Here is a 56,700-nt window from a genome sequence, read left to right on the forward strand (position 1 = left end):
ATAGCGTAGGGGAAACGCCCGGTTACATTCCGAACCCGGAAGCTAAGCCTTACAGCGCCGATGGTACTGCAGGGGGGACCCTGTGGGAGAGTAGGACGCCGCCGAACAATTAGTGGGAGAACCCCGCACCATTCCGGTGCGGGGTTTTCTGCGTTTAGGGTCGAGGCATGCGCTATGACCTCGTCATCTTCGACAACGACGGTGTCCTCGTCGACAGTGAGCCGATCTCGAACCGGTTGCTGGCCGGATATCTCACCGAGCTCGGGCACCCCACCACGTACGAGGACTCCATCCGTGACTACATGGGCTCCGCCATGCACCGGGTGCACGACCTCGTCGAGGAACGGACGGGACGGCGGCTGCCGGACGACTTCGACGACGTGTTCCACAGCCGGGTCTTCGCGGCGTTCGAGCGGGAGCTGAAGCCCGTACCCGGCGTCGTCGACGTCCTGGAGAAGCTGGCCGCGGATGCGGTGCCGTACTGTGTGGCGTCCTCCGGGAGCCACGAGCGGATCCGCGTCGGACACCGGACGACAGGGCTCGACCGGTGGTTCACGAGCGAGCGCGTCTTCAGCTCGCAGGACGTGGGCCGGGGCAAGCCGGCACCGGACCTCTTCCTGTACGCGGCCGAGCGGATGGGGGTGGCACCCGAGCGCTGCGCGGTCGTCGAGGACAGTCCCCTGGGTGTCCAGGCGGCGCTGGCGGCAGGGATGGACGTGTACGGGTTCACCGCGATGACCCCGGCCGAGAGGCTCGCGGGTGCGCGGCAACTCTTCGCCGACCTCCGGGAACTGCCCGACCTGCTGGGGTGATCCACTGCGGGGAGCGATGCCGTGACCTGCCGGGTGTCCCGCTGTGTGACCTGCCGTTCGAGCTGCCGGGTGACCGGAGGGCACGGTGCGTGCTGACAATTGTCATGCCGAGGTGCGGACGTTCGTTTCTACTGCCGGCCGGGTGCCGGCGGCGACGCTGGGTGGCATGACGACGAACGCGGTGACTCCCAGCAGCAAGCGACGGACCTTCCTGCCGATCGTCCTCGACGTGGCGGTACCGGTGGGGACCTACTACCTCCTGAAGAACGGCTTCGGGATGGGCACCGTCGGTGCTCTCGCCTGGAGCAGTGTCCTGCCTGCCGTCCGGACCGCGTGGAGCGCGGTGGTGGACCGGTCGCTCAACGCCTTCGCCGCCCTCGTTCTCCTCGTGAACGTGGCCTCCCTGGCGGCCGGCTTCGTCACCGGTGACGCCCGGCTGATGCTGGCCAAGGACGGGGCGATCGGGAGTGTGATCGGCATCGGGGTGCTGGCGTCCGTGATGGCCGGCAGGCCGATGATGACGCCGGCGATGAAGCCGTGGCTGACCCGGGCGCGGGCGGACCGGGAGGCCGCCTGGACGCGTCTGTCGGACGGGTCGGAGGCGTTCCGGCGGGCCGAGTGGCGGTTCTCCGTGGTGTGGGGTGTGGCTCTGCTCGGGGAGTGCGTGGTGCGGGTCGTGCTGGCGTACACGGTGCCCGTGGACACCATGGTGTGGCTCGGAGTCGTGCTGATGATCGTCACGTTGAGCGGCACGTTCCTGGTCAGCGGGGCACTCGGCGCGGGCCCCATGGCGGCGATGATTGCCGCGGAGGTGAAGGGCTGCGGACCGTTGACGCGGTCCGAGGGCGCCCTGCCGGAGGGTGCCCGGTCCGAGGGCGTCCGCTCGGAGGGCGCATGGTCCGAGGGTGCCCGGTCCGAGGGTCCCCGTGCAGCCGACGTACCGAGCCGCGCCCGTACCGTCCTCCCCGCCGACGTGGCGGTCGACGGTGGGCACGGCGCCGCGGAGACGTCCGGCCGGCCCCCGGCCACACCCGAACTCCTGCGGAGCTGAGGGCAATTCACCTTTGGCCGGATCTACCCACCGGTACCCCGGGGCCCTACGCTCGCCGCCATGACCGATGTGCTGCGGCGCGGCAGGGCCTCGCTGGCGTTCAGCTTTCTCGTGCAGGGGGTCGCGTTCGCGCTCCTCGTGACGCGCATCCCGGCGATCCAGGACCGGTACGGGGTCTCCGACGCGCTGCTGCCGGTCTTCCTCGCCGCGGTGCCGGTCCTAGCCGGGATCGGGAGCGTGGCGACCGAGCGGCTGGTGCGGACGGTGCGTCCGAGCGGTGTGCTGCGGTGGTCGCAGCCCGTGGTGCTGCTCGCGCTGCTGGGGGTGGGCGCGGGGCGGGACATGGCCTTCCTCGCGGTCTCGCTGGCCGTCTTCGGCCTGGCGGTGGGCGCGCTGGACGCCTCGATGAACATGCTCGGCGTGAGTCTCCAGCGGGCGTACGGGCGCAGCATCATGCTGAGTTTCCACGCGGCCTACAGCCTCGGCGGGATCGTCGGTGCGTCGCTCGCGTGGGTGGGGGCGCACGGGCAGCTGGCGCTGTGGGTGTCGTACCTGCCGGTGGTGCTGGTGCTGATGCCGGCGGCGCTGGTGGGAAGCCGCTGGTTCGTCGACGCGGACTCCGGGGCCGGGGGAGCGGCCAAGGAGGGAGGGGCGGCCCGGGTGGTCACCGGCGGTGGCGGGGGCGCAGGGGCGGCGGACGCGGATCCGGAGGGCCACGGTCGCGTCTCCCGGGCCGGCGGCGACGAGGCTCTCCGTCCCGGCGGGGGTGTCGCGTTCCGGATGCTGCTGCCGTTGTGCCTGGTGATGACGGTGGCGTACATCGGGGACTCGACGGTCTCCAACTGGAGCGCGAAGTACCTCCAGGACGTGCTGGGCAGTTCGGAGCAGACGGCGACCGTCCCCTACAACGTCTACATGGTCACCACGCTGCTGGGGCGGACGCTCGGTGACTTCGGGGTGCGGCGGTTCGGTGCCGTGGCGGTGGTGCGGGCCGGGGCGCTGGTGGCGGCGGGCGGCTTCGCGGTGGTGGCGGGGGCGCCGGGGGCCTGGGCGGGGATGCTGGGGTTCACGCTGCTCGGGCTCGGCCTGTGTGTGCTGGTGCCGCAGACGTTCGCTGCGGCGGGCCGGCTGTTCCCGGGAGCTTCGGACGCGGCCGTCGCGCGGCTGAACGTCTTCAACTACGTCGGGTTCCTGATCGGGTCGCCGTTGGTCGGAGCGCTGGGGGACGCGTGGAGCTACCGGGGGGCGATGCTGGTCCCGATGGTCCTGATGCTGGTGACGCTCGTGTACGCCAGGTCGTTCGCGCCGCGGCCGGACCGATACGGTGGCGGGCATGAGCGGCCGCACACAGCTGATGTGGGACGAAGCAGTAACGGGCTATGACTTCGGCCGGGAGCACCCGATGGACCCGGTGCGGCTGGCGCTGACCCGGAGTCTGGTGGGCGCCCTCGGACTCGACCGGGAGGTGGACGTCGTCGCCGCCAAGGCGGCCGGTGAGTCGACGCTGCGCCTGGTCCACCGGGAGGACTACATCGCGGCGGTGAAGGCCGCGTCGGCCGACCCGCGCTCGGCGGACACGGCCTACGGTCTGGGCACGGTCGACGATCCCGCGTTCGCCGGGATGCACGAGGTGTCCGCGCTGATCGCGGGCCAGTCGGTGGGGGCGGCGGAGGCGGTGTGGCGCGGGGAGGCGCTGCATGCGGTCAACTTCGCGGGCGGGCTGCACCACGCGATGCCGGGCGGTGCCTCCGGCTTCTGCATCTACAACGACGCCTCGCTGGCCATCGCGCGGCTGCTGGAACTGGGCGCGGAACGGGTGGCGTACGTCGACGTGGACGTGCACCACGGGGACGGGGTGCAGGCGGCGTTCTGGGAGGACCCGCGGGTGCTGACGATCTCCCTGCACGAGCACCCCCGCACCCTGTTCCCGCAGACCGGCTGGCCGGAGGAGACGGGCGCCGAGGGGGCCGAGGGCAGCGCGGTCAACGTGGCGCTGCCGGCCGGGACGGGGGACGCCGGGTGGGTGCGGGCGTTCCACGCGGTGGTGCCCGAGCTGATCGCGGACTTCCGGCCGCAGGTGCTGGTGACGCAGCACGGGGCCGACACCCACTTCGAGGACCCGCTGGCGCACCTGGCGGTGTCGCTGGACGCGCAGCGGGCGGTGCAGGTGGCCTGCCACGACCTGGCGCACGAGCACGCCGACGGTCGGTGGGTCGCGCTGGGCGGGGGCGGCTACGCGGTGGTCGAGGTCGTGCCCCGGTCGTGGACGCACCTGGTGGGGATCGCGGCCGAGCGGCCGGTGGACCCGGCGACCGTGATCCCCGAGGGCTGGCGTCAGGAGGTGTACGCGCGGACCCGGCAGCTGGGGCCGCAGCGGATGACGGACGGGCGGTGGCCGGTCGAGTGGGCCTCCTGGGAGGCGGGTTACGACCCGGCGGACCGTCTGGACCAGGCGATCCGGGCCGCCCGCCGCGCCGTGTTCCCCCTGCGGGGCCTGCTGCCGTAGTCCTCCCGCCGCCGGTCCTTGTCCGGGGCCTTGCTCTGCTCCCTGTTCCGGTCCCTGTTCCGGTCCTTGTACCGGTCCCTGTACCGGTCCCTGTACCGGTCCTTGGTCCCTGCGTCGGCCGCCCCGCGTCGGCCGCCCCCGCGGTCGACGTGTCATGCCCCGAGGCCGTTACACCGCGAGGCCGTCACCGTGCGGCTCCCACGTCTGAGCGCCTGCACGCGTGGGCGCTCCTCGCTCTCCCACCGTGAGGCCGACCCGCCGCAAGGCCGTGCGGCCGCAAGGCCGTGCGGCCGCGAGGCCGTCACGTCAGGCGGGCGGCCGTTACGCCAACTGTGCGGTGTTTCCCGGTTCCCCGGATGTCCGGGCCCGCCGTCGCGCACCATCACGGGGTGCCGACTTCCGCGTACCTGCGCGCGCATCTGCTGGCTGCCCGGCTCGCCGGTGCGGTGGCGACGACGCGTGAGGAGAGCCTGCGGAGTTACCGGCTGTTCGCGGCCCGGGATCCGCGCGCGCTGATCGGGATCGAGCCCGAAGGGGTGTGGGGACCGCGCGAGTTGATCGGGCTGATGGCGGACAGGTGCGGGGTTTCGGCCGATCCGCGGTGCATCTCCGGCCATGATGTGATCGACCCGGACCGGACGCTGGCCGCGCTGGACGCCTGGGCGGAGCGGCTGGCGGCGGTGGCCCGGTGCCGTTCAGCGGTGCTGTTCGGCACCGGACACCCGGACCGGCTGCTGGGCTTCTACGCCGGGCTCGCAGACGCGCTGTCGGCGGCGGGATGTACCGTCCTCACCCCGGCGCAGGGTCGCTGTGTCGACATAACGACCCGGTTCGGTCTACGCACCCACAACCTCCACTACCTCCGGGGAGTCGGGCTGGTCCGGGCGGCCGACCCGGAACGCTCCGGTTGTGAGCCCGGCGCGCACACTCACTCCCCTCTGCCGGTTCGGACCGCTCTGGCGGCCGCCGCAGAGGCCGGCGGGCCCCTTCCGGACGTGGTGATCGGTGATCACGGCTGGGCCTGCGGGGCAGGTCAGCTGGGGTTCGAGGTGCTCGCGCTGGCCGATGTCAACGACCCGGCGCCGTTCGTGGGGGAGGCAGAGGGGCGCGTGTCGGTCGTCGTTCCACTTGATGACAGTGTGCGGGGTCGTCACTACCTGCCACTGGCCCGCTACGTACTCGATCGGGCGTGTCTGCCACAGTAGGCCGCGGATGCGTCCACCTCTTCCCCACTCGCATCACCCGCCCCTACATTGGGGAGTGAGCACGCAGCGACGAAGAGTCACCGGAAGGGGAAGCCGGTGGCCGTCGAGTGCGGAAGGTTCAGGTGTGTCATGGCTGCAGCTGGCGAAAGGCCTCTGAACGAGGTTCAGTTCCTTACCGTGGCGGAAGTCGCCAAGGTGATGAGGGTGTCGAAGATGACCGTGTACCGGCTGGTGCACAGCGGTCATCTGCCCGCGATCCGGGTGGGGCGGTCGTTCCGCGTCCCCGAGCAAGCGGTTCACGAGTACCTCCGCGACAGTTACGTGGGGGTGGACACCGCCTGACGGCAAGGCCGGGGAGATCCGTACAGGGCACTCATGGGGATCTCCCCGCCCCTTCGATTACGACCTCAGCTCTCGGGCGGGTAGGCTAGCCCCTCGTAGGTCGTGTGGGCCCATGGCGCCCAAACACCGAGTGATGAGAAGTGAGCGAGGGTAGTCGTGGGCTCTGTTATCAAGAAGCGGCGCAAGCGGATGGCCAAGAAGAAGCACCGCAAGCTGCTCAAGCGCACGCGCGTTCAGCGTCGCAACAAGAAGTGAGCGGCAGCGCGAGAGCGTGACCAGTGGCCCCCCACCGCAGTCGATGCGGTGGGGGGCCACTGTTTTTCGTGCGTCGTCCCGTGCCGCGTCCCGGCGTCTCCAGCCCCGTCTCCAACCCCGTCTCTGCGTCCCCTGCTCCGTCTCTGCGCCCTCTGCGCCCTCTGCCACCGGCGGCCATCGCGGCCGTCGCGCACGACCGTGGGTGGCGCGGAGGCCGTGTGCAGGGCGGGCGCAGGGCGGGCGCATGGGCGGGCTCAGGCGGGCGCCGGGCGCGGTTGGCCGGGTCCGTTCGCCCCTTGGGGGTAGTCGTCACTTCATGTATCGGGCGGGCGCCCCAGAGCGACGGTGACCCGCTAGGTTGACCGTCAGGACGAGGGCGGAGCGAGAAGGAAGGCGCGGATCTTGGGAAAGGTCGTGCTCGTGACCGGAGTGGCCCGGCCGTTGGGGGGCCGTTTCGTCCGGCGGATCCAGCGTGACCCGGAGGTGGAGCGGGTCGTCGCCGTGGACGCGGTCCCGCCCGAGCACCACCTCGGCGGCGCCGACTTCGTGCAGGCGGACATCCGGCAGCCGACGATCGCGCGGGTGCTCGCCGAGACGGGCGCCGACACGGTCGTCCACCTGGACGTGACGGGCACGCCGCTGGCCGGCGGCGGCCGGACGTCGCTGAAGGAGACCAACGTCATCGGCACCATGCAGCTGCTCGGTGCCTGCCAGAAGTCCCCGAACATCACGCGCCTGGTGGTGAAGTCGAGCACCAACGTCTACGGCTCCGCGCCCCGGGACCCGGCGGTGTTCACCGAGACGACCACGCCCAAGTCCCTGCCCAGCGGCGGCTTCGCCAAGGACACCGTGGAGGTCGAGGGGTACGTGCGGGGCTTCGCGCGCCGCCGTCCGGACGTCGCCGTGTGCGTGCTGCGGTTCGCCAACATCCTGGGCCCGACCGCGGACAGCCCGCTCGCCTCGTACTTCTCGCTGCCGGTGCTGCCGACCGTGTTCGGCTACGACCCGCGGCTGCAGTTCGTGCACGAGGACGACGTGATCGAGGTGCTGCGGATCGGCTCGCACGAGGCGCGGCGGGGCACGTTGAACAGCGGCACGTTCAACATCGCCGGGGACGGGGTGCTGCTGCTCTCCCAGTGTGCGCGGCGGCTCGGCCGGCCGACCGTGCCGCTGCTGCTGCCCGCCGTCACGTGGGCGGGTTCGCTGGTGCGTACGCTGGGGATGTCGGACTTCTCGCCGGAGCAGATCCGGCTGCTGACCCACGGCCGGGTGGTGGCGACGGACCAGATGCGTGACACGTTGGGCTTCTCGCCGAAGTACACGACCGCGGAGACGTTCGCGGACTTCGTGCGCAGCCGCGGCCCCGGGCTGCTTCCCCCGGAAGCGCTCGCGGAGGCCGTCGACCGGGTCGCCGCGCTGCCGCTGCCGGGCAGCGGTCATCCCCCGAAGCAGAGCGCCAACTGAGGAGCGCAGCAACGATGGCGGACGCCAAGGTCATTCCGTTCGACGACGACCGCTCCCGCGGGACCGACGGGCAGCGTGCGGCGCGCCGCCGGGGCGCGGGCAGCCGGCGCTCCGGCCCGCCGTCCGCCGCGGTCGGGGAGGTCCAGCCGCTGCCCGGCCGGGCGTCCGCGCCGGCCGACGACGACGCCGGACCGTCCGGGGAGCCGCCCGCGCCGGGCGGGACGGACGGGTCCGACGCCGGGGGTTCCGGCGGCCTGGAGCAGCGGCTGGCGAGCGGTCTGGCCTTCCTGCGGCGGCGGCTCACGGGCGACTACGAGGTCGACGACTTCGGTTACGACGAGGAGCTGACCGATCAGGTCCTGATGTCGCTGCTGCGGCCGGTGTACGAGAACTACTTCCGGGTCGAGGTGAAGGGCGTCGAGAACATCCCGTCGGAGGGCGGGGCGCTGATCGTCGCCAACCACTCCGGGACGCTGCCGATGGACGGCCTGATGATGCAGGTCGCCGTGCACGACAACCATCCGGCCGGCCGTCATCTGCGGCTGCTGGCGGCGGACCTGGTGTTCATGCTGCCGGTGGTCAACGAGCTGGCCCGCAAGCTGGGGCACACCCTGGCGTGCGCGGAGGACGCGGCCCGGCTGCTGGAGCAGGGCGAGGTGGTCGGGGTGATGCCGGAGGGGTTCAAGGGCCTGGGGAAGCCCTTCGCGGACCGCTACAAGCTGCAGCGGTTCGGCCGGGGCGGTTTCGTCTCCACGGCGCTGCGGGCGGGGGCGCCGATCATTCCGTGCTCCATCGTGGGCGCCGAGGAGATCTACCCGATGATCGGCAACGCCCGGACGGTGGCGCGGCTGCTGGGTTTCCCGTACTTCCCGCTGACGCCGACCTTCCCGTGGCTGGGGCCGCTCGGGCTGGTGCCGCTGCCGACGAAGTGGACGATCCAGTTCGGGGAGCCGATCCCGACGGACGGCTATCCGCCGGAGGCGGCGGAGGACCCGATGCTGATGTTCAACCTGACCGATCAGGTGCGGGAGCAGATCCAGCACACGCTGTACAAGCTGCTGGTGCAGCGCCGGTCGGTGTTCTTCTAGAGGGCGTCACTGTTCTCCCGGGGCCTGTTGGCCCGTGGGAGGCCGCCGGGTCCGGTGTTCCGGACCGGCGGTGCCTTCGTCGGCCGTCCGCGCGTGCGGCCGTCCGCGCGTGCGGACGGGCGCGGCCGGGGTGTCCTCCGTGGAGGGTCCCGGTCGCGCCCGGTGCGTGTCCGGCGGGACGGACCGTCAGTCCGCGTCCTCGGCGTCGATGCCCAGGCCCGGGAGCAGGCCGGGCAGGAGCGGCGGGAGGGTGACGTCCGGCCTGCTGGGCGGGGTGAGGTCGCCGGTCGACGGCAGGGAGGGGCTGGTGTCGCTGCCCTTCGGCGGGTCGAGCAGGCCGCCGGTGTTGCCGCCGAGCAGGCCGTCGTCCTCGGAACCGGAGTCCGCGGAGCGGCTGGGGCCCTGGCTGTGGGCGCCGTCCTGGTCGGCGGGGTCTCCGTGGTCCGTGCCGGGGGACTGCGGCCGGCCGGTCTCGGACGGGCCTGACGGGGTCGAACCGCCGCTGCCCTTCCGCCCGCTGTCGCCGCCCTCGCGGGCCGGGGGCTGGGGGAGGAGGGACTGGAGCGGGGCGACGTCCTCGTCTATGGCGTCGAACACCGACGAGACCTGCTCGCTGACGTCGCCGAGCTGCACGGGCAGCTGTTCGCGGAGGTTGCCCCAGACGGCGCGGTGCGACTGGGAGAACGACGACAGGGCCTGCATCGGGGCGAGGGAGTCCGGGTGACGCTGGTAGGCCTCGCGCAGCAGCCGGTGGCCCTCGGAGGCGTCGTGGCGCATCCCGGACAGGGCGCGGCGGATCTCGCCCAGGGATTCGTGGTCGAGGGGGCCGCTGCGTCCGCGTTCCATCAGCCGGCGGGCCTCGGAGAGCCGGGTGGAGGCGTGGTCGAGGTAGACCCGGCCGCGCTCGTCGTTGCCGTCGGCGAGGGTGAGTTTGACGTCCTCGATGCCCCGCTTCAGGCCGTAGAGGGAGTCGCCGGGCAGGGCGTCGGAGCTGGCGGCGGCCACGCCGCCGAGGGCGCCCGCGGCCACGCCGACGCTGAGTCCGCCCGCGGTGAGGCCCTTGGCCAGCCGGGAGCGGGGCCGGAGTCTGCTCAGGGGGGTCGCCCGGTGGGCGCCCCTGGCCCGGCGCGAGCGTTGTTCGGGCACGGCCGGATCCCTCGCCTCGCCCGCGGCGGTGCCTTCCTGGAGCATGGCCTCGAACGCGGCCACCAGCTGGGCCCGTTGGACGACCTTGACCTCGGGGTCGAGCTCCGGTACGGGCAGCGCGCCGAGCCCGGAGGCCAGCGCGAGCAGGTGGGTCTGCTCGCTCTCCGCTGTGGCCGGGGCCGGGGCGGGTCCTTCGGACTGCTCGGCCGCCGGGCCCCGATCGGACTGCTCCTCCAGGGCCTGGGCGAAGGCGTTCGCCCGCCGGTGCGCCGATACGTTCGCGATCACTGGCGGCACCTCCTCTCGTCATGACGGTCGACTCCCCAGGGGGTCCTGAGGGTTCCACCCCTCGGACGCGTCCACACGATCGGGTGATCGGAGTCGGCCGGGGGATGACCACAGGGAGCCTGCATCCCGCACAACGAGCGGCGCGGCACTTCGGTTACGGACGGACAAGGATCGGATGAGGAAGTCAACGGACTTTCACTGACCGTGAGTTGATTGTCGCCGAGCGTGTTCCGCTCAGCGGGCGTCTTCCGGGAGGAGCCGGGCCAGGGTGCGTACGGCCCGGTACTGGAGGGTCTTGATCGCGCCTTCGTTCTTGCCCATCACCCGGGCGGTCTCGGCCACCGAGAGGCCCTGGAGGAAGCGGAGCGTGACGCACTCCTGCTGCTGGGGGTTGAGCCGGCGGACCGCGTCGAGCAGGGCGGCGTTGGAGAGGGATTCCAGGACGGAGTCCTCGGGGGAGCGCTCGACCTCGTTGGCGTCGAGCATCTCGCCGGTGGTGACCTCCAGGCGGAAACGGCTCGACTTGAAGTGGTCGGCGACCAGGTTGCGGGCGATGGTCACCAGCCAGGCGCCGAAGTCGCGGCCCTGCCAGGTGAAGGTGCCGATGCGGCGCAGGGCGCGCAGAAAGGTCTCGCTGGTGAGGTCCTCGGCGGTCGCCTTGCCTCCCACCCGGTAGTAGATGTACCGGTACACCGTGTCGCTGTACTGGTCGTAGAGGCGCCCGAAGGCCTCGGCCTCGCCGGCCTGGGCCCGCTCGACGAGGTCCATCATCCGGGCGCTGTCACTGTCCGCGGCGGGCCTGCGGACGGTGGTGGAGCCCGAGGCGCGCCCCCGTCGGGCGACCGCCCGTCCGTCGCCGGCCCGCCGACCCTCGACGACGGCGCTGCGCGCCGGTCCCCGCTCGATCCCGTCGGCGAGGGCGTAGCACGGTCCGACGGGTGCGGTGGCGAATGCGGGGACGGCGTACGCGGGGGGGACAAAGCCGCGCAGCGTGTCCCGGGCCGTTGCGACCGCTGCGCGCAGCGTAGCCAGGCCCGAGGCGTCAACCCCGACGTGTGGGTACACGGGACTCCCAGAGGCAGAGCTTCCATCACGTGCAGGTCGGAACCTTTCACTCGTCGTAGCGACGGGAAGGTGCCGGTTTGCGTCTGAGGAGAATAACGCTTCGTACAGGCACTGCTACACCCAGTTGCTCAAATCACCGATTACGTCGCTTCGGTAACCGGTTGAGGTGACTTCTCGTGCCGCAAAGTGACGGAAAATTGACCGATTGGCTTCGAGTTCACGGTCGGTGCGGTACGAGTTGTGGCCGTGTGCAGCCAACGCGACTGGACAGGCGGGTTGCGGGGTACGGCAGTTGGATTGGCCGGGACTCCGGGCGGGGTGCGGAACGCGTTCCGAGCCGGTCACGCGCGGGGACGGTGAACGGGCGTGTCAGCAGGTTGACCGCCCCGCGCGGCTGCCGCGCGGCAGCCGCGCGGGGCGCGGGACGGGGCGGGAGCGGCGGGCGGTGCCGTGCGGAGGCGGTGGCGTGGCGTGCGGCGGGTGGTCGCGGGCGGTGGACGGTCGCGGGCGACGAGGGGTTGCGGGCGGTGGCGCCGCCGGGGAGTCGGCCGCACGCCGGCCGGGGCCCGCCCCGTCGCCGTACGGCGGACACCCCCTCCGTCCCCTTTGTCTTCCCCCGGGTCCGCGCACGGGGTCCCGTCCGGCCCAGGTGCCCGTTCAGCGGCGGCGGCGGTGCAGGGCGATGGCGGCGGCGGTGCCGCCCGCCACGGCTCCCACGCCGGCCGCGGCGGGGATGCCGACCTTGGCCGCCTTGCGGCCCGTGCGGTAGTCCCGCAGCCGCCAGTCCTTCTCCCGGGCGTGCTTGCGCAGCTTCGCGTCCGGGTTGATGGCGTAGGGGTGACCCACCAGGGACAGCATCGGGATGTCGTTGTGGGAGTCGCTGTACGCGGCGCAGCGCGAGAGGTCCAGGCCCTCCGCGAGGGCCAGGGCGCGGACCGCCTCCGCCTTCGCCGGGCCGTGCAGCGGTTCGCCGACCAGTTTGCCGGTGTACACGCCGTCGACGGACTCGGCGACGGTGCCCAGGGCGCCGGTCAGTCCCAGGCGTCGGGCGATGACCTGGGCGATCTCCACGGGCGCGGCCGTGACGAGCCAGACCCGCTGGCCGGCGTCGAGGTGCGCCTGGGCCAGGGCCCGGGTGCCCGGCCAGATCCGCTCAGCCATGTACTCGTCGTAGATCTCCTCGCCGATGGACTGCAGTTCGCTGACCCGGTGGCCCTGCACGATGGAGAGCGCGGAGTCGCGGGCCTCCTGCATGTGCTCGGGGTCCTCGACCCCGGCGAGCCGGAACCACGCCTGCTGCCAGGCGAACCGCGCGAGTTCACGGGTCTCGAAGAACTTCCGCTTGTACAGGCCGCGGCCGAAGTGGAAAAGGGCGGCGCCCTGCATGACCGTGTTGTCGAGGTCGAAGAACGCGGCGGCCCGCTCGTCGCCGTGCACCGGGAACGGGGGTTCGTGCTCGGCGAGGTCCTGGGTGGACTTGCGGGCTGCCTCCGCCGACGCCTCGCCTGCCAACACGCTCCGCGCCGTGGCGGAGCGCCTACGGGGGGTGAGCCATCCAAGAGCGGCCATGGCGTGAGCATAGCCAGTCGGACGGGTCGTTCCGGAGTCACGACGGTGCGGACGCCGTGAACTCGACGGGTCCGTGTCGTGAACCGGCGCGCGACAATGGCCCGCATGAGCCCTCTCTTCCGCCGTACGGCGCCCCAGGACCGTCTCGTCACGCTCGTCCGCAAGCCGGGCTGTCACCTGTGCGACGACGCACAGGTGGTGGTGGAGAAGGTGTGCGGTGAACTCGGTGTCCGCTGGGAGCAGCGGGACATCACCGAGGACCGGGACCTGTACGAGCGGTACTGGGAGCAGATTCCCGTCGTTCTGGTCGACGGTGAGCAGCACACGTTCTGGCGGGTCGACGAGGACCGACTTCGTCAGGCGCTCAACGACTGACCGAGCAGTCCAAAGTTCGGGGAGATGCGCTTAGGATTGATGGCGACTGGGTCTCGGGGGCGGGATAGACAGAGGAAGGTGTGCTGTTTTGCCCCCGGAAGCAAAGGTGCGACGGCGCTCACGTGCCGGTTCCGCGCGAATGCGACACGGTTGCGTGACCCCGGTCACGTTGGCCGGGCAAATCGGACACCATCTTTGTGCACGCGTTCACAAAGGCATAGCCTGCATGCGACGGGGCGGTCCGGGGACGTTTGACCGCCTGAAGCCCCGCTCGACCCGCAGGAGCACCGTGGCAACTGGCCGAACTCACCGACCGGCGACCCGTAGCCGAGGAATTCCCGAGGCCACCGTCGCCAGGCTTCCGCTGTACCTCCGCGCCCTGACCGCGCTGTCCGAGCGCTCCGTACCCACGGTCTCCTCGGAGGAACTGGCGGCCGCCGCGGGCGTGAACTCCGCGAAGCTGCGCAAGGACTTCTCCTACCTGGGCTCCTACGGCACCCGGGGTGTCGGGTACGACGTCGAGTATCTCGTGTACCAGATCTCGCGTGAACTCGGGCTCACCCAGGACTGGCCGGTCGTGATCGTCGGTATCGGTAATCTCGGTGCCGCGCTCGCCAACTACGGCGGGTTCGCCTCCCGTGGGTTCCGGGTCGCCGCGCTCATCGACGCCGACCCCGCGATGGCCGGGAAGCCCGTCGCCGGGATCCCGGTGCAGCACACCGACGAGCTGGAGAAGATCATCCAGGACGACGGTGTCTCGATCGGTGTGATCGCGACCCCCGCCGGTGCCGCCCAGCAGGTCTGCGACCGGCTCGTGGCCGCCGGTGTCACCTCCATCCTGAACTTCGCGCCGACCGTCCTGTCGGTGCCGGACGGCGTCGACGTGCGCAAGGTGGACCTCTCCATCGAGCTGCAGATCCTCGCCTTCCACGAGCAGCGCAAGGCCGGTGAGGAGGCCGCGGCCACCGCCGCCGTGCCGCGCACCGCCCGCAAGGACGTCGCCACCGACCAGGGGCCCGACGGGGACGTACCCGCCGTGATGCCGACATGAGTCTGCTGGTCGTCGGCCTGAGCCACCGCAGCGCGCCGGTCAGCGTGCTGGAGCGGGCCTCCCTGAGCACGGACGCGCAGGTCAAGCTGTTGCAGGACACGGTCGCTGCCGAACCGGCCACCGAGGCCTCGGTGCTCGCCACCTGCAACCGCATCGAGCTGTACGCCGACGTGGACAAGTTCCACGCCGGTGTCGCCGAGCTGTCCACGCTGCTCGCCCAGCACAGCGGGGTCGGCCTGGAGGAACTCACTCCCTACCTCTACGTGCACTACGAGGACCGGGCCGTGCACCACCTGTTCTCGGTGGCGTGCGGACTGGACTCGATGGTGGTGGGCGAGGGACAGATCCTCGGCCAGATCAAGGACTCGCTGGCCCGGGCGCAGGAACTGCACACCGCCGGACGGCTGCTGAACGACCTGTTCCAGCAGTCGCTGCGGGTCGGCAAGCGGGCCCACTCCGAGACCGGCATCGACCGCGCCGGGCAGTCCCTGGTGACCTTCGGCCTGGAGCAGCTGGCCCGCGGCGCGGACGTCGGCGCCTGGGCGCGGGGCAAGAAGGCCCTGGTCGTCGGCGCCGGTTCCATGTCGTCGCTGGCCGCGGCCACGCTCGCACGGGCCGGGGTCGCCGAGATCGTCGTCGCCAACCGCACCTCCGACCGGGCCGAACGGCTCGCCCGGATCCTGACCGAGGGCGACGACACCCAGGCGCTGGCCCGCGCCGTGCCGATGGCCTCGGTGCCGTTCGAGCTGACACGTGCCGACATCGTCGTGTCCTGCACCGGCGCCACCGGGACCGTGCTGACCGCCGACATGATCGCGGCCGGCCTGGAAGGACGCACCGGTGAACCGCCGGTCACCCGCCCGGTCGCCGAGGCGGAGCCCGCCGCAGGCGAAACGGTGCTGCCGTCCGCCTCCGCGGGCGCCGACGACACCTGCCCGCTGGACCTGTCCGCCGTGCAGCCCGGCTTCTCCGTGATGGGGGAGGCCGCGGTGGCCGGCATGGACGCCGCCACGCTGGAGCAGCACGCGGCCTGGGCCGCCGGCAGCGCGGTCGAACGCCGCGAGGGCCGGCGCGCTGTCGAGGCGGACGCCGAACTGATCGGTGCGCTGGCCGCCCTCGCGGCGAGCACCGGCCGGATCCCCGAGCGGCGCCGTCCGGAGCCGGTGGAGGAGCCGCCGCGCCCGGAGCCCGTGCAGTTCCTGCTGGACCTCGCGATGCCGCGGGACGTCGACGCGGCCGTGCACCGGCTGGCCGGAGTACGGCTGGTGGACATCGAATCGCTCGCCGACGCGTCCGCGGACGCTCCGATGGCTGCCGATGTGGACCAGGTCCGGCGTATCGTCTCCGACGAGGTCGCGGCCTTCGGGGCGGCGCAGCGGGCGGCGCACATCACGCCGACCGTGGTCGCCCTGCGCACCATGGCGGCGGATGTGGTGGCCGGTGAGATCGCGCGTCTCGAGGGGCGGTTGCCCGGCCTGGACGACAAGCACCGCGCGGAGATCACGCAGACCGTGCGGCGGGTGGTCGACAAGCTGTTGCACGCACCGACCGTGCGGGTCAAGCAGCTCGCGGCCGAACCCGGCGGCGCCGGGTACGCCGACGCGCTGCGCACCCTGTTCAACCTCGACCCCGAGACGGTGGCCTCCGTCTCCCGCGCCGAGGAAAGCACCGAAAAGGCAGAAACCGAGGGCCGGCATGACTGAGAAGGCACTGAGGCTCGGGACCAGGCGGAGCAAGCTCGCCATGGCCCAGTCCGGGCAGGTGGCGGAAGCCGTGAGCCAGGTGACCGGACGGCCCGTCGAGCTCGTCGGTGTCACCACGTACGGTGACACCTCGCGCGAGCACCTGGCACAGATCGGCGGCACCGGTGTGTTCGTCGCCGCGCTGCGCGAGGCCCTGATCCGCGGCGAGGTCGACTTCGCCGTGCACTCGCTGAAGGACCTGCCGACCACCCCGCACCCCCGGCTCACCCTGGCCGCCGTCCCGGTGCGCGAGGACCCGCGGGACGTGATCGTCGCGCGTAACGACCTGAAGCTGACGGACCTGCCGGACGGCGCCCGCATCGGCACCGGTTCGCCGCGTCGCATGGCGCAGCTCAACGCGTACGCCCGCGCCCGGGGCACGGCCGTCGAGACGGTGCCGATCCGCGGCAACGTCGACACCCGGCTGGGCTTCGTGCGCAGCGGGGAGCTGGACGCCGTGGTGCTGGCCGCCGCGGGCCTGAACCGGGTCGGCCGCATCGACGAGGTGACCGACTTCATCCCGGCCGACACCGTTCTGCCCGCCCCCGGCCAGGGGGCCCTGGCGGTCGAGTGCGCCGCGGACGACGCGGAGCTGATCGCCGCGCTCGCCGAGCTGGACGACCCGTTCACGCGGGCCGCCGTCACGGCCGAGCGGTCACTGCTCGCCACCCTGGAGGCCGGGTGCAGTGCCCCGGTGGGCGCACTGGCCGACCTCCTGAGTGACGGGCAGATTGTCAAGGAAATGCGCCTGCGCGGCGTCGTCGGCACGACCGACGGCTCGCGGCTGGTGCAGCTGTCCACCACCGGTCCCGTGCCCGAGACGCACGAGGCGGCGATGGCGCTCGGTCGCGAACTCGCCACCGAGATGCTCGCGCAGGGCGCGGCCGGTCTGATGGGGGAGCGAGCACATTGAGCCCCACCACCCTTCCCGCCCCTCCGGAACAAGGGCACGTCACCTTCCTCGGTGCCGGACCCGGGGATCCGGGACTGCTGACTCTGCGCGCCGTGGAGGCGCTGGCGAACGCGGACGTCCTGGTCGCCGAGCACGAGGTGCTCGACGTGGTGCGCCGGCACGCCAGGCAGGGCGTCGCCGAGGTGCTCACGGACACGGACGCTTCGGGCTCTCCCACGGCAGCCGTTCCGGGCACGGGCACGCCCCAGCTGACAGTCGTTGACGGCGCGTCAACAACCGCCGGTGCGCCCGCGATGCGGGATGCCGCACATCTTGTCATGGAGGCCGCGCGGGGCGGCAGGCGGGTCGTGCGTGCGGTGACCGGTGACCCCGGTCTCGACGCGTACGCCGCCGAGGAGATGCTGGCCTGCGCCGCGGCCGGGGTGACCTTCGAGGTCGTCCCGGGCATCGCGACCGCGGTCGGTGTGCCCGCCTACGCCGGTGTGCCGCTGCGCGATCCCGAGGGCGCCGACGTGCGCTTCGTGGACGCCCGGACCGCCTCCGACCGGTGCTGGACGGAGGTCGGGGCGTCGGACGCCACCGTGGTCGTCTCCACCACGCTGGACTCCGTGGCCGCGACCGCGGGCGAACTGGTGTCCGCCGGTCGCAAGCCCGACACCCCCATGACGGTGACCGTCGCCGGGACGACGACCCGCCAGCGCACCTGGACGGCGACGCTCGGCACGATCGCGCAGACGCTGAAGCAGGCGAAGGTGCTGCCCTCGCCGGATGGCGGAAGGCCGGTGATATCCGTGGTCGGTGAGCGGTCCGCCCCCGCACAGCGGGCGGAACTGGCATGGTTCGAGTCCAAGCCGCTGTTCGGCTGGAAGGTCCTCGTGCCGCGCACCAAGGAGCAGGCGGCGTCGCTCTCCGACCAGCTGCGCTCCTACGGCGCGGTGCCGCACGAGGTGCCGACCATCGCGGTCGAACCGCCGCGCACCCCGCAGCAGATGGAGCGCGCGGTCAAGGGCCTGGTCACGGGCCGCTACGAGTGGATCGCCTTCACCTCGGTCAACGCGGTCAAGGCGGTGCGCGAGAAGTTCGAGGAGTACGGGCTCGACGCCCGTGCCTTCGCCGGGATCAAGGTCGCCGCGGTCGGCGACCAGACCGCCCAGGCCCTGATCGACTTCGGGGTCCGCCCGGACCTGGTGCCCAGCGGGGAGCAGTCGGCGCGCGGGCTGGTCGAGGACTGGCCGCCGTACGACCCGGTCTTCGACCCGATCGACCGCGTGTTCCTGCCGCGCGCCGACATCGCCACGGAGACGCTGGTCGCCGGGCTGATCGAGCTGGGCTGGGAGGTCGACGACGTCACGGCCTACCGCACCGTGCGCGCCTCGCCGCCGCCGGCGGAGACCCGTGAGGCGATCAAGGGCGGTGGCTTCGACGCGGTGATGTTCACGTCGTCGTCCACGGTCCGCAACCTCGTCGGCATCGCGGGCAAGCCGCACAACGTGACGGTGATCGCCTGCATCGGCCCGGCCACGGCGAAGACCGCCGAGGAGCACGGCCTGCGCGTGGACGTGATGGCTCCCGAGCCGTCGGTCCACAAGCTGGCCGAGGCCCTCGCCGACTTCGGCGCCCGCCGCCGGCTGGCCGCGCTGGAGGCCGGCGACCCGGTCACCCGGCCGAGCGAGCGGCGCCCGGGGGCGCGGCGGCGCCGGTCGACGACCTGAGGTCGTCCGCGTGACGTGAGGAGGGGCGCCCTTTCGGGGGCGCCCCTTCTTGTGCAGCCTCGGTGGCACTGCGTGCACTGTGCGAGCGGCGTGAGTTGATCACGAGTCGACATCGGCGTCCACACGATCATCCTGGACACCGTGGCGTATGCCGAGCTGTGCGACCGCTTCAACGACGGGCACTTCCTGCACCACGTGCCCGAGGTCGACTTCAAGAACGACGGCTCCGTGATGAAGACCGCGCACAGGGTCGCGGCCGATGGCTGGGAGGTCGACCTGTCGCTGTGGCAGGACGCCGCCACGTGCGGCCCGTGTCACCCCGGCAGCGACTCCCACTGAAACGGTCCCGGTGCCCTGGCCTCCGGCCCGTCGCCGGGGTCCGGGGCACGTCCGGTCGGGTTTTCCGGGAATCGGCCCGCCCGGAGGCCGCGCCCGCCACCATGGGCGAGTGACAGCCCGCACCTCTGCAGACCTGTGGCACCACTACGGCCGCACCCGTCACGCCACCGACCGGACCGTGCCGGACACGTTCCGGTGGGCCTGGGGTCAGGACCGCGGGCCCGGTCCGGACCTCCTCGGCGACCTGTCCGGACGGTGCGTCGCCGACCTCGGAGCGGGCGCCGCCCGGCAAGCCGCCCACCTGGCCGTCCATCACCGGCCCGCCCGGGTCGTCGCCGTTGACGCCTCACCCGCCCAGCACGCCATGGCCACGGACCTGTACGGCCACCTCGCGCCGCGTCTGCGGCTGGTCCGTTCGGACGTCGTGGAGCACTTGCGGGCGGAGCCCGGCACGTACGACGTGCTCTACAGCACGTTCGGCGCTGTCGACTTCACCGACCCGCGCCGTTTGCTGCCGGCCGTGGCGTCCGCGCTGCGGCGGGGCGGACGGCTGGTGTTCTCCACCCTCGCCCACCATCTCGGCGGGGCGCCCGCACGGTCCGACGTGGAGCACGCCGACATTCCGGCCAGGACCCCGGACGGGGAGTCGGCCACCATGCGCCGCTGGGTGCTCCAGGAGCACGTGTGGACCAAACTCCTGTACGAAGCCGGATTCACCCGGATCAGCGGCGACCTCCTGCCCGCCGGGCCGGGGCCGCGAGCGGCGGACACGCTGTTGCTCACCGCATGGCGTGCTCCGATGTCGTAGACGAGGTGGACGGTCACCGCCCGGTGATGAGCCTTCGACGGCCGACTCGGGATCCCCTGATCCTCACACGAGCACCGCGGCGCGGCTCGGGCGGGACGGAAGGCGAGGCCGGTGACCTCAGCGGCAGAGTGCGTCGATGTGGTCGGAGAAGTCCGGGAACTCGGCCTGGGCCTCGGTGACGATCACGGCGGCCGGGCGGCGCGGGGTGGTGGCGTGGCGGGTGGCGAGGTCGGCGAGCGGGGTGGCGGTCGGGCGGGGGCCCGTGTCGCGGAACAGGACGACCTCCATCGGGCCGACGCCGTCCGCGAGCACCCAGAGGAAGTCGGACAGGTTCCCCGCGATGACGCCGCGTTCGCCCTCCGAGCCGAGGAAGACCACCGGTTGCTCGGCGAGGGGCCGGCCGGGCCGCGCGTACCAGAGGGCGGCCAGACCGCCACTGCCGTCCTGGCCGAAGAACCGGTAGGCATCGCCGTCGAGTTCGGGGTTGCCCGTCCACCCGCGCAGCACGCTCGTCGTCTCCTCGGCGGAGGAGAAGTCGTCGTAGGGCTCGAAGTCGATGCCCTCGCCGTCGGCGTAGTCGATCCCGACGCGGGCGAGGTCCGCGAGGGCGGGCGGGAAGCGGCGGTCGTCGCCGTGGCTCTCGGTCACGGGGGCACCGTATCCGGCCGCACTGACATCCGATCGCCCCGGACGTCCGTTCGGCCGGCTCGTCACCGGCGCCCGGAAAGGCGGGCTGTGGTGGGGCGGGACGCCGGGGCTTCGGGCGGTAAAAGACTTAAGAACCCAGGGAAATAACCAACCAACCCAACCAAACCCGGTCTTGATCACTCGGGTGGGTGAAATCGGTCGAAGTGACTGGCGCGGCGGCTGGTCGGGCGGGCAGTCTCGGCGCAGGGGCAGTCGACCAACTCGGCGCCCCCGTAAGCCGATGAGCCCGCAATCCGTGCATGAATCGGCCCCCGCTGGGACTAGCACTCCCAAAGCGAGGGCCTAACCACGAGGAAGAGAAAGGCCTTCCCCATGGCTGAGCAGAAGCCTATCCCCGCCCCCCGTCCGCAGCAGGGCGTTCGCCGATCCGCCACCCTCTCCGGTGTCACCCACGTACGTACGTACCAGTCCGGTCAGTACGTGCTGATCGGCAACCACCTCGCCCAGCACCGGGAGTTGTCGCTGACCGCGATCGGACTCGCCGCCCACATCCTGTCGGTGCCCGAGGGCACCCCCGTCGACATCCGCAGCCTTGCCGAGCGCTTCCCCGAGGGGCGGGGCCGGATCGCCGTCGCGCTGCGGGAGCTGGAGGCCCACGGCTACCTGCGCCGGGTGCGGGAGCACACCCCCGAGGGGCGACTGGTGACGCGGACGTACGCCCACCACGTGCCGTTCTCGACGACGGCGCAGGCGGCTGCGCGCGCCGTCAGGGCCGTGCCCGCGCGGTCGGAGACGGGGGCGGCGCTTGCGGACCGGGCTCCTGCGCCCCGGGCGCACACCTCGGACGGGGCGCCGGACCCGTCCCAGGAGGATGACCAACGCGCGGACCCGGCGGCCGATGCGGATGGGCCTGGCGATGATGACGGGCCCGATGGGCCCGATGGGCCCGATGGGCCTGGCGGGTCCGGTGGTGCCGGTGGTGCCGGGGCGCGGGCCGTGGGTGGGTCCCCGGCCCGGGCGGGAGAGGTCCAGCCGCCCGCCGACCCCCGGTACGGCGAAGCGGCCGACCTGCTCTCCGGGCTGCGCCGGACCGACGAGCGCCTCACCCTCTCCGCGCGGGACGTGAACAGACTGGCCCCGAGTGTCCTCGCCTGGCTCGAACGAGGGGCCACACCCGGCGCCGTCCTGCGGACGCTGACCGCCGATCTCCCGGCCGTGATCAAACACCCTGCCGGAGTGATCGCCTATCGGCTGCGTGAGCTGCTGCCTCCCCCGCTCCCGGCCGTACCGGCACTCCCACCGGTCGCCGTCCGGAGCCACCGTCCCCACCCCTTCCAGGACTGCGACGGCTGCGACAAGGTGTTCCGTGCCCCGGAGCCGGGCCGCTGCCGGCGCTGCCGGGAGCGGGCGGCGGGGACGCTCGGGGCGAGCGGGGTGGCATGCGCGGCATGAGCGGACGTGCCGCCGTGGGCCTCGTCGAGCCGATTCGGTCGTGCCGTCGCCGTTCCTATACTTGCCGCATGGACCGGCCGGAGGAGCGAGCAGCCCTCGTCGCACTGCTGCGACGCGGCGATCGTTCCTGGTCGGACCTCACGGACCAGATCGAGGCCGTGGGCAGCGCGTACGACGTACTGGAGAACGCGCTGGATGCCTCCGGGCAAGGTGCGCTCTTCGACCCCGAGCCCTCGGCAGACCTCAGCGGTATCGCCGCCGAGATCGCCGCCTGGGAGAGGGAAGGGCTGCGATTGGTCACCGTCCTCGACGAGGACTATCCCCTGCTGCTGAAGCTGGTCCACCAGCGTCCGCCGTTGCTGTTCCTCCAGGGAACGGTCGTCGAGGACGACCCGCGGATCGCTGTCGTCGGGACCAGGACGCCGACGCCCGAGGGCCTCGCGCACGCGCGTGCGATCGCGGGGGGCCTCGCCGAACGCGGGGTGACCGTCGTGAGTGGTCTGGCTGCGGGCATCGACACCGCGGCCCACGGCGCCGCCCTCGCCGTCGGCGGCCGTACGGTCGCCGTCGTCGGAACCGGGTTGCGCCACGCGTACCCCGCACGGAACGCGCGGCTTCAGCGGGAGATCGCCGAGCGGGGTCTGCTGATCTCCCAGTTCTGGCCCGACACCCCGCCCTCCAAGTCGACCTTCCCCCAGCGCAACGCCGTGATGAGCGGCTACAGCCTGGCCACCGTCGTGATCGAGGCGGCCTACCGCAGCGGTGCCCGGATGCAGGCCCGTCTCGCCCTGGAGCACGGCCGTCCCGTCTTCCTCATGCGTTCGCTCCTGACGCACGAGTGGGCGAGGGAGTACGCGGCCAGGCCCAACACCACGGTCATTGACGGCCCCGAGGACGTCTTCGACCGGCTCGACTCCCTCGTCCCCGCCACGGGCGAGCTCACTTGAACGTAATCGGGCGACCCGGATGGCGACCGTCATCGGGCTGTCCGCCCCCCCCCGCATACCAGCTTCCTCGTCCACCCGCTGCTGCCCCGCCCCGGCGCGTGCCCGGTATGCGGGGGCTGGCCAGAGCCCGCTTCCCCCGGCTGCCGGGTCAAGCGAGCACCAGGACATCGTCGCGTCACGATGGCAGCTGTTGTCGAACCGTAGCCCAGTGCAGTCCTGTTGCAGTTTGCGGAGATTGGAGGCTCCTATCGATGACTGAGGCGCGGCTGACGGCACACATCATGCAATCCTGTTATTGACTGATTACGGACTGTGGATAGAGGGCGGGCCTCGGAAAGGTTCAGCGGTACTGTCCTAGCGTGGCAAATCTCGCGCTGTTCGACACCGCTGAACTTTCCCTCCCCGAGTCTCTGCAGGAGGCTGTGGCGCACGGTGAGGTATTCACGCGTGCCTGGGTGGTTGAGCTCATCCTGGACGTTCTCGGGTACACGGCCGAGAAGGATCTCTGCGATCTGAGGCTCGTGGAGCCGGCCTGCGGCGGGGGAGCGTTCCTGACAGTGCTCGCGTCCCGGATTAGTGCGTCGTGCCGGGCATACCAGCGGTCCATCGCTGATGCGGTCGACGCGGTTCGTGCCTTCGACCTGCTGAGCCGCAACGTGGAGCAGAGCCGGACGCTGGTCGCGGAAACGTTGCAACAGGACGGCTGGAGCCTGAAGGACGCGAGGGACGTTGCCGCCGCGTGGGTGACCCAAGGCGATTACCTCCTCCAGGCGGATGCCGATCACGGCGTCGACTACGTAGTGGGTAACCCTCCGTACATCCGGCTTGAGGACGTTCCCGACGACCGGATGGCCGCATACCGCCGTGCCTGCTCCACGATGGGCGGCCGAGCCGACATCTACATCGGCTTCTACGAGGTGGCACTGCGCAGCCTCAACAGGGGCGGTCAGTTGGGATTCATCTGTGCCGACCGCTGGATGCGGAACCAGTACGGTCGGCGACTCAGGGAACTGGTGACCAAGCAGTTCAGCATGGACCTCGCCCTGGTGCTGCATGACGTGGATGCCTTCGACGATCAAGTTTCGGCCTATCCCGCGATCACCGTCATCTCAAATAAGCCCCAGGGACCGGCGGTCGCTGCAGACACGGACCGGACCTTCGGAGCGGAGCAGGCGCGAGACTTCGCCGGTTGGTACCTGGAGGGCGGGGCACCGACAGTCGCCAAGGCGTCCTACCAAGCCGCTCGCATGCCGCACTGGTTCCCGGAGGAAGATTCGTGGCCGGCCGCTTCGCCGGCCAGGCTTGCGGTGCTAGAGGATCTCACCGAACGCTTTCGGCTCCTGGAGGACTCCGCGACGGGGACGAAGGTCGGGATCGGCATCGCCACGGGCGCTGACAAGGTCTTCCTCACCAAGGACAAGGATCTGGTCGAGGACGATCGGTTGCTCCCCATGGCCATGGTCCGCGATACCACCAACGGCACGATCGACTGGGACGGCACGTATCTGGTCAACCCTTGGACGGCCAACGGCGACCTGGTCGACCTTGCTGCATTTCCGCGCCTCGCGTCCTACTTCGAGAAGCACAGTGAGGCTCTGCGTAAGCGGTATGTCGCTGTCAAGCAGCCTCAGCGCTGGTACAAGACCATCGACAAGATCGACCACCAGCTCACGCGCCGTCAGAAGCTGCTGTTTCCGGACATGAAGATGAGGATCCATCCGGTGCTCGACGAGGGCGGCCTGTACCCTCACCACAACCTGTACTTCATCGTCTCGGACGTCTGGGACATGCGAGTACTCGGTGGCTTGTTGCTGTCCAAGGTCGCGGAGGCATTCGTGGAGGCCTACGCGGTCAGAATGCGCGGGGGAACCCTCCGCTTCCAGGCCCAGTACCTCCGGAAGATCCGGGTCCCGGACCCAGCGGCGATCAGCGAAGGCGACCAAGCAGCTCTCGCAGAAGCTTTCGGCAAGCGGGACAGGGAGGCAGCCACCGAGGCCGCTTTGCGTGTCTACGGGCTCGCCGAGCTGCCTGTCTAGGAGGAACGGATCTTGACGGTCACCCGCCAAGACTTCGAAGACGCCATCGCGGCGTACTGGGGTGCCAAGCAACTGCAGAGCGAACAGTCAGCCATCCGGGAGGCGGTAGGAGCCGGCACGGCTGGCTCCGTCCGAGGCGGTAAGCACTTCGATGTCATCGCGACTCTCTTGGCCAAATTCTTCTTGGACGCTGGTTACCCAGCTTCAAGCATCCGCGTCTCCAAGACACAGGGCCTTGAACTGCCGGGATACTACCGGCCGCAGAAGCAGTGGGATCTCGTGGTCGTCCACGGCGCCGTCCTCGTGGCAGCGTTCGAGTTGAAGGCGCTTGGCGGCCCGTCGTACGGAAACAACTACAACAATCGGGTCGAAGAGGCCCTGGGTAGCGCAGTCGACCTGCGTAGGGCGGCTCTCGCCGAGCTGTATCCGAAGGAGAAGCCCTGGTTGGGCTACTTCTTCATCATGCAAGACGGTGAAGGCTCCCGAAGGCCTGTCAAGACGGCGAAGGGCGCTCTTCCCGCCGACGAAATCTGGCACGGAACGTCGTATCAAGACCGGTTCGGGATTTTTTGCGAAAGGCTCGTGGCCGAGCAACTCTACGACGCAGCGTGCTATGTCACTTCTTCGGCTGAAAACCCAAAGCCGATTGAGTTGGTCGACAGCCTTGACTGGCGCCACTTTGCGGCAGCGATAAATGCTCGCCTCACGTACCTCAAGGACCTCGGCATCCCCGGATAGCTGTGGCGTTCGGAGCGTTGCCGAACCTTGGTCGACGGGGAACTGAGGGTGCCTGGTCATCCCTCCACCTCCATCGTCCACTTAGTCGACCGCGACAGTGTCCGCGTTGCTGCACCGGTGTAACTCCGTGCGAGCCGTGCTCTTCCCTCGTGGGACCGGTCCACGACCGTCCCCCGGATTCCCGTTGGGAAAGGTGTCTCAGCAGGTCAGGGCATGGGACGTCCCGTCTATGGGTCACTTGGGGCGGCGGGCATTGCGATTGTTGATCAACCGCCACAGAGTTCTTGGCGTGCCGTCCGCAGCGGGCGGCTCCAGCTATCGGGGAGGATGCACAATGCGAGCCATGACGAGAACGCTCGTCAGCATCACGACTGCTGTGGGGATCGCCGCCGGGGGCGTAATGGTCGCGGGGGCAAGCCATGCGGCCACGAATCCGGACACGCAGCAGGCGTCGGTCGGCACGGAGGTGTACACGCCGTTGGCCGTGGTCAACCTCGGCCTGACCAATTTCGAAGCCCAGTTGCTTCAGGGCAAGTTCCTCAGGGGCTGGGGTTACACCGGCCCCATCGACGGGCACCTCGGCCCCGACAGCTGGAAGGCGATCCAGCGCAGGCTCAGTAACGGCTACGGATACAACGGCGCCATCGACGGCATCGTCGGGTCCGGAACGGTGAAGGCGCTCCAGCGCTACCTGAAGACCTGGTACAGCTACACCGGCGCGATCGACGGCATTGCCGGGCCGCAGACCACGGCGGCGTTCAAGCGCATGGCCCGCGTGACCTGAGGAGGTACCCGCGACCGCATGACATGGCCCGGGGGTGCGGGGGACGAGCAGAGTTCCTCCCGGGTGGGTGATCACCCGGCGGTACGCAGGTGAAGGCGGGGCCTCCCGCCGGCTCGGGGGTGCTGATCCCCGCTGCGAGCTGTGCCGGGAGGGCCTGTCGCCGTCTGTCGCCGTGGCCCGGGCGATGTCCGCCCCGGTGGGCCCGGGCCGCCGACCGGCCGTCGGCAAAGGCACCGGCTCGGCGGGCGTAGCGTAGGTGGTATGACGACGTACGGATCCTTTCCCGGTACTCGGCCCCGGCGTCTGCGGACCACTCCGGCGATGCGTCGGATGGTCGCCGAGACCCGGCTGCACCCCGCCGACTTCATCCTCCCGGCCTTCGTGCGCGAGGGCGTGAGCGAGCCGGTGCCGATCGCGGCGATGCCGGGGGTCGTGCAGCACACGCGGGACAGCCTGAAGAAGGCGGCGGCGGAGGCCGTGGCGGCCGGGGTGTCCGGGATCATGCTGTTCGGGGTGCCGGAGGAGGCGAAGAAGGACGCCGTGGGCACGCCCGGGACCGACCCGGAGGGGATTCTCCAGGTGGCCCTGCGGGACGTGCGGGCGGAGGTCGGGGACGAGCTGCTCGTCATGTCCGACCTGTGTCTCGACGAGACCACCGACCACGGGCACTGCGGGGTGCTGGACGAGCAGGGGCGGGTCGACAACGACGCCACGCTCGAGCGGTACGCCGAGATGGCGCAGGTCCAGGCCGACGCCGGCGCCCACGTGGTGGGGCCGAGCGGGATGATGGACGGGCAGATCGGTGTCATCCGGGACGCCCTCGACCAGATCGGCCGCGAGGACGTGGCGATCCTCGCCTACACCGCGAAGTACGCGTCCGCCTTCTACGGGCCGTTCCGTGAGGCCGTCGGTTCGTCCCTCAAGGGTGACCGCAAGACGTACCAGCAGGACCCGGCCAACGTGCGGGAGTCGATGCGCGAGCTGGCGCTGGACCTCGAAGAGGGCGCCGACATGGTGATGGTCAAGCCGGCCGGGCCCTACCTCGACATCCTGGCCCGGGTCGCCGACACGGTGGACGTGCCGGTCGCCGCCTACCAGATCTCGGGCGAGTACTCGATGATCGAGGCCGCGGCCGAGAAGGGCTGGATCGACCGCGACCGGGCCGTCCTGGAGTCGCTGACCGGCATCAAGCGGGCCGGGGCGCAGAACATCCTCACGTACTGGGCCGTCGAGGCGGCCCGGATGCTGGAGCGCGGTCAGCGGTAGCCGCAGTGCGGGGAAAAGGTCAGTAGGTCAGGGCGTCCTCCTTCGACTGCTGCCAGTACGTCACGGTCAGCGAGCTGTCGTAGTACACGCCCTCGGCCGGGAGGGACGGGATCGCCGCCGGCCCGCCGTCGCTGTGCGGGGTGCGGCCCTGGAAGCCGACGGTCAGCCGGTGTCCGGTGGTGCCGCCGTCGCCGCTGCCGTCTGCGGCCGACAGGAGGACGCCCGCGTACGCCGACTCGCCCGGGGCGAGGGTGACCACGGCCTGCGGCTTCGACGCCTCGATCGGGCCCGGCACCCACTGCATCTCGTCGAAGCGGAGGACCGGGTGGTAGGTCAGGTCACAGACCTTCGAGCCGGTGTTCCTGACCGTGATCAGCAGGTGGTTGAGGGGGCGCGGGACCGGCTGGGCGGTGACGGCGGTGTTGGAGCCGTTGCAGGCGACGCGGGCCTTCGGGTCGAAGGGGTCCGTGGGCCGGTCCCCGCCCATCGAGCGGTCGGAGCCCTTCGGCCGGCCGGTCGCGGGGGCTCCGGTGCCGGCCTTGTCCGCGCCGGCCTGGGCGGGCCGGTTCGGGGCGGTGGCTCCGGACCCGGCAGCGGGGTCGTCGCTGCTGCCGGTGCCCGCCGTCGGGGCCGTGGACGGCCGGGCCGTGCCCTCGTCCTTCACCCCCGTCCCGTCCTGGCAGGCCGTCAGGGACAGGGTGGCGAGGGTGATTCCGGCGGCGGCGAGCAGGCGGATGCTGCGGGACGTACGCATGGCGCATTCCTTGTCGTCAGAAGGAGGTTCGGCGCGGCCGCTCCTCCGGTCGGCGGGAGCGGCGTGCTTGGATGACCAGAGCGTGCGGCGTGCTCCGTCCCGGCCGCCACCGCTGCGGGAGCATCCGGGACGCTGGAACGCCGGCACCGCCGTGACCTGGGGAAACGACCGTCCCCTGGAACGGTGGGACGGGACACGGGGGAGGCAGGAACGGTGTCGGAGGCCACGCCCGCGGTGGAGTTCGCCGCGCTTCTGCGGGAGTTGAAGGACCGGTCGGGGGTGAGCTACGGGGTCCTCGCCAAGCGGCTCCACATGAGCACGTCGACCCTGCACCGGTACTGCAACGGGGACGCCGTGCCGACGGACTACGCGCCGGTGGAGCGGATGGCCCGGCTGTGCAGGGCCGCTCCCGCCGAACTGGTCGAGCTGCACCGGCGGTGGGTGCTGGCGGACGCCACACGTGGGCGCCGGACCGAGCAGGCGACGGTGGCGCGGGCAGGGGAGCAGGAGGGGCCAGGACGGCCGGAGGGGCCGGCGCAGCCGGAGGGGCGGAGCGGGAGTGCCGGGGCCTCGGGGGCCGTCGGGGCCGTCGGGCCCGCCGAGTCCTCGGAGTCCTCGGAGTCCGCCGAGTCCTCCAAGACCTCGGAGTCCTCCGAGCGCTCCGGTCCCGCGGGCTCCCCCCAGCCCTCAGTGGCGGACGACGCGGTCTCCTCCCGGTCCGGTCCCGGACCCCGCGCCCGGCGCCGGACCCGTACCGCCGTTCTGGCCGGGGCCGCCGTGGCGGCCGTGCTGGTCGGGGTCGTGGCCGTGGTGGGTCCGCCGGGCGGCGGGACGGACGGTGACGGCCGACGGGAGCGGGTCGGGGCCGCGGGGACCGGCGGCCCGGACGGCACGTCCGCCTCACCGACGGCCGGTACGCCGTCCGCGTCCGCCTCCCCGTCGGGTTCCCCGGGCGCGACGGGCGCGACGGACGAGGAGGCGAGCGGTCCGCCCGCCTCCGCGCCGGCCGCGCGGCCGGGCGGCCCGGCCGCGGGGGACGCCGTGCCCGTCACCGTGCGCACCGAACCGTACGCCTGGGAGAGCCCCTGCTCGCAGCGGTACCTGATCGCCGCGCCGCCGGGCGAGGTACACCCGCCGCCGGTCCAGCAGGACGCGACGGCCTGGGTCGCCGCGGAGCGTGCCGTGTCGTCGGGGGAGCAGCTCGTGCGGCTCAGTGTGCAGGGGACCGGCCCGGAGACGGTGGTCGTGGAGGGCATCGCCGTACGGGTCGCGGGGAAGCGGGCGCCGTTGGCCTGGAACGACTACGCGATGGGCTATCCCGGCGTCGGCTGCGGCGGCAACGTGCCGGCGCGGTCCTTCACGGTCGCCCTGGACGCCGCGCGGCCGTCCCTGACGCCCGAGTCCGGGCACCGGGACTTCCCCTTCAAGGTCAGCGAGTCCGACCCCGAGGTGTACTACATCACCGCCGACGCGTCCGCCTACGACGTGAGCTGGTTCCTGGAGCTGAAGTGGTCCAGCGGCTCCCGCAGCGGCACGCTCGTCGTGGACGACAAGGGGCGCCCCTTCCGCACCAGCGGCAACAACGGGCGCCCGGCCTACGAGTTCCCGCTGGGCGGGGACGGGTGGGTGCCGGAGGGCACGACCGACCTCGGTTAGACGCCGGGGCGGTACCCGGCCGTCCGCCGCCCGCCCCCGTGGCTCGGGGGCCGGCGGCGGCAGCGGGAGATCAGGCGGTGGCCCCGACCGTGTAGACGAGATCGGTCAACGCCTTGTCGTCGTACACCTTGATCGTCACCTTCCTGCCCTCCGGGATGTTCAGGTTCACCGTCTTGACGTCCCAGGCATTGGAGGTGCCCGGGGGCGCGTAGACCCCGTACTGCCCGCCGTCGCCCTCGTAGGACACCTTGTAGTAGAGGCCGTCACCGTCGTTCGCGACGTCGTACATCATCAGCTTCTCGCCGTACGGGTGGAACTCGACCTTGGCCAGCGCGTAGCCGCTCGCGTTGCCGAAGACGACCTTGGCCCCGATGCCGCCGTCGTCCTTCTGGAAGTAGGTGTTGTCGAGGACGTCGGGGAACGTGCAGGGGCAGTACGTGGTGTGCACGTAGTTGCTCTGGAGGGGCCTCGGGTTCGGGCTGTAGGCCTGGGCGGGTGCGGCGGTCAGGACCGTGGAGGCGATGGCGGCGGTCGCCACGGAGGCGAGGGCCGCGAGGGAACGATGGCGCATGATCACCCTTCGATTGCGTCAACTGTTCGAAGCATGGGTGAGCGTAGGCGTCCGTCACGTTCGGTGAGCGGTTCCTGACCATGAGCGAGAAAAGGCGGGACGTCTCACGCTCCGACCTGCGCGGACGGGATCCCGGCCGGGACGCGGTGGGACGGCGTGGGACGCGGCCGGACCGTGTGCCGCCCGCGCCGGTGGCCCGACGGTGAGCGGCCCGCACCCCCGGGTGGGAGTGCGGGCCGCGCGGGTGCCGTGGTGCGGCAGCGGGGTCAGAGGCGTTCCGGCGTGCGGATGCCGAGCAGGGCCATGCCCCGGTGGAGCGTGCGGGCCGTGAGGTCGCACAGGAACAGGCGGTTGGCGACCTGCTCCGGTGAATCGGCCTTCAGCACCGGGCACTTGTCGTAGAAGGCCGTGTACAGCGAGGCCAACTGGTACAGGTACGCGGCCAGCTTGTGCGGGGCGTACTCGGCCGCAGCCTCGAAGACCGTGTCGCCGAAGGCGTCCAGGTGCAGGCCCAGCGCGCGCTCCGCCTCGTGCAGCTCCAGCTCCGGGTGGGCGGCCGGGCGGACGTCGCCGGCCTTGCGGAGGATGGACCGGATGCGGGCGTAGGCGTACTGGAGGTAGACGGACGTGTCGCCGTTGAGCGACACCATCTGGTCGAGGTCGAACTTGTAGTCGCGGTTCGGGGACGTCGACAGGTCGGCGTACTTCACGGCGCCGATGCCGACCTGGGCGGCCCGCTCCTGGATCTCGTCCTCGGTGAGGTCCCGCGCCTTCTCCCGCACGACCTGGGCGGCCCGCTGCACGGCCTCGTCCAGCAGGTCCTCCAGCCGGACCGTCTCGCCCTCACGGGTCTTGAAGGGCTTGCCGTCCGCGCCGAGCACCGTGCCGTAGCCCATGTTGTGGGCGGTGACGTCGTCGCCGAGCCAGCCGGCCCGGCGGGCGGTCTCGAAGACCATCTTGAAGTGCAGCGACTGGCGCACGTCGACGACGTACAGCAGCGTGGTGGCGTGCAGGTCCTGGACGCGGTTGCGGATCGCGGTCAGGTCGGAGGCCGCGTAGCCGAAGCCGCCGTCGGCCTTCTGCACGATCAGCGGCACCGGCTGGTCGTCCTTGCCGCGGATGTCGTCGAAGAACACCACCAGGGCGCCCTCCGAGCGGACCGCGACGCCCATCTCCTCCAGCAGCCGCGCGGTCTCCGGCATGCCCTCGTTGTACGCGGACTCGCCGACGATCTCCTCGTCGCGGATCTCCATGTCCAGCTTCTCGAAGACGGAGTAGAAGTAGACCTTCGACTCGTCGACGAACTGCTGCCACAGTCCGAGGGTCTCCTTGTCGCCGGACTGGAGGGCGACGACCCGCTTGCGGGCCCGCTCCTTGAAGTCCTCGTCCGCGTCGAACAGCGCACGCGACGCCTTGTACACGCGGTTCAGGTTGCTCATGGCCTGCTCGCCGTCGACCTCGCCCGCGGGGGCCAGCTCGCCGGGGTGCTCGAACAGGTACTGGATGAGCATGCCGAACTGGGTGCCCCAGTCGCCGATGTGGTGCCGGCCGATGGTCTGCTCGCCGGTGAAGTCGAGCATGCCGCGCAGGGCGTCGCCGATGACCGCGGAGCGCAGGTGGCCGACGTGCATCTCCTTCGCCACGTTCGGCTGGGCGTAGTCGACGACGGTGATGCCCGGGTTCTCCTTCAGCGGGACGCCGAGGCGCTCGCCGTCCGCGTGCCGCGCGGCGAGGTTCTCGGTGATCGCCCGGTCGGCGAGCGTGATGTTGAGGAAGCCGGGGCCGGACACCTCGACGTCCTTGATCAGGTCGCCGGTGGTGATCCGCCCGACGACCTCGGCCGCCAGCTCCCGCGGGTTCGCCTTCGCCTTCTTGGCGAGCGCCAGGATGCCGTTGGCCTGGAAGTCCGCCCGGTCGCTTCGTCGCAGCAGCGGGTCGGCGCCGGCGGCCTCCGGCCGGGTGGCCGTGAGGGCGGACGCGAGCTGCTGCTGGACGGAGTCGGTGAGGGACGTGACCGAGGCCATGGAGGCTGCCGTTCTGCTCGGGTTCGCTGACATCTACGGAAGCCGAGTATCCCACGCGGTGAAAAGCGGTTTTCGCGGATGCGGGCCGTCCTGGGAGAATGGGGCGGCCGGGCGCGCGGAAGCGCCGGGCGGCTCAGGAGAGGACCGGGGCGAGGTCGGGCGACTCCCGCACACGTGAGCAGACCCCGAGAACCCCTGAAGAATCCCGAGAAACCTCAGGAAACACCTCAGGAACCTAGGAAAGAGGACGTGCCGATCGTGGCTCAGAGCACCGAGACCACCGACTGGGTCTCCCGCTTCGCGGATGACGTCATCGCCGAGTCGGAGCGTCGGGCCCCGGGCAAACCGGTCGTCGTCGCGTCCGGGCTCTCTCCGTCGGGCCCCATCCACCTGGGCAACCTGCGGGAGGTCATGACCCCGCACCTCGTCGCCGACGAGATCCGCCGCCGGGGCCGCGATGTCCGGCACCTGATCTCCTGGGACGACTACGACCGGTACCGCAAGGTCCCGGCCGGCGTTCCCGGCATCGACGAGACCTGGGCGGAGCACATCGGCAAGCCGCTCACCTCCGTGCCCGCGCCGAAGGGCTCCCCGCACCCGAACTGGGCGGAGCACTTCAAGGCCGCGATGATCGAGTCGCTCGCCGCGCTGGGCGTCGAGTTCGACGGCATCAGCCAGACCGAGCAGTACACCTCGGGCGCCTACCGCGAGCAGATCCTGCACGCCATGAAGCACCGCGGCGACATCGACGCGATCCTCGACCAGTACCGCACCAAGAAGGCCCCGCCGAAGAAGCAGCAGCAGAAGCCGGTCGACGAGGCCGAGCTGGAGGCCGCCGAGGGCTCCGGAGCTGCCGCCGAGGACGACGGCAGCTCCGGTTCCGCCGGCTACTTCCCGTACAAGCCGTACTGCGGCAACTGCGGCAAGGACCTCACCACCGTCACCGCCTACGACGACGACTCCACCGAGCTGACCTACGCCTGCACCGCGTGCGGCTTCTCGGAGACCGTCCGGCTCAGCGAGTTCAACCGCGGCAAGCTGGTGTGGAAGGTCGACTGGCCCATGCGCTGGGCCTACGAGGGCGTGATCTTCGAGCCCAGCGGTGTCGACCACTCCTCGCCGGGCTCGTCCTTCCAGGTGGGCGGACAGATCGTCGGGATCTTCGGCGGCGAGCAGCCGATCGGCCCGATGTACGCCTTCGTCGGCATCAGCGGCATGGCCAAGATGTCGTCCTCCAAGGGCGGCGTGCCCACCCCGGCCGACGCGCTGAGGATCATGGAGCCGCAGCTGCTGCGCTGGCTCTACGCCCGGCGCAAGCCCAACCAGTCCTTCAAGATCGCCTTCGACCAGGAGATCCAGCGCCTCTACGACGAGTGGGACCGGCTCGACGCCAAGGTCGCCGAGGGTGCCGCCCTGCCGGGCGACGTCGCCGCGCACGCCCGTGCCGTCGGCACCGCCGCCGGTGAGCTGCCCCGCACGCCCCGGCCGCTGCCGTACCGCACGCTGGCCTCCGTCGCCGACATCACCGCCGGCCACGAGGACCAGGCGCTGCGCATCCTGAACGACCTCGACCCGGCCCACCCGCTGGCCTCCCTCGACGAGGCCCGCCCGCGCTACGACCGGGCCGAGGAGTGGATCAACACCCACGTCCCCGCCGACCAGCGCACCATCGTCCGCTCGGAGCCCGACGGCGAGCTGCTGAAGTCGCTCGACGAGCAGGCCCGGCAGTCCCTGCGGCTGCTGCTGGACGGCCTGGCCGACCACTGGTCCCTGGACGGCCTGACCCACCTCGTCTACGGGGTGCCGAAGGTCCAGGCCGGGTTCTCCGCCGACGCCACGCCGAAGGAACTGCCGCCGGAGATCAAGACGGCGCAGCGCTCGTTCTTCGCGCTGCTCTACCACCTGCTCGTCGGCCGCGACACCGGCCCGCGCCTGCCCACGCTGCTCCTCGCGGTGGGCCAGGACCGGGTGCGGGCGCTGCTCGGGGAGTAGGGGCCGCCAGGCCAGGGCTCCGGCCCGTCGGCTGTCGTACGACGAGGAGGGGGCGCCCGGTGCGGGCGCCCCCTCCTCGTGTCGCGGTGTCGCGCTCCCGCCGTGCCGCGGCCTCGCGGTCCCCGCGGGTGCCGGGTCAGGCGATGTGGTTCTCCTCCAGCTCCGCGTTGAAGCGGTTGGAGAAGCGGGTCACCATGCGCTTGGCCTCGGCGTCGGTGAGGGACGTGCCGTACGTCGCCTGGATGTTCTCGCCGAACTCGCGCGGGGTGGGGAAGCTGTCGTTGATCGACTGCTTGAAGACCTGGTAGAAGCCCTCCTCGTCGGGTTCCTGCGGCTCCTGGCCCTGCTGGGGCCCCTGGGGCTGCTGACGGTCCTGGTCCTCGTCCTGACCCTGGTTCTGCCTCTGTCCCTGGTCCTGTTGCCGGACCTGCTGCGGGCCGCTGCCCTCGCCCAGCTCCCGGGTGCGCCCGCCCGGCACCACCGGGATGGGGAAGCTGCCGGTCTCCTCCGGCGAGGGTTCCTGGAGCGGCGGCTCCTCCTCGTACTGGTCCCGGTACTGGTCGGCCTGCTGCTGCTCCTCGTACCACTGGGCGTACTGCTCGGCCGGGTCGTACGTGGGGTCGTAGCCGCCCTGGTACTCGATGTGCCGGGGGGTGTTGAACCAGGGGCTCTGGTCCTCACCGGCGGGGTCGGCGGGACCTGAGGGGCCGTCTGGACCGGCGGGGCCCTGGGGCGCCCGGGAGCCGGCGGGGCCGGGGCCGTACGGGGCGGTGGGGGCGCCGGGACGGGCCGGGGCGTTCCCGGCCCCGGCCGCCTGCCCGGCGTACGCCTCCACGCCGGTGCCGTCCGGGAACCCGCCCGCGCGGTGGCCCTCCAGCTCCAGCCGCTGCTCGCCCGCGGCCGGTGCGGCGCCCACCTCGGCGGGGGACGCGTTCCGGCCGGCCCCGGTGACCTCCGTGCGGGGCGCCGGCGGGATCAGCGCCGGTTCGATGCCCGCCGCCGCCAGGCCCGCCGGGGCCGTCTCGGCGAGCGGGACACCGTACTTGGCCAGCCGCAGCGGCATCAGCGACTCCACCGGTGCCTTGCGGCGCCAGGCCCGGCCGAAGCGCGACCGCAGCCGCGCCTGGTACACCAGCCGCTCCTGCTCCAGCTTGATCACCTGCTCGTAGGAGCGCAGCTCCCACAGCTTCATCCGGCGCCACAGCAGGAAGGTGGGCACCGGCGACAGCATCCAGCGGGTGAGGCGGACGCCCTCCATGTGCTTGTCGGCCGTGATGTCGGCGATCCGGCCGATCGCGTGCCGCGCGGCCTCCACCGAGACCACGAACAGCACCGGGATGACCCCGTGCATGCCCACGCCCAGCGGGTCCGGCCAGGCCGCCGCGCCGTTGAAGGCGATCGTGGCGGCCGTCAGCAGCCACGCCGTCTGCCGCAGCAGCGGGAACGGGATGCGGATCCAGGTCAGCAGCAGGTCCAGGGCGAGCAGGACGCAGATACCGGCGTCGATACCGATGGGGAAGACGTAACTGAAGTCCCCGAAGCCCTTCTGCAGGGCCAGTTCACGGACCGCCGCGTACGAACCGGCGAAGCCGATCCCGGCGATGATGACCGCACCGGTGACGACCACGCCGATGAGTATGCGGTGCGTCCGTGTCAGCTGCATTGGCGCGGCCACCCGTACTCCCCTCCCTTTGCGTCTGGTTGCGCGCAACAGAGTGGCACATGTGTGCGGGAGACGAGTGGCCGGTTCCGCTTCGTCGTGGGATCGGGCACGGGGCCGGGCCCCGGACGGGGGCTTCGGGACCGGGGCTCGTGCCCCGGTCCGGCCCGCGGCCCGGCCGGCCGGGCGGACCCGGACCCTGCCTCGGGCCCCGGGGTCCGCCGGACCCCTACCGGGGCGCTGCCGGGGCGCGGGCCGGGACCGAGGCGCGAGCCCCGGTCGTGCTCCGGATCAGTCCTTGTCCGACGCCTTGGACGCCTTGGAATCGGAGGCATCGGACGTCTTCGACTCCTCCGACCCCTTGGAGTCCTTCGAGGAGTCGGAGGACGTGTCCGGGCCCGGGGACCCGGACGAGGACGCCGACGCGCCCTTGCCGTTGGCCTCGGACACCGAGGCGACCGCGTCCTCGGCGGCCTTCTTCGCCTTCTTCATCAGACCGTCGGCCTTCGGGGTCTTGTCCCCCGCGAAACCGGCACCGTTGTAGTCGACGGTCACCACCACGTTCTCGGTGCGCACCACGACCGTCTGCTGCTGGAAGGTGCCTTCCTTCTTCTTCAGCTCGTAGTGCACGGCGGTCGCCTCGTCGCCCAGGCCCTCGACCGGCTCGGCCTTGACGCCCTTCGCGCCCTCGGTGCCCTGCGCGTCCTCGACCTGCTTGTCGTAGTACTTCTGGGCGAGTTCGTCGCCCGCGCCGCGCGTGACGTCCGAGTCGTAGCGCAGCAGCGAGACGTTCAGCCAGCGGTACTGCGAGCCCTTGACGCCGTTGCTGTCCAGGCTGTCCCAGGAGCAGCTGGTCCGCTTCGCGATGTCGTCCGACGCGCCCTCCTTGCCGCCCTCGGCCTCGGGCACCAGGTCCTTGAGGGTCTTCTTCGGCAGGACCTTGCAGGGGTCCTCGGGCAGCTGCTCGAACACGGCCGCCCGCACCGTCGGGGACGGGGAGGCGGACGCCGACGCGGAGGCGCCGGACGCCTTCGGGTCCTCACCGCCGTCGGAGCCGGAGTCCGAGGAGCAGCCGGCGGCGACCAGCATCACGGGGAGGGCCGCGGCGGCGACCAGGCTCCGGGAGAGGCGTGCTCTCCCGCTCCGCCGGGACGCCGTGGGTGCTCCTCCCAGGCCGTGCTGGTCTCGCTGTACTCGTCGCTGCATGGTTCCTTCACTCATGACGCTCATGACGTTCGTGTTCCCTGCGGTCCGGTCCGGATCGGGTCCGAGGGGTCACGGTACGCGGTATGTCCTCCGCGCGGTCCTGCTTCACGGGGTTGGCGCCGTACGGCGAAGGGTGCCCGAACGGGCCTCAGCCGCCCAGGGACTCGGCCAGCCGGGAGGCCAGTTCCCGGGCCCTGTCCTGCATTTCCTCGCTGTCCGGCTCGACGCCGACGGCGGCGGGCTGCTCGGCGTACTGGACGGTCACGATGACGTTGGACGTGCGGAACGCCACAGTCACCGTCCGCTCCTTGGCCGTCGAACCGGAGCTGCTGAGCACGTCGTCGAGGAACGCCTCGTCGCCCAGGTCCTCCAGCACCCGCGGGCGCAGGTCGGCGTCGGACGCCGACGCGGACGGGCCCGTCCCGCCCGAGGACGGGGACGAGGAAGGGGAAGAGGAAGAGGAGGAGGACGCCGAGGAGTCGTCGGACCCGGACGAGTTCGACGAGTCGGACGAGTCGGACGAGCTGGATGGATCGGTGGATGAGGAGGAACGGGGCGAAGGGGGCGAAGTGGAGGAGGGGGCGTCGGCGTCCGGGTCCTCCGACGCCCCGTCACCGGCGGCGCCGGAGCCGGTGGCCGACGGCTGAGGCAGCTGGGCCGCCGCCCGCTTCGACGCGAAGAGCGTCTCGGCCCGGCTGTCGTCGCTGACGCTGTTGTCGTACGACACGACCCGCTCGAAGTCGACCATCAGGTGGTCGGTGGCGTCGGCCGACTCCACCTTCCAGCGGCAGCCCACCTTGCGGTCGGTGTCGTAGGTCAGCGTCGCCTCGCCCGCGTACGCCTTCCGTCGCTGCGCCGGGTCGGTCAACTGGCGCAGCCCCGGCAGCAGTTCCTCCAGCTCCTTGGCGCCGATCGTGCCGCACGGCTCGGGCAGCGTGGCGTACCGGCCCGGCTGCGCCGCCTGCGACGCGGTGCCCGGTTCACCGGGGTTGGAGTTGTCGGACTGCGCCCCGTCCCCCGAGCCGCCGGTGCACCCGGCCAGCAGGGCCGCGAGGAGAGCGGCGGCGCCGGATACGTACGCCCTGCGCTGCACGGTCGGGCTCCTCTCGGGTGAGTGGCGCGGGCGGTGCCCGCCTTGCCTCGCGGTGTCCCCCCTGGCGCCGCGGCCGGTATTTCGGTTGCCGGGCCGGGGTGTCCGCTGGAGACAATGTGTATCGCACGCACTGCCGTGGACGCCGGTCCGTCATCCCTTTTCCGTGACCTTGGCGCCGGTTTTGCGTTTCGATGCTTCTGTGATGATCCGGGGGAATGAGGGCGAAATGTCGTACGTGGAACTGCCGGGCGCGAAGGTACCGATCCGGATGTGGGCGGACCCCGCGACGGTGGAGGAGGGCGCGCTCCAGCAGCTGCGGAACGTCGCCACCCTGCCCTGGATCAAGGGGCTCGCCGTGATGCCCGACGTGCACTACGGCAAGGGCGCGACGGTCGGGTCGGTCATCGCCATGCGCGGTGCGGTGTGCCCGGCCGCGGTCGGGGTCGACATCGGCTGCGGGATGTCGGCGGTGCGGACCTCCCTCACCGCCGACGACCTGCCCGGTGATCTGTCCCGGCTGCGGTCGAGGATCGAGCAGGCCATCCCGGTGGGCCGCGGCATGCACGACGAGGCCGTGGACCCCGGCCGCCTGCACGGCTTCGCGACCGCCGGGTGGGACGACTTCTGGAGCCGCTTCGGGGGCGTCGCGGACGCGGTGCGCTTCCGCCGGGAGCGTGCCACCAAGCAGATGGGCACGCTCGGCGGCGGCAACCACTTCGTCGAGGTGTGCACGGACACGGAGGGCGCCGTCTGGCTGATGCTGCACTCCGGTTCCCGCAACATCGGCAAGGAGCTCGCCGAGCACCACATCGGTGTCGCGCGGGAGTTGCCGCACAACCAGGGCCTGGTGGACCGGGACCTGGCCGTGTTCGTGGCGGACACCTCGCAGATGGCGGCCTACCGCAACGACCTGTTCTGGGCGCAGGAGTACGCGAGGTACAACCGTTCCCTGATGATGGCGCTCCTGAAGGACGTGGTGCGCAAGGAGTTCAGGAAGGCCAAGCCGGTCTTCGAGCGGGAGATCAGCGCGCACCACAACTACGTGGCCGAGGAGCGCTACGACGGTATGGACCTGCTCGTCACCCGCAAGGGCGCGATCCGCGCGGGCTCCGGCGAGTACGGGATCATCCCGGGTTCCATGGGCACCGGCTCGTACATCGTCAGGGGGCTCGGCAACGTCCACTCCTTCAACTCGGCGTCGCACGGCGCCGGGCGGCGGATGAGCCGCAGCGCGGCGAAGCGGCGCTTCACCGCCAGGGACCTGGAGGAGCAGACGCGGGGCGTGGAGTGCCGCAAGGACTCCGGTGTCGTGGACGAGATCCCGGGCGCCTACAAGCCGATCGAGCAGGTCATCGAGCAGCAGCGGGACCTGGTGGAGGTCGTCGCCAAGCTCAAGCAGGTGGTGTGCGTGAAGGGCTGACGGACGTCGGGACGGTGCGGGACGGTGCGAGGGCTGGGCTGGGCTGGGCTGGGCTGGGCGGGACTGGGCGGGGCCGGACGGCAGCGGGCAGGACTGGGCGGGACCGGACGGCAGCGGACGGCGGGGACACGGCGGGGGCCGGGGCCGGGCGGCGCGGGGGGCTGCCCGGCCCCGGCCCCCGGTGTCGTGCCCGTGGTGGGTGGGGCGTGCTCGTGCCGGAGGAGCCGGGTCAGGGGCGCTCGCGGTGGACCTTGGTGTTGGACGCCTGGGCGCGGGGGCGGACCACCAGCAGGTCGATGTTGACGTGGCTGGGCCGGGTCACCGCCCAGGTGATGGTGTCGGCCACGTCGGCGGCGGTCAGGGGCTCGGCGACGCCCTCGTAGACCTTGGCCGCCTTCTCCGGGTCCCCGCCGAAGCGGGTGAGCGCGAACTCGTCGGTCTTCACCATGCCGGGCGCGATCTCGACGACGCGCACCGGGCGGCCGACGATCTCCAGGCGCAGCGTCTCGGCGAGGACGTGCTCGGCGTGCTTGGCCGCCACGTAGCCCGCGCCGCCCTCGTAGGTGGCGAAGCCCGCCGTGGACGACACGATCACGACGGTGCCGTCGCCGCTCGCCTCCAGCTTGGGCAGCAGCGCCTGGGTGAGGTGGAGGGTGCCGATGACGTTGGTCTCGTACATCCGGCGCCAGTCGTCCGGGTCGCCGGTCGCCACCGGGTCGGCGCCCAGCGCGCCGCCGGCGTTGTTGACCAGCACGCCGACCGTGCGGAAGGCGGTCGCGAACTCGTCGACCGCGGCCCGGTCGGTGACGTCCAGCGGATACGCCGTCGCCGAGTGGCCGGCCGCCGTCAGCTCCTCGGCGAGCGCCTCGATGCGGTCCTTGCGGCGTGCCGTGAGGACGACGCGGTACCCGGCCTCGGCCAGTCCGCGCGCCGTGGCGGCCCCGATGCCGCTGCTCGCTCCGGTGACGACGGCGATCCGGGACGCGGCGGGCGGTACGGCGGCGGGGCTGGGCATGGGCGCTCCTCGGGTCGGGACGGGCCGGGCCGGACGACGGGCCCGGCGCGGCCGGGCCCGCCCCCGGTGCCGGGGGCGCCACCGGCCGGTGCGGGTGGTCGGCGCCCAGCGTAGACGGGGTCCGTGGGCGGGGGCGGGGCGGCGGCGGTGGCCGGCAGGGGCCGACTCGGGCGGGCGCGGTTGCGCGCCGTCGCGTGCGGCTGCCCGCGCGGCACCGCGGGGGAGCGCGGGAGCGGGCGGCCGGGCTCCGTCGGCCCCCTGCGGTCGCTCTCCCTGGTGACTCACCCGCCGTTGCGGGGCGCCCACATGATGACGGCCATCCCGGCGAGGCAGATCAGGGCACCGGTGATGTCGTACCGGTCCGGGCGGTAGCCGTCCGCGAGCGCGCCCCAGAGGATCGACCCGGCGACGAAGATCCCGCCGTAGGCGGCGAGGACGCGCCCGAAGTGGGCGTCGGGCTGGAAGGTGGCGACGAAGCCGTAGGCGCCGAGCGCGAGGACGCCGCCGGTGGCCCACATCCACCCGCGCTGTTCCCGTACGCCCTGCCAGACCAGCCAGGCGCCGCCGATCTCCAGGACGGCGGCGAGGACGAACAGGGCGGCGGAGCGGAGGATCAGCATGCGGGCAGCTTCGCATGCGGCACGGCGGGGCCTGACGGGTGCCCGGCGCGCCGTTCCGGAGCCCGTCCGAAGCCCGTCCGGCGGGCGGGGCGTGTCACCTGTTGGACGGCGCCTGCGCGGAGCCGCGCGGGGGATACATCCACACGATCACGGTGAGTGCGTGAGTGCGTGAGTCTGTCAGTTCGTGAGTTCGTGGGTTCGGTGAGTCGGTGCGTTGTGGAGCGGGAGCGGGTGGCGGCATGGGGTGTCCGGTCGGGCGTGAGCAGGGCGTACGGGAGCGCGGCGGTGCGGGGCGGTGCAGGGCGCGGGTGCGGGCCGGGGCGCCGGGGGCGGGGCGCCGGGCGGCGCGCGTCCTCGGGGCGGGGGCGGCGGTCCTCGCGCTGACCGCCGGGACGGCCGCCGGGGCGACGGCGCTGGACCGCGCCGAGGCGGACCTGGCGTACCACGGTGTCGCGACGCTGACCGCGGGGGAGACCGACGTGCGGCTGGTGCCGGTGAACCACGGGCCGTCGGCGGTCGCCGACGCGACGGTGCGGCTCCGGTGGTCGCAGCCGCTCGCCGACGAGCAGCCGGGGCTGCCGCCGGGCTGCGCCCGTTCGGGCGGGCGGGCGGTGCTGTGCCGCACGGGCGCGCTGGCCGTGGACGGTGCGGGGGAGCGGATCGAGGTGCGGGTGCGGCTGGAGGGGGCGCCGTCGGAGGTGTTCGTCGAGGTGGACACGGTGTGGAGCGGCGGCGCGCTCGACCGCAACCGGCTGAACGACCGGCAACGGGTCCTGGTGCTGGACACCGGGGACGAGTACCACTTCTGAGCGGGACGGACGGGCGGGGCATGTCGGGGCGAGCCGCGCGGGAGCGGCTGCTGGCGGAGCTGGCCGTGGTGTCCCGGCGCCACATGGCCGCCTACGTGCTGCTCAACCAGGCCGTCGCCGACCGGCTCGGGCTGCACCCCACCGACCTGCAGTGCCTGAACCTGCTGACCCTGGAGGGCCGTCCGGTGACGACCGGCCGGATCGCCGGGCTGACAGGGCTGTCGACGGGCGCGGCGACCCGGCTGGTGGACCGGCTGGAGCGGGCCGGGTACGTGGTGCGCGAGGGCGACCCCGCCGACCGGCGGCGCGTGCTGGTGTCGGCGGTACCGGAGCGGGCCGACGCGTTCCGCCGGGCGTGGGACGGCGTCGGCGGGAACTGGGTCGCCCTCTTCGACGACCTCGACGACGACCGGCTCGCCGGCTTCGTGGAGCTGCTGGGACGCGCGAGTGACTTCGCCGCGACGCGGGCCGCCCGGCTGCGGTCGGGGGAGGGGTAGGGGGGCGGTAGGGGGAGGAGCAGGCGCCGATCGGCTGCGGTTCGGGGGCGGGCAGGCGCTGCGGCTGAGGTCGGGGGCGTGGGGCTGATGGGCGCCGCCGCCCGGCCGCGGTCGTGGGCGTGGGGAGGGGAGGCCGCCGCCCGGCTGCGTCGGGGCAGGTGGGGGCCGGGGCTCGGTGGGGGCAGGGCCGGGGGCCCGGTGGGGAGACACGGCGTCGACGGGGGAGGAACCCCGGCCGGTGGGTGGGGTACCCGGGTGGGGCCACGGCCCGCACGGAGGCGCAACCGGTACGGGGCCGCCGCCGAGGCCGGACACATCGCCGCCGAGGGGCACGGACACGTCGTCGCACGAGGGACGCGGACAGATCGCCCCACCAGGCCGTACAAGGACGCGGGCCGCCCGGTCGCCCGCCCGGCCCGCGCAACCCGGCCGCGCCCCGGCGAAGGCGGCCGGGTCCGCACCGTAGGCGCGCTTCCGGGAGCGCGGGAATAGGACGTGCGGGCGTACCGTTCCCGAGATATAGTTGAACTGTAAACAACTTGGAGGGTGAGCAGGATGCAGTTCGGGATCTTCAGCGTCGGGGACGTGACCCCCGACCCCACGACGGGACGCACGCCGACCGAGCGCGAGCGGATCAAGGCCATGGTCGCCATCGCGCTGAAGGCGGAGGAGGTGGGCCTGGACGTCTTCGCGACGGGCGAGCACCACAACCCGCCGTTCGTGCCGTCGTCCCCCACGACCATGCTGGGCTACATAGCCGCCCGCACCGAGCGGCTCATCCTCTCCACGTCGACCACGCTGATCACCACGAACGACCCGGTGAAGATCGCCGAGGACTTCGCGATGCTCCAGCACCTGGCCGACGGCCGGATGGACCTGATGATGGGCCGCGGCAACACCGGCCCGGTCTACCCGTGGTTCGGCCAGGACATCCGTCAGGGCATCAACCTCGCCATCGAGAACTACGCCCTCCTGCACCGCCTGTGGCGCGAGGACGTGGTCACCTGGGAGGGCAAGTTCCGCACGCCGCTGCAGGGCTTCACCTCCACGCCCCGTCCGCTGGACGACGTCCCGCCGTTCGTCTGGCACGGCTCGATCCGCTCGCCGGAGATCGCCGAGCAGGCCGCGTACTACGGCGACGGCTTCTTCCACAACAACATCTTCTGGCCGGCCGACCACACCAAGCGGATGGTCGAGCTGTACCGGACCCGGTTCGCGCACTACGGGCACGGCACCCCCGAGCAGGCGATCGTCGGCCTCGGCGGCCAGGTGTTCATGCGGAAGAACTCGCAGGACGCGGTGCGCGAGTTCCGCCCCTACTTCGACGTCGCACCCGTCTACGGCCACGGCCCGTCGCTGGAGGAGTTCACCGCGCGGACGCCGCTGACCGTGGGGTCGCCGCAGCAGGTGATCGAGAAGACGCTGTCCTTCCGCGACTACGCCGGTGACTACCAGCGTCAGCTCTTCCTGATGGACCACGCCGGACTGCCGCTCAAGACGGTGCTGGAGCAGCTCGACCTGCTGGGTGAGGAGGTCGTGCCGGTGCTCCGCGAGGAGTTCGCCAAGAACCGCCCGGCCGACGCCCCCGAGGCGCCGACCCACGCGTCGCTGCTCGCCCGCAGGAACAAGGAGGTGACCCCCGCATGAAGCTCGTCGTCGTCTCGGCGGGACTGAGCGTGCCGTCGTCCACGCGGCTCCTCGGCGACCGCCTGGCCGCCGCCGCGCGCGCCGCGGCCCCCGCCGGGCCGGACGCGGCGGAGGTGCGGGTGATCGAACTGCGCGACCTCGCCGTGGAGATCGCGCACACCTTCACCAACGGCTTCGCCGGCCGGTCCCTGTCCGAGGCGTACGAGGCGGTGACGGCGGCCGACGGGCTGATCGTCGTGACGCCGGTGTTCTCGGCCTCGTACAGCGGCCTGTTCAAGTCGTTCTTCGACGGGCTGAGCGTCTCCGAACCCGACGCGCTCGCGGGAAAGCCGGTGCTCGTCGCGGCGACCGGCGGCACCGCCCGCCACTCGCTGGTGCTCGACCACGCCCTGCGCCCGCTGTTCTCCTACCTGAAGGCCGTCGTCGTCCCCACCGGCGTCTACGCGGCCTCGGAGGACTGGGGCGCCGGGGGACTGGACGAGCGCGTCGGGCGCGCGGCCCGGGAACTGGTGGCGCTGGCCGCCCCCGCGTCGGCCGCCGTACCGGGAGCGCCGGACACCGCGTCCGACGCCACCCCGGACGCCGCCCCGCACAACGGCTCGGGCCCCGCGTCCGGCACCGTCGGGGGCGGCCCCGCCTCCGACGGACTGACCGGGGTCTCCGGCGGCCGGGCGATGCCCGCGCGGGACACGTTCGACGAGGTCGTGCCCTTCGAGGAGCGGCTCGCCGCGCTGCGTCCCACCGGGTGAGGAACCCCCTGACCACCCGGCCCCGGATCCCTCCACCGGGGCCGGGTCAGGCGTGAGCCGTTGCACACTGGACCTCGTGCCGCACACCGTCCTGCTCGCCGAAGACGACCGCGCGATCCGCCACGCCCTGGAACGGGCGCTGACCCTGGAGGGCTACCGGGTCACCGCGGTCGCCGACGGCGTCGAGGCCCTCGCCCAGGCCCACCGCAGCCGGCCCGACGTCCTCGTGCTGGACGTGATGATGCCCGGCATCGACGGCCTCCAGGTCTGCCGGGCCCTGCGCGCCGAGGGCGACCGCACCCCGGTGCTCATGCTGACCGCCCTGGTGGAGACCGCCGACCGCATCGCCGGACTGGACGCGGGCGCCGACGACTACGTCGTCAAGCCGTTCGACGTCGACGAGGTCTTCGCCCGCCTCCGCGCCCTGCTGCGCCGGGCCGCCGCCCCCGCCTCCGCCCCGGGTGAGGTGTCGGCCGGGGTGCCGGAGCCCGCCCGCGAGCCCTCGCCGGGACCGGCGGCGGGGCGGTTCGTCGAGGCGGCCGGGGTGCGCGTGGACCCGCGGGCCCGCCGGGCCTGGCGCGGCGGACGGGAACTGGAACTCACCCGCACCGAGTTCGAACTGCTGGAACTGCTGGTCCGCAACGCGGGCACCGTGCTGGACCACTCCACGATCTACGACCGCATCTGGGGCTACGACTTCGGCCCCGGCTCCAAGAACCTCGCCGTCTACGTCGGCTACCTGCGCCGCAAACTGGACGAGCCGGACGGCCCGCGGCTGATCCACACCGTGCGCGGTGTCGGGTACGTGCTGCGGGAGGACTGAGGCCCCGGTGACGGAGCGGGACGACAGCCGGGCGGACACGGGGGCGGGGGCAGGCGCTGGGGCCGGGCCTTCCTGTGCGGGGACAGGGGCCTCCTGTACGGGGGCGGGGGCCTCCTGTACGGGGGCGGGGGCCTCCTGTACGGGGGCGGGGGCCTCCTGTACGGGGGCAGGGGTGGGGACGGCGGCAGGGGCGGGAGGAGGCCGGGCGGTTCCGGTGGCCGGTGCGGAGAGCGGTGCCGTGGCCGGTGACGGGACCTGCGCCGAGACCGGTTCGGCGGCCGGTGGCGTGGCCGGTGCCCCCGGCGCGTCCGCGGCCGGGGCGGTGGCCCGTCCGCCGTCCGGTCCCGCGAGCCGGCCGGAGGCCCCCCGGCCGCGCCTCCGGCCCGGCCCCCGCTCCCGCCCTTCCCGCCTCCGGCCCGGCCTCCGCTCCCGTCCCTCCCGTCCCAGGCGGCGCGCGCTGCGACCGCGGCTGCTGTCGCTGGGGACCACCTTCGCCGTCGCGTTCGCCGCCGTGACCGCCTCCGTCACCCTGCTGATCGGCTTCCTCTCCTACACCGCCGCCGCCCGGCTGGTCCGCGTGGACCAGCAGTCGGTGTTCCACGAGGTGGTGCAGGACCTGCGCAACGAGGTGCGCGCCAACCACATGACCCCGGTGGACTTCTCCTCCACCGCCCCCGGCCACGACCTCGTCCGCCCCGCCCGCACCGACGTCCAGGTCCTCGGACCGGACGGTGACGTCTTCGACCCGGGCGATCCCGGCCTGCCGGTCGGGGCCGCCGACCGCCGGGTCGCCGGGTCCGACGCCGCCGGGGACGCCGTCGAGCACGCCGACGTGCGGGTCGGCGACGACCTCTACCGGGTCGCGACCGTCTCCCTGGGCGGAGGCCGGGGCGCCGTGCAGGTCGCCCAGGAGTCAAGCGACACCGAGGACCTGCTGCGCACCCTCCAGCGCCGCACCCTGGTGCTGATGGCGGCGGTGGTGCTCGGCGCCGGACTGTTCGGCTGGTGGCTGGCCCGGCGCATCACCCGGCGGCTCGTCGTCCTCACCCGCGCCGCCGAGGACGTGACCCGCACCCGTCGGCTCGGCATCCAGGTGCCCGTCACCGGCCACGACGAGGTCGGCCGCCTCGGCCGTGCCTTCGACCGGATGCTCGGGAGGCTCGCCCAGTCCGAGGAGGACCAGCGGCGGCTCGTCCAGGACGCCGGCCACGAACTGCGCACCCCACTGACCTCCCTGCGCACCAACATCAGCCTGCTGCGCCGCGTCGACGAACTCCCGCCCGGCACCCGGGAGGAACTCGTCGCCGACCTCGCCCAGGAGGCCCTCGAACTGACCGACCTGGTGAACGAACTCGTCGAGCTGGCGGCGGGACAGTCCGACGCCGAGCCGCCCCGGCGGGTCGACCTCGCCGAGGTGGCGGAGGAGGTGGCGGCTCTGGCCCGGCGGCGCACCGGCCGACGGATCGTGGTCCGCGCGAGCGGCCGCACCGTCACCGAGGGGCGGCCCGCGATGCTCACCCGGGCGCTGTCCAACCTGGTGGAGAACGCCGTCAAGTTCGACCGGGACGGCCGTGCGCCCGTGGAGATCGAGGTCACCGGCCCGGACGGGGCGCGCGGTCCGGAAAGGCCGGACGGACCGGATGGACCGGACGGACCGGGCGAACCGGGCGGCTTGTTCGGGCCGGACAGCCCGTTCGCCCCGTTCGGCCCGTTCGGCCCGTTCGGCCCGGATGGCGAGTTCGGCCCGGGCGGTCCGTTCGTGCTGGACGGTCAGGGCGGCCGGGGCGGGCCGGGTCCCGTGCGGGTCGAGGTGCGCGACCGGGGGCCGGGCATCGCCGACGGTGACCTGCTCCACGTCTTCGACCGCTTCTACCGCGCGGCCGACGCCCGGTCCCTGCCCGGCTCGGGCCTCGGCCTGTCCATCGTCCGGGAGGTGGCCCTGTCCCACGGCGGCGCCCCCTACGCGGTCCGGCGGCGGGGCGGCGGGACGGTGACCGGGTTCACCGTGGGCGGGGTGCGACCGCACGGCGAGGAGTGAGCGGGGCGGTCCCCGCGGGCGGGGCCGGCCGAGGCGGGTCCGGCCGACGCCGGTCCGGCCGACGCCGGTCCGGGGAGGACCGTCGCGCGGCCCGGAGGGAGCCGCGCCGGGCCGGTACGCCCCCATGACGGCCGCCCCGGCCCGGTGAGGCCCCCGTATCCGGCCGCTCCGGCGCCCCCGTACCCGGCCGCCCCGGCGTGCCCCGGGGTGGGCTCCGGCGCCCCGGACGCGTCCCGGCGCCCGGTGGCCGTCCTTCCGCGCGCCGGTGACCCGGGGTGCTCCTCGGCCGGGCCCGCGCCTCCGGTGCGGCGGGCTGTGAAGTACGCCACCGCGTACCCGCGGTCACTCGCGAGCATGTATGCGTCCGGGGGCCGTGTGCGCCGCCCCCGGAGGGGAGGGACGGCACGTGCTGACCGACGAGGAGGCCGCCGTGCTGGCGGCGATCGACGAAGCGGCCCTGGGGCGGACCCTGATGGAGCTGATCTCGGTGCCCAGCGTGACGGGCAGCGCCGCCGAGTCGCAGCTCCAGCACCAGCTGGCCGGGCGGCTGGAGTGGCTGGGGATGGAGGTGGACCTGTGGTCCATGGACCTGCCCGCGCTCCGCGCCGACCCGGACTTCCCGGGCACCGAGGCGCCCCGCGAGGAGGCGTGGGGCCTGGTCGGCACCACACCCGACGGCGGGGACGGGCCCACCCTGATCCTCCAGGGCCACGTCGACGTGGTCCCGCCGGGCGACCCGGCCGCCTGGCAGGGCGACCCGTTCGTGCCCCGGGTGACGGGGGACCTCGTGCACGGGCGGGGCGCCTGCGACATGAAGGCCGGACTGGCCGCCCACCTCGCCGCCCTGGCCGCGATACGGACGACCGGCACCCGGCTGCGCGGCCGGGTCGCGGCGCACTTCGTCGTCGGCGAGGAGGACGGCGGTCTCGGCACGTTCGGCACCCTGCGCCGCGGGCACCGCGGTGACGCCTGCGTCATCGCCGAACCCACCGCGGGCACCCTGATCACCGCCAACGCGGGCGCCCTCACCTTCCGGCTGGCCGTCCCCGGCAGGGCCGCGCACGGCAGCTCCCGCGAGCAGGGCGTCAGCGCCGTCGACGCCTATCTGCCGCTGCACCGGGCGCTGGCCGCACTGGAGACGGAGCGGAACCGGGACCCCTCCCCGCTGCTGGCCGAGTACCCGATCCCGTACGCGGTGTCCGTGGGGACCCTCCGGGCCGGGGACTGGGCGAGCAGCGTGCCGGATCTGCTGGTCGCCGAGGGCCGGCTCGGGGTGCGGATCGACGAGGACCCGGCGGACGCCCGCGCCGACCTGGAGCGCCGCGTGGCCGAGGCATGTGCCGCGGACCCCTGGCTGCGCGAGCATCCGGCGACGGTCACCTGGCCGGGCGGGCAGTTCGCCGGCGGCCGGCTGCCCGAGGGCCACGCGCTCGCGGACACCGTCGCGGACGCGCACGCCGACGCGACGGGCGGCCCCCGCCCGCGCCGGCGCGGCGCCGCCTACGGCAGTGACCTGCGGCTCTACGCCGGCGCGGGCATCCCGACGCTCCAGTACGGACCGGGGGACATCGCGGTCGCGCACAGCGAGCGCGAGCACGTGTCCCTGCGGGAGACGGTCCGGGTGGCGCGCACCCTGGCGCTCACGGTGCTGCGGACGGTGGGGACGAAGTAGCGGGCGGGCAGCCTCCGGGGTGCGGGTGCGGGTGCGGGTGCGGGTGCGGGGTGCGGGGTGCGGGGTGCGGGGTGCGGGGTGCGCGCGGGGCGTGGGGTGCGGGTCGGAGGCCGGGGGGCGGTCGTGCCGTTCCGGGCCCGGTGCGGGCGGCCGTGGGAAACTCGACGAGTGATCATCGAACGCGCGTACGTGTCCGGCGGTGGCCAGGACGGCGCGGAGTGGCCCTGGTCGGTGCCCTGCGTACGCGAACTGCTGCGCGACGGGCTCCGGTTCACCGCGCCGGTGACGTTCGTCGTCGGAGAGAACGGCTCCGGGAAGTCCACGTTGGTCGAGGCCCTGGCGGAGGGCTTCGGCCTGGGCCCGTGGGGCGGCTCCCACGAGTGGCGCTACGCGAGCCACCGCACGAAGTCCGCGCTCGGTGAGCGCATCCGCTTCGACGCGGCGCCCCGGGGCCGTCGCATGCTCGCCTCCTGGTCGGCCCGCCAGGGCTTCTTCCTGCGCGCCGAGACCGCCCTGGACGCCCTCGGCCGCGAGGGGCTCGACCCCGAGGCACGCAGCCACGGCGAGGGCTTCCTCGCCGCGTTCCGCGACAAGTTCCTGCGCCCGGGCCTCTACGTCCTGGACGAGCCGGAGGCTGCCCTCTCCTTCTCCTCGTGTCTCGAACTGCTGGGCCACTTCTACCAGTTGGCGCGCCAGGGCGCGCAGATCATCTGCGCGACCCACTCGCCCCTGCTGACCGCGCTGCCGGGCGCCGACATCGTCGAGGTCGGCGACCACGGCACGCGCCGCACCGCCTGGGAGGACCTCGCCCTCGTCGACCACTGGCGGCGCTACCTCGCCGATCCCCGCGCCTACCTGCGGCACGTACTGGACTGACACCGTCCGGCCCGGCGCGAGCGGCCCCGCCGGCTCCCCGGCTCGACCGGCCCGGCCCTGACTGGTCCCGGCCGGCGCGGCGGGCACGAACCGGCACGCCCCGCACGTCCGGCGCGATCCGGCCCGCCCGGCACGGGCAGCACGGGCGGCCGGCTCGACCGCACGGCCGGCTCGAGCGCACGGCCGGCGCCGGTCCGTACCGACTGCGTGCGCCTCCCGGGCCCGCATCCTCGCGCTGTCCCCGTCGGCCCCGCGATGTCCGGGGCGGGCGATGAGTTCCGGTCCCGGCGGCGGTCCACCCTGCGACAGGAACCACGCACCCCACCGTCGTGGACGACACCCCGACGGCCGCCCGAGGAGACACCCATGAGCACCGAGCAGACCCCCCGCACCGGCCCCTTCTCCTACGCCCTGACCCGCACGCTGGACGCCCCCGCGGAGACCGTCTGGCGGGCCTGGACCACCCCCGACACGTACGCGCGGTGGGCCTACGCCGTGCCGGGGAGCGTCGAGATGGACGTCCGGCCGGGCGGGGCCTGGAAGGCCACCGTGGCCACCCCGGACGGTGACCGAGTCCCGTTGACCGGCTCCTACCAGGAGGTCGAACCGCACCGCGTGCTGGTCCTCGCGATGGACCGGCCCGGAAACGCCGAACCCAGTTCCATGGCCATGGAGCTGGACGCCCGGGACGACCACCGCACCACCCTCGTCCTGCGTCAGACCTGCGACACGGCCGAGGAGCGGGACATGGCCGAACAGGGCAGCACCCTGCTCCTCGACAGCCTGACCGCCTACCTGGAGCAGGGCCCGGCCGGGGCCTGAACCGGCCGACCGCCGGCCGGAAGCGCGGTCAGCCGCCCGGCCCCGGGTCGGGGCGCTTCCACGCGGTGACGTACCCCTTGTACGTGGGCAGGCCGTCGGGGCCGTCGCCCGGGACGATCTCGGTGATCTCCGCCTCGGCCACGTTGTCGTTGCTGGTGATGGAGCACAGGACGGTGCCGACCTTCACCTGCCGGCCCAGGCGCAGTTCCGCCGCGGGCAGCGGGTGCGACAGCACGGCCGTCTGCTGCTCCTCCGTGCACACGGTCGTCCGCTTCCCGACGACCACGAGCATGCTGCCGAGCCAGCCGTCGGAGTTGTAGACGAGTTCGGCCGGTCCCGGGAGCGCCCCGCGTTCCATGGTGGTGGAGCGGGGGACGTCGAAGTCCAGGTGGTTGGCCCGGTCGTCGTCCGGCGGCGGCGCGAAGGTGAACGGTTTGTGCGCGAACAGCAGGGTGTAGCCCGCGGGCGCGGACGGCACCGGACGTTCGCCACCGCCGTCGCCGCCTTGCCCGTCTCCGCCGCCTTCACCGTCGGCGTCCTTCCCGTCGCCGGTCTGTCCGGGGGCGTCCGTGGGGCCGGTGCCCGCGGTCCGGTCGGGGTCCGCCTCGGTGCCGGTGCCCGCCCGGTCGTCCCGTGCGTGTCCGTCGTCCGCCCGCCAGGCCAGCGTCCCGGCGACGGTCACCGCCGCCACGGCGAGGGCCGCGACCGCGACGGTCAGCACCTTGGCACGCCGGCCGGAGCCGGCCGCGGGGTCGGACCGGAGCGTCGTGCCCATCGACGGGGGCGGCCCGAAGCCGCCGGCCGGCACGAGGCCCGGCACGGGGGCGGGCGGGTGTGCCGGTCCCCCTGCGGCGACCGCTGCCGCCGACGGGGTGGCGGGCGGCGGGGGGAGGGGCGGGGTCGCCGGTGCCGCCGACGGGGGCCGCGGGCGTCGGACGAGGACGGCTGCCGCCTCCTCCGCGGAGGACACCGCCGCGGCCACGGGCGCGGGCAGCCAGTCGCCGAAGTCGGTCAGCGGCCGGCCGGCCAGCTCCTCGCAGAGCGACGCCAGTTCGTCCGCCCCCGGGCGCCTGCCGGGGTCCGCCGCCAGGGCGGCCCGCAGGACCTGCCGCAGCGGCTCGGGGTAGCCGTCGAGCTCCGGCGGACCGGTGTCGGTGGCGGCGATCAGCGCGGCGACCCCGAGGCCGGTGCCGTCCCCGTAGGGGTGGCGGCCGGTTCCGGTGACGGCGGCCAGCAGACCCAGCGAGAAGACGTCACTGGCCGGGCCGGGCTCCTCGCCCCGGGCGTGCTCGGGCGACATGAAGCGGGGCGTGCCCACGATGCCACCGGTCACCGTCAGGTTGGTGGTGTCGTCGGAGCGGGCGATCCCGAAGTCGATCAGCCACGGCCCGTCGCTGCCGATCAGGGCGTTGCTGGGCTTGACGTCCCGGTGCACGTACCCGGCGGCGTGCACGGCGTGCAGCGCCCGCGCGAGACACCCGGTGACCTGGAGGGCGGCCGGGACGGGCAGCGGGCCGAACCGGTCGAGCAGGCAGTCCAGGGGCAGTCCCGGCTGGTAGGCGGAGGCGATCCAGGGCTGCTCGGCGTCGGTGTCGAAGTCCAGCACCGGGACCAGGTGGTACCCGGCCACCTTCCGGGCTGCCTGCGCCTCCCGGGCGAAACGGCGGCGGTACTGCGGGTCCCGGGCGTACTCCCGGCGGATCACCTTCAGCGCGAGCGGGCGGTTCCCCCGCGTGCGCGACAGGTAGACGGTGCCCATGCCGCCCTCGCCGATACGGGCTTCGAGCGGGTAGCCGCTGATGTCCCGGGGGTCGTCCGGCCCGAGTGGTTCCAAGGCGCCTCCGTCACCGACCGGCAGCATCCGCCGTCCCCCTCTCCGTGTGCCGAGCCCTCCGCGGTTGGCCGCAGCCTAGCTTCCGGCCCGACCGGGCGCCTGAGTAGGAGCACCCATGTACGGCGCTTTTCCGGGCGGGCGCCTCTCCGTTCCCGGGCGGATGCTTTTCCGGCGGCGGCGGTCTTCCTGGCCGCCGCCGGGTCTCGACTGCCGCTGTTTCTCGGTCGCTGCCGGGTCTCCGGCTGCCGCCGGTTCCCGACCGCTGCCGGGTCTCGGGGCGCCGCCGTCCCTTGGCCCCTGCCGGTTTCCGGGCCGCCGCCGTCACCGCCCCGCGACCGCCTCCGGACCGCTGGCTCCCGGACCGCCGACTGCCAGGGCGACCCTGGCTGCGGGGCGGCCGGGTCTGCGGGACGGGTGGGGCTGCGGGGCGGCCGGGGCCGCGGGACGGGTGGGGCCGGGGCCCCGGGCGACTTTCGTCGTCGGGGGCCGCGACCAAAGGTCACAGCGCCGGACCGCCGACAGGCCCTACCGTGCTGCCGTGACACACGCGGAATCCATGGAATCCATGGAATCGATGACGCCCGCCGGATCCGCCGCCCCGGTGCCGGACGCGGCGGGGCGCCGGTTGCCGCGCCCGGCCGAGCCGCTGAAGGCGCTGTTCGCACCCGGCATGTGGCCCACCCGGCGCGTGGTCGGGGAGTCCCTGCTCCTCCTGGTCCTGCTCGGCATGTCGCTCGGCATCGATCTGGTCGACGGCGCCGGGGTGCCGCGCACCGTCGCGACCGCGTCGCTGGTCGTGGTGCTGACACCGCTGCGCCGGGTGCTGCCCGCGACCGTCCTGGTGCTCACCGCCGCCTTCGCCGTGCTCCCCGCGATGTCCCTGCTGGTGCTCGTCGCCGCCTGGTCGGCCGGGCGGCGCATCGACGGGGCCCGCCGGACCTTCGGCGTCTTCGCCGTCGCGTACGTGCTGGCCCTGGCGTCCGGCGCGTGGGAGGTGCCCGGCCTGTCCCTGCCGGTCGTGGCCCTCGGCGCCATGATGCAACTGTGCTTCATCCTGCTGCCGGGCCTGGCCGGACGTTATCTGTCGCAGCGCCGGACCCTGGCGGACATTCTCGGCGAGTACCACGCCCAGCTCCTGCGTGAGCGGGAGATCATCGCCGAGCACGCCCGGATAAGGGAGCGGCAGCGCATCGCCCAGGACATGCACGACAGCCTGGGGCACCAGCTCGCGCTGATCGCGGTGCACACCGGGGCGCTGGAGGTGGACCGGGACCTGACCGACCGGCAGCGGGAGGCGGTGGGCGTGCTGCGCGAGGCGTCGGCCGCGGCGATGGACGAACTGCGCGACGTGGTCGGCGTGCTGCGCGACGGCGTCGAGGCACCGACCGGCCCGGCGGGCGGCCCGGGAGGTCCGGACCCGTCGGAGGCGGGCCCCGGGCAGCGCTCCCGCGGGGTGGCGGGCATCGAGGGCCTGGTGGAGTCCTCCCGCAAGGCGGGCGCGGTCGTGGAGCTGCGGTGCACGGGCGATCCGCGCGCCCTCGGCCCCGCGGCGGGCCACGCGGCGTACCGGCTGGTCCAGGAAGGGCTGACCAACGCCCACAAGCACGCGCCCGGCGCCCGGATCTCCGTCGGCCTGCGGTACGAGCCGGACTCCCTGGTCGTCGAGGTCGCCAACGGTCCCGCCGGCGGCCCCGCGCCGCACGGCGTGGCGAGCGGCGGCCAGGGCCTGACCGGGCTGGCGGAGCGGGCCCGGCTGGTCGGCGGCATGGTCCACGCGGGGCCCACGGCGGACGGCGGTTTCCGGCTCGCGGGCGTCCTGCCGTACGCCCCGCCGGGCGACGGCTCCGCCCAGCAGTCCCCGCCGCCCGCTCCGGTCCCACCGTTCGTCGCGCCGGTGAACGACCTTCGGGGGCAGAGCCCGGCGGGCGCCCTCGGTCAGAGTGATCGCGTTCTCGAACGGATCGCTCTCCCGAAGGAGTTGGCCAGAGCCATGAACAGGGACAAGAGACGCAAGGGCTTCGCCATCGGCTGCGGGGTGGCCGTCCTGGTGGGTGTGCTGCTGCTGGCCGGTGTGATCGTGGGAGGGGTGCTGCTGTTCCGGGAGGCGGAGAAGTCCATGATCGAGCCGAAGCAGTACGACGCCGTCGAGGTCGGCCGGCCCGAGGCCGAGGTCCGCGACCGGCTGCCCAGCGGCGACTCCTTCCTGATGGACGGCCTGGACAAGGGCGCCCCGCCCGAGCCGGAGGGGGCTCGGTGCGTCACCTACCGCTCCACCGAGGTGGCGGACGACTGGGACAAGGAACCGGTCTTCCGGTTCTGCTTCAAGGACGGCGTCCTGGTCGAGAAAAAGTCCTTCGAGGTCACGGTGTAGCGCGCGGGCGCGCCGTCCCGGGCCGCCGTCTCCGGGACGGACGGGGGACGTCCCCCGCACGCCCGGCGCTCGGCGCCCGGCACCGGCGGGGGCGGTCACGGAGGGCGGGAGGAGCGGCCACGGGGGCGGCACCGGCCGGGACGGTGCCCCTCGGGATCGGGGATGATGTCCCGGTGTTCGCAGGCATGGGCAGGGCCGTACAGGACCGCGCGGGGGAGTCGTGATCAGGGTTCTCGTCACCGATGACGAACCGCTCATCCGGGCGGGCATCAGGATGATCCTCTCCTCCGCCGACGACATCGAGGTGGTCGCCGAGGCGGCGAACGGCCGTGAGGCGGTCGACCTCGCCCGCACCCGCGGTGTCGACGTCGTCCTGCTCGACCTCCAGATGCCGGTCATGGACGGCCTGACCGCCCTGGCCGAGCTGCACCGGACCGTTCCCCGCGCCCGCGTGCTGATCCTGACGACGTTCGGCGAGCGGCAGAACGTCCTGCGGGCCCTGACCGAGGGCAGCTCCGGGTTCCTGCTGAAGGACTCGGCCCCCGCCGAACTGCTGGGCGCGGTGCGGGCGGCGGCGTCCGGCGAGGCGTACCTGTCCCCGGGGGCCACCCGGCACGTCGTGGACTCGCTGGCGTCGGGCGGCGCGGTGCAGCGCGCCGAGGAGGCCCGCCGGCGCCTGGAGGTGCTGACGGACCGGGAACGGGAGGTGCTGGCCCTGCTGGGGGAGGGCCTGTCCAACGCCGACGCCGGTCAGCGCATCCACATGAGCGAGGCGACCGTCAAGACGTACGTGAGCCGCATCCTCGCCAAGCTGGGGTGCGAGAACCGCGTCCAGGCCGCCCTCCTGGCCCGGGACGCCGGCCTCGACGCCTGAGCGGTGCACGACGCTCCGGGGCGCGGGACGCGGAGCGGGCCCGGTGGGCGGGCCGGCGGTGGGGGTGGCTGCGGG

At 72.9% G+C, this 56,700-nt stretch carries 49 protein-coding genes and 1 rRNA gene; 37 read left to right on the plus strand and 13 right to left on the minus strand.

The features are described 5' to 3' along the window. The 10 genes from rrf to AC02VZ_RS21955 form a co-directional block, all read left to right on the plus strand. A 5S ribosomal RNA gene (rrf, locus tag AC02VZ_RS21910) occupies positions 1–107 on the plus strand; the annotation flags it as partial. A 60-nt stretch (positions 108–167) separates the two neighbouring features. Further along, a complete protein-coding gene (locus AC02VZ_RS21915; RefSeq protein WP_432058863.1) occupies positions 168–812 on the plus strand; it encodes an HAD family hydrolase in 645 nt (214 codons plus the stop codon). A 166-nt stretch (positions 813–978) separates the two neighbouring features. Continuing rightward, on the plus strand, positions 979–1,863 hold the full coding sequence (locus tag AC02VZ_RS21920; RefSeq protein ID WP_476476192.1) for a VC0807 family protein: 885 nt from the start codon (positions 979–981) through the stop codon (positions 1,861–1,863). A gap of 60 nt (positions 1,864–1,923) precedes the next feature. After that, on the plus strand, positions 1,924–3,246 hold the full coding sequence (locus tag AC02VZ_RS21925) for an MFS transporter (protein ID WP_432058865.1): 1,323 nt from the start codon (positions 1,924–1,926) through the stop codon (positions 3,244–3,246). After that, on the plus strand, positions 3,197–4,369 hold the full coding sequence (locus AC02VZ_RS21930) for an acetoin utilization protein AcuC (RefSeq protein WP_432058866.1): 1,173 nt from the start codon (positions 3,197–3,199) through the stop codon (positions 4,367–4,369). The genes AC02VZ_RS21925 and AC02VZ_RS21930 overlap by 50 nt, the downstream gene beginning before the upstream one ends. 356 nt (positions 4,370–4,725) lie before the next feature. Then, positions 4,726–5,574, plus strand: a complete 849-nt coding sequence (locus AC02VZ_RS21935; RefSeq protein WP_476476193.1) for a phosphatase — start codon at positions 4,726–4,728, stop codon at positions 5,572–5,574. A gap of 129 nt (positions 5,575–5,703) precedes the next feature. Beyond that, positions 5,704–5,916, plus strand: a complete 213-nt coding sequence (locus tag AC02VZ_RS21940) for a helix-turn-helix domain-containing protein (protein WP_432058868.1) — start codon at positions 5,704–5,706, stop codon at positions 5,914–5,916. A 156-nt stretch (positions 5,917–6,072) separates the two neighbouring features. After that, on the plus strand, positions 6,073–6,171 hold the full coding sequence (locus tag AC02VZ_RS21945) for a 30S ribosomal protein bS22 (RefSeq protein WP_003948845.1): 99 nt from the start codon (positions 6,073–6,075) through the stop codon (positions 6,169–6,171). A 402-nt stretch (positions 6,172–6,573) separates the two neighbouring features. Continuing rightward, the gene (locus AC02VZ_RS21950) at positions 6,574–7,635 is read left to right on the plus strand and encodes an NAD-dependent epimerase/dehydratase family protein (RefSeq protein WP_432058869.1); all 1,062 of its coding nucleotides are present in this window, start codon (positions 6,574–6,576) and stop codon (positions 7,633–7,635) included. Positions 7,636–7,649: 14 nt separating this feature from the next. Continuing rightward, the gene (locus AC02VZ_RS21955) at positions 7,650–8,723 is read left to right on the plus strand and encodes a lysophospholipid acyltransferase family protein (RefSeq protein WP_432058870.1); all 1,074 of its coding nucleotides are present in this window, start codon (positions 7,650–7,652) and stop codon (positions 8,721–8,723) included. A 186-nt stretch (positions 8,724–8,909) separates the two neighbouring features. Here the strand turns inward: AC02VZ_RS21955 and AC02VZ_RS21960 are convergent, their stop codons facing one another. The 3 genes from AC02VZ_RS21960 to AC02VZ_RS21970 all read right to left on the minus strand — a co-directional run bounded on the left by AC02VZ_RS21960 (position 8,910) and on the right by AC02VZ_RS21970 (position 12,791). After that, positions 8,910–10,157: a DUF5667 domain-containing protein gene (locus AC02VZ_RS21960; protein WP_432058871.1), complete on the minus strand. Its 1,248-nt coding sequence runs from the start codon at positions 10,155–10,157 to the stop codon at positions 8,910–8,912. A 234-nt stretch (positions 10,158–10,391) separates the two neighbouring features. Continuing rightward, entirely contained in the window at positions 10,392–11,222 is an 831-nt protein-coding gene (locus AC02VZ_RS21965) for an ECF subfamily RNA polymerase sigma factor, BldN family (RefSeq protein ID WP_432058872.1), read from the minus strand. A gap of 657 nt (positions 11,223–11,879) precedes the next feature. Continuing rightward, a complete protein-coding gene (locus AC02VZ_RS21970) occupies positions 11,880–12,791 on the minus strand; it encodes an HAD family hydrolase (protein ID WP_362090277.1) in 912 nt (303 codons plus the stop codon). Positions 12,792–12,896: 105 nt separating this feature from the next. Here AC02VZ_RS21970 and AC02VZ_RS21975 point away from each other — a divergent pair, with 105 nt between their 5' ends. The 7 genes from AC02VZ_RS21975 (at position 12,897) to AC02VZ_RS22005 (ending at position 19,731) form a co-directional block, all read left to right on the plus strand. Continuing rightward, on the plus strand, positions 12,897–13,166 hold the full coding sequence (locus AC02VZ_RS21975; RefSeq protein WP_432058708.1) for a glutaredoxin family protein: 270 nt from the start codon (positions 12,897–12,899) through the stop codon (positions 13,164–13,166). A 289-nt stretch (positions 13,167–13,455) separates the two neighbouring features. After that, entirely contained in the window at positions 13,456–14,217 is a 762-nt protein-coding gene (locus AC02VZ_RS21980; protein ID WP_476476194.1) for a redox-sensing transcriptional repressor Rex, read from the plus strand. Then, a complete protein-coding gene (locus tag AC02VZ_RS21985) occupies positions 14,214–15,920 on the plus strand; it encodes a glutamyl-tRNA reductase (RefSeq protein WP_432058707.1) in 1,707 nt (568 codons plus the stop codon). Before AC02VZ_RS21980 ends, AC02VZ_RS21985 begins: the two co-directional genes overlap by 4 nt. Beyond that, on the plus strand, positions 15,913–16,872 hold the full coding sequence (hemC, locus tag AC02VZ_RS21990) for a hydroxymethylbilane synthase (protein ID WP_476476195.1): 960 nt from the start codon (positions 15,913–15,915) through the stop codon (positions 16,870–16,872). The genes AC02VZ_RS21985 and hemC overlap by 8 nt, the downstream gene beginning before the upstream one ends. Beyond that, positions 16,869–18,584: a bifunctional uroporphyrinogen-III C-methyltransferase/uroporphyrinogen-III synthase gene (locus AC02VZ_RS21995; RefSeq protein ID WP_432058705.1), complete on the plus strand. Its 1,716-nt coding sequence runs from the start codon at positions 16,869–16,871 to the stop codon at positions 18,582–18,584. The genes hemC and AC02VZ_RS21995 overlap by 4 nt, the downstream gene beginning before the upstream one ends. Before the next feature lie 141 nt (positions 18,585–18,725). After that, positions 18,726–18,923: a glycine-rich domain-containing protein gene (locus tag AC02VZ_RS22000; protein ID WP_432058704.1), complete on the plus strand. Its 198-nt coding sequence runs from the start codon at positions 18,726–18,728 to the stop codon at positions 18,921–18,923. A 109-nt stretch (positions 18,924–19,032) separates the two neighbouring features. Continuing rightward, a complete protein-coding gene (locus tag AC02VZ_RS22005; RefSeq protein WP_432058703.1) occupies positions 19,033–19,731 on the plus strand; it encodes a class I SAM-dependent methyltransferase in 699 nt (232 codons plus the stop codon). A 117-nt stretch (positions 19,732–19,848) separates the two neighbouring features. On the opposite strand, the gene AC02VZ_RS22010 is transcribed toward AC02VZ_RS22005, so the two are convergent. Beyond that, positions 19,849–20,379 carry an SMI1/KNR4 family protein gene (locus AC02VZ_RS22010; RefSeq protein WP_432058702.1) on the minus strand — a complete coding sequence of 177 codons (531 nt, stop codon included), beginning with the start codon at positions 20,377–20,379 and terminating at the stop codon, positions 19,849–19,851. Between the two features lie 372 nt (positions 20,380–20,751). Between AC02VZ_RS22010 and AC02VZ_RS22015 the strand changes: the two genes are divergently transcribed. The 6 genes from AC02VZ_RS22015 to hemB all read left to right on the plus strand — a co-directional run bounded on the left by AC02VZ_RS22015 (position 20,752) and on the right by hemB (position 27,602). Further along, the gene (locus AC02VZ_RS22015) at positions 20,752–21,831 is read left to right on the plus strand and encodes a helix-turn-helix domain-containing protein (RefSeq protein ID WP_432058701.1); all 1,080 of its coding nucleotides are present in this window, start codon (positions 20,752–20,754) and stop codon (positions 21,829–21,831) included. 68 nt (positions 21,832–21,899) lie between these two features. After that, entirely contained in the window at positions 21,900–22,778 is an 879-nt protein-coding gene (locus AC02VZ_RS22020) for a DNA-processing protein DprA (protein ID WP_476476196.1), read from the plus strand. A 359-nt stretch (positions 22,779–23,137) separates the two neighbouring features. Then, positions 23,138–24,814 (plus strand): Eco57I restriction-modification methylase domain-containing protein, encoded by a 1,677-nt coding sequence (locus AC02VZ_RS22025; protein WP_476476197.1) that lies wholly within the window; start codon positions 23,138–23,140, stop codon positions 24,812–24,814. Positions 24,815–24,826: 12 nt separating this feature from the next. Next, positions 24,827–25,552 (plus strand): PaeR7I family type II restriction endonuclease, encoded by a 726-nt coding sequence (locus AC02VZ_RS22030; RefSeq protein WP_476476198.1) that lies wholly within the window; start codon positions 24,827–24,829, stop codon positions 25,550–25,552. Positions 25,553–25,886: 334 nt separating this feature from the next. Then, positions 25,887–26,336: a peptidoglycan-binding domain-containing protein gene (locus AC02VZ_RS22035; protein ID WP_476476199.1), complete on the plus strand. Its 450-nt coding sequence runs from the start codon at positions 25,887–25,889 to the stop codon at positions 26,334–26,336. Positions 26,337–26,597: 261 nt separating this feature from the next. Further along, positions 26,598–27,602 carry a porphobilinogen synthase gene (gene hemB / locus AC02VZ_RS22040; RefSeq protein WP_476476200.1) on the plus strand — a complete coding sequence of 335 codons (1,005 nt, stop codon included), beginning with the start codon at positions 26,598–26,600 and terminating at the stop codon, positions 27,600–27,602. A 19-nt stretch (positions 27,603–27,621) separates the two neighbouring features. Here hemB and AC02VZ_RS22045 read toward each other — a convergent pair whose 3' ends face one another. Next, the gene (locus AC02VZ_RS22045) at positions 27,622–28,356 is read right to left on the minus strand and encodes a DUF4232 domain-containing protein (protein WP_476476201.1); all 735 of its coding nucleotides are present in this window, start codon (positions 28,354–28,356) and stop codon (positions 27,622–27,624) included. Positions 28,357–28,569: 213 nt separating this feature from the next. Here AC02VZ_RS22045 and AC02VZ_RS22050 point away from each other — a divergent pair, with 213 nt between their 5' ends. Next, positions 28,570–30,012, plus strand: coding sequence for a helix-turn-helix domain-containing protein (locus AC02VZ_RS22050; protein ID WP_476476202.1), 1,443 nt, complete (start codon positions 28,570–28,572; stop codon positions 30,010–30,012). Positions 30,013–30,082: 70 nt separating this feature from the next. Here AC02VZ_RS22050 and AC02VZ_RS22055 read toward each other — a convergent pair whose 3' ends face one another. Both AC02VZ_RS22055 and argS read right to left on the minus strand, forming a co-directional pair. Next, on the minus strand, positions 30,083–30,583 hold the full coding sequence (locus AC02VZ_RS22055; protein WP_476476203.1) for a hypothetical protein: 501 nt from the start codon (positions 30,581–30,583) through the stop codon (positions 30,083–30,085). Positions 30,584–30,849: 266 nt separating this feature from the next. Further along, positions 30,850–32,607, minus strand: a complete 1,758-nt coding sequence (argS, locus tag AC02VZ_RS22060; protein WP_476476223.1) for an arginine--tRNA ligase — start codon at positions 32,605–32,607, stop codon at positions 30,850–30,852. A 249-nt stretch (positions 32,608–32,856) separates the two neighbouring features. On the opposite strand from argS, the gene lysS reads away from it, so the two are divergent. Then, on the plus strand, positions 32,857–34,599 hold the full coding sequence (gene lysS, locus AC02VZ_RS22065; protein ID WP_476476204.1) for a lysine--tRNA ligase: 1,743 nt from the start codon (positions 32,857–32,859) through the stop codon (positions 34,597–34,599). Positions 34,600–34,735: 136 nt separating this feature from the next. On the opposite strand, the gene AC02VZ_RS22070 is transcribed toward lysS, so the two are convergent. The 3 genes from AC02VZ_RS22070 to AC02VZ_RS22080 all read right to left on the minus strand — a co-directional run bounded on the left by AC02VZ_RS22070 (position 34,736) and on the right by AC02VZ_RS22080 (position 38,558). Beyond that, positions 34,736–36,274: a DUF2637 domain-containing protein gene (locus tag AC02VZ_RS22070; protein WP_476476205.1), complete on the minus strand. Its 1,539-nt coding sequence runs from the start codon at positions 36,272–36,274 to the stop codon at positions 34,736–34,738. A gap of 276 nt (positions 36,275–36,550) precedes the next feature. Beyond that, positions 36,551–37,465 (minus strand): DUF3558 family protein, encoded by a 915-nt coding sequence (locus AC02VZ_RS22075; RefSeq protein ID WP_476476206.1) that lies wholly within the window; start codon positions 37,463–37,465, stop codon positions 36,551–36,553. 148 nt (positions 37,466–37,613) lie between these two features. Beyond that, positions 37,614–38,558: a DUF3558 domain-containing protein gene (locus AC02VZ_RS22080; RefSeq protein ID WP_476476207.1), complete on the minus strand. Its 945-nt coding sequence runs from the start codon at positions 38,556–38,558 to the stop codon at positions 37,614–37,616. Between the two features lie 226 nt (positions 38,559–38,784). Between AC02VZ_RS22080 and AC02VZ_RS22085 the strand changes: the two genes are divergently transcribed. After that, positions 38,785–39,978, plus strand: a complete 1,194-nt coding sequence (locus tag AC02VZ_RS22085) for an RtcB family protein (protein WP_476476208.1) — start codon at positions 38,785–38,787, stop codon at positions 39,976–39,978. Positions 39,979–40,207: 229 nt separating this feature from the next. Here the strand turns inward: AC02VZ_RS22085 and AC02VZ_RS22090 are convergent, their stop codons facing one another. Both AC02VZ_RS22090 and AC02VZ_RS22095 read right to left on the minus strand, forming a co-directional pair. Continuing rightward, positions 40,208–40,993, minus strand: coding sequence for an SDR family NAD(P)-dependent oxidoreductase (locus AC02VZ_RS22090; RefSeq protein WP_432058245.1), 786 nt, complete (start codon positions 40,991–40,993; stop codon positions 40,208–40,210). Between the two features lie 281 nt (positions 40,994–41,274). After that, positions 41,275–41,613 carry a YnfA family protein gene (locus tag AC02VZ_RS22095; protein ID WP_432058246.1) on the minus strand — a complete coding sequence of 113 codons (339 nt, stop codon included), beginning with the start codon at positions 41,611–41,613 and terminating at the stop codon, positions 41,275–41,277. Between the two features lie 239 nt (positions 41,614–41,852). Here AC02VZ_RS22095 and AC02VZ_RS22100 point away from each other — a divergent pair, with 239 nt between their 5' ends. From AC02VZ_RS22100 to AC02VZ_RS22140, 9 genes are all read left to right on the plus strand, one after another. Continuing rightward, positions 41,853–42,422: a hypothetical protein gene (locus tag AC02VZ_RS22100; RefSeq protein ID WP_432058247.1), complete on the plus strand. Its 570-nt coding sequence runs from the start codon at positions 41,853–41,855 to the stop codon at positions 42,420–42,422. Between the two features lie 20 nt (positions 42,423–42,442). Next, positions 42,443–42,919, plus strand: a complete 477-nt coding sequence (locus AC02VZ_RS22105; protein WP_432058248.1) for a MarR family winged helix-turn-helix transcriptional regulator — start codon at positions 42,443–42,445, stop codon at positions 42,917–42,919. 555 nt (positions 42,920–43,474) lie between these two features. Further along, positions 43,475–44,566, plus strand: coding sequence for an LLM class flavin-dependent oxidoreductase (locus AC02VZ_RS22110; protein ID WP_432058249.1), 1,092 nt, complete (start codon positions 43,475–43,477; stop codon positions 44,564–44,566). Next, positions 44,563–45,315, plus strand: a complete 753-nt coding sequence (locus tag AC02VZ_RS22115; RefSeq protein ID WP_432058250.1) for a CE1759 family FMN reductase — start codon at positions 44,563–44,565, stop codon at positions 45,313–45,315. Before AC02VZ_RS22110 ends, AC02VZ_RS22115 begins: the two co-directional genes overlap by 4 nt. Before the next feature lie 76 nt (positions 45,316–45,391). Continuing rightward, the gene (locus AC02VZ_RS22120; RefSeq protein ID WP_432058251.1) at positions 45,392–46,138 is read left to right on the plus strand and encodes a response regulator transcription factor; all 747 of its coding nucleotides are present in this window, start codon (positions 45,392–45,394) and stop codon (positions 46,136–46,138) included. Positions 46,139–46,595: 457 nt separating this feature from the next. Continuing rightward, on the plus strand, positions 46,596–48,176 hold the full coding sequence (locus AC02VZ_RS22125; protein WP_476476224.1) for a HAMP domain-containing sensor histidine kinase: 1,581 nt from the start codon (positions 46,596–46,598) through the stop codon (positions 48,174–48,176). A gap of 406 nt (positions 48,177–48,582) precedes the next feature. After that, complete coding sequence (locus AC02VZ_RS22130) at positions 48,583–49,848, plus strand: ArgE/DapE family deacylase (protein WP_476476209.1); 1,266 nt, start codon at positions 48,583–48,585, stop codon at positions 49,846–49,848. A 168-nt stretch (positions 49,849–50,016) separates the two neighbouring features. Further along, complete coding sequence (locus tag AC02VZ_RS22135) at positions 50,017–50,724, plus strand: AAA family ATPase (protein WP_432058253.1); 708 nt, start codon at positions 50,017–50,019, stop codon at positions 50,722–50,724. Between the two features lie 366 nt (positions 50,725–51,090). Next, positions 51,091–51,546 (plus strand): SRPBCC family protein, encoded by a 456-nt coding sequence (locus AC02VZ_RS22140; protein WP_432058254.1) that lies wholly within the window; start codon positions 51,091–51,093, stop codon positions 51,544–51,546. A 28-nt stretch (positions 51,547–51,574) separates the two neighbouring features. Here AC02VZ_RS22140 and AC02VZ_RS22145 read toward each other — a convergent pair whose 3' ends face one another. Continuing rightward, the gene (locus AC02VZ_RS22145; protein ID WP_476476210.1) at positions 51,575–53,380 is read right to left on the minus strand and encodes a serine/threonine-protein kinase; all 1,806 of its coding nucleotides are present in this window, start codon (positions 53,378–53,380) and stop codon (positions 51,575–51,577) included. Between the two features lie 670 nt (positions 53,381–54,050). Between AC02VZ_RS22145 and AC02VZ_RS22150 the strand changes: the two genes are divergently transcribed. Next, positions 54,051–55,751: a sensor histidine kinase gene (locus AC02VZ_RS22150; protein WP_476476225.1), complete on the plus strand. Its 1,701-nt coding sequence runs from the start codon at positions 54,051–54,053 to the stop codon at positions 55,749–55,751. A gap of 220 nt (positions 55,752–55,971) precedes the next feature. Then, the gene (locus AC02VZ_RS22155; RefSeq protein WP_476476211.1) at positions 55,972–56,625 is read left to right on the plus strand and encodes a response regulator; all 654 of its coding nucleotides are present in this window, start codon (positions 55,972–55,974) and stop codon (positions 56,623–56,625) included. Positions 56,626–56,700 lie beyond the last annotated feature (75 nt).

The sequence above is a fragment of the Streptomyces sp. 3-6 genome, assembly GCF_056323165.1.

What these genes read in the sequence shown, in the direction of transcription:
- AC02VZ_RS21955 (WP_432058870.1), top strand. Translation starts at nt 7,650, where the DNA reads ATGGCGGACGCCAAGGTCATTCCGTTCGACGACGACCGCTCCCGCGGG.
- AC02VZ_RS22075 (WP_476476206.1), bottom strand. Translation starts at nt 37,465, where the DNA reads ATGCAGCGACGAGTACAGCGAGACCAGCACGGCCTGGGAGGAGCACCC.
- AC02VZ_RS22035 (WP_476476199.1), top strand. Translation starts at nt 25,887, where the DNA reads ATGCGAGCCATGACGAGAACGCTCGTCAGCATCACGACTGCTGTGGGG.
- AC02VZ_RS22020 (WP_476476196.1), top strand. Translation starts at nt 21,900, where the DNA reads ATGGACCGGCCGGAGGAGCGAGCAGCCCTCGTCGCACTGCTGCGACGC.
- AC02VZ_RS22105 (WP_432058248.1), top strand. Translation starts at nt 42,443, where the DNA reads ATGTCGGGGCGAGCCGCGCGGGAGCGGCTGCTGGCGGAGCTGGCCGTG.
- AC02VZ_RS22140 (WP_432058254.1), top strand. Translation starts at nt 51,091, where the DNA reads ATGAGCACCGAGCAGACCCCCCGCACCGGCCCCTTCTCCTACGCCCTG.
- AC02VZ_RS21930 (WP_432058866.1), top strand. Translation starts at nt 3,197, where the DNA reads ATGAGCGGCCGCACACAGCTGATGTGGGACGAAGCAGTAACGGGCTAT.
- AC02VZ_RS22045 (WP_476476201.1), bottom strand. Translation starts at nt 28,356, where the DNA reads ATGCGTACGTCCCGCAGCATCCGCCTGCTCGCCGCCGCCGGAATCACC.
- AC02VZ_RS21970 (WP_362090277.1), bottom strand. Translation starts at nt 12,791, where the DNA reads ATGGCCGCTCTTGGATGGCTCACCCCCCGTAGGCGCTCCGCCACGGCG.
- AC02VZ_RS21985 (WP_432058707.1), top strand. Translation starts at nt 14,214, where the DNA reads ATGAGTCTGCTGGTCGTCGGCCTGAGCCACCGCAGCGCGCCGGTCAGC.
- hemC (WP_476476195.1), top strand. Translation starts at nt 15,913, where the DNA reads ATGACTGAGAAGGCACTGAGGCTCGGGACCAGGCGGAGCAAGCTCGCC.
- AC02VZ_RS22090 (WP_432058245.1), bottom strand. Translation starts at nt 40,993, where the DNA reads ATGCCCAGCCCCGCCGCCGTACCGCCCGCCGCGTCCCGGATCGCCGTC.
- argS (WP_476476223.1), bottom strand. Translation starts at nt 32,607, where the DNA reads ATGGCCTCGGTCACGTCCCTCACCGACTCCGTCCAGCAGCAGCTCGCG.
- AC02VZ_RS22085 (WP_476476208.1), top strand. Translation starts at nt 38,785, where the DNA reads ATGTCGTACGTGGAACTGCCGGGCGCGAAGGTACCGATCCGGATGTGG.
- AC02VZ_RS22100 (WP_432058247.1), top strand. Translation starts at nt 41,853, where the DNA reads ATGGGGTGTCCGGTCGGGCGTGAGCAGGGCGTACGGGAGCGCGGCGGT.
- AC02VZ_RS22015 (WP_432058701.1), top strand. Translation starts at nt 20,752, where the DNA reads ATGGCTGAGCAGAAGCCTATCCCCGCCCCCCGTCCGCAGCAGGGCGTT.
- AC02VZ_RS21975 (WP_432058708.1), top strand. Translation starts at nt 12,897, where the DNA reads ATGAGCCCTCTCTTCCGCCGTACGGCGCCCCAGGACCGTCTCGTCACG.
- AC02VZ_RS21920 (WP_476476192.1), top strand. Translation starts at nt 979, where the DNA reads ATGACGACGAACGCGGTGACTCCCAGCAGCAAGCGACGGACCTTCCTG.
- AC02VZ_RS22095 (WP_432058246.1), bottom strand. Translation starts at nt 41,613, where the DNA reads ATGCTGATCCTCCGCTCCGCCGCCCTGTTCGTCCTCGCCGCCGTCCTG.
- AC02VZ_RS21940 (WP_432058868.1), top strand. Translation starts at nt 5,704, where the DNA reads ATGGCTGCAGCTGGCGAAAGGCCTCTGAACGAGGTTCAGTTCCTTACC.
- hemB (WP_476476200.1), top strand. Translation starts at nt 26,598, where the DNA reads ATGACGACGTACGGATCCTTTCCCGGTACTCGGCCCCGGCGTCTGCGG.
- AC02VZ_RS21925 (WP_432058865.1), top strand. Translation starts at nt 1,924, where the DNA reads ATGACCGATGTGCTGCGGCGCGGCAGGGCCTCGCTGGCGTTCAGCTTT.
- AC02VZ_RS22055 (WP_476476203.1), bottom strand. Translation starts at nt 30,583, where the DNA reads ATGCGCCATCGTTCCCTCGCGGCCCTCGCCTCCGTGGCGACCGCCGCC.
- AC02VZ_RS22110 (WP_432058249.1), top strand. Translation starts at nt 43,475, where the DNA reads ATGCAGTTCGGGATCTTCAGCGTCGGGGACGTGACCCCCGACCCCACG.
- AC02VZ_RS22115 (WP_432058250.1), top strand. Translation starts at nt 44,563, where the DNA reads ATGAAGCTCGTCGTCGTCTCGGCGGGACTGAGCGTGCCGTCGTCCACG.
- AC02VZ_RS21935 (WP_476476193.1), top strand. Translation starts at nt 4,726, where the DNA reads ATGTCCGGGCCCGCCGTCGCGCACCATCACGGGGTGCCGACTTCCGCG.
- AC02VZ_RS21915 (WP_432058863.1), top strand. Translation starts at nt 168, where the DNA reads ATGCGCTATGACCTCGTCATCTTCGACAACGACGGTGTCCTCGTCGAC.
- AC02VZ_RS22150 (WP_476476225.1), top strand. Translation starts at nt 54,051, where the DNA reads ATGTGGCCCACCCGGCGCGTGGTCGGGGAGTCCCTGCTCCTCCTGGTC.